Annotated in this window: 53 protein-coding genes and 1 pseudogene; 39 read left to right on the top strand and 15 right to left on the bottom strand. The window is 32.8% G+C overall.

Annotation, left to right across the window (positions count from 1 at the left end):
* Nucleotides 1-26: 26 nt before the first annotated feature.
* The 5 genes from guaA to QZN45_RS06200 form a co-directional block, all read right to left on the bottom strand.
* Nucleotides 27-953: a glutamine-hydrolyzing GMP synthase gene (guaA, locus tag QZN45_RS06220; RefSeq protein WP_292605870.1), complete on the bottom strand. Its 927-nt coding sequence runs from the start codon at nucleotides 951-953 to the stop codon at nucleotides 27-29.
* Between the two features lies 1 nt (nucleotide 954).
* Nucleotides 955-1,212 (bottom strand): hypothetical protein, encoded by a 258-nt coding sequence (locus tag QZN45_RS06215; RefSeq protein WP_292605868.1) that lies wholly within the window; start codon nucleotides 1,210-1,212, stop codon nucleotides 955-957.
* A 2-nt stretch (nucleotides 1,213-1,214) separates the two neighbouring features.
* Complete coding sequence (locus tag QZN45_RS06210) at nucleotides 1,215-1,775, bottom strand: GMP synthase subunit A (protein WP_292883148.1); 561 nt, start codon at nucleotides 1,773-1,775, stop codon at nucleotides 1,215-1,217.
* A gap of 279 nt (nucleotides 1,776-2,054) precedes the next feature.
* Entirely contained in the window at nucleotides 2,055-2,975 is a 921-nt protein-coding gene (trxB, locus tag QZN45_RS06205) for a thioredoxin-disulfide reductase (RefSeq protein WP_292605864.1), read from the bottom strand.
* A gap of 33 nt (nucleotides 2,976-3,008) precedes the next feature.
* Nucleotides 3,009-3,548 (bottom strand): glutathione peroxidase, encoded by a 540-nt coding sequence (locus QZN45_RS06200; protein WP_292605862.1) that lies wholly within the window; start codon nucleotides 3,546-3,548, stop codon nucleotides 3,009-3,011.
* A 315-nt stretch (nucleotides 3,549-3,863) separates the two neighbouring features.
* Here QZN45_RS06200 and QZN45_RS06195 point away from each other — a divergent pair, with 315 nt between their 5' ends.
* Entirely contained in the window at nucleotides 3,864-6,110 is a 2,247-nt protein-coding gene (locus QZN45_RS06195) for a hypothetical protein (RefSeq protein WP_296811890.1), read from the top strand.
* A gap of 562 nt (nucleotides 6,111-6,672) precedes the next feature.
* Here QZN45_RS06195 and QZN45_RS06190 read toward each other — a convergent pair.
* The gene (locus QZN45_RS06190) at nucleotides 6,673-8,427 is read right to left on the bottom strand and encodes a YhgE/Pip domain-containing protein (RefSeq protein ID WP_292605695.1); all 1,755 of its coding nucleotides are present in this window, start codon (nucleotides 8,425-8,427) and stop codon (nucleotides 6,673-6,675) included.
* A gap of 339 nt (nucleotides 8,428-8,766) precedes the next feature.
* Between QZN45_RS06190 and QZN45_RS06185 the strand changes: the two genes are divergently transcribed.
* Nucleotides 8,767-10,305 (top strand): hypothetical protein, encoded by a 1,539-nt coding sequence (locus QZN45_RS06185; RefSeq protein ID WP_292605693.1) that lies wholly within the window; start codon nucleotides 8,767-8,769, stop codon nucleotides 10,303-10,305.
* Between the two features lie 254 nt (nucleotides 10,306-10,559).
* On the opposite strand, the gene gatE is transcribed toward QZN45_RS06185, so the two are convergent.
* The 7 genes from gatE to QZN45_RS06150 are packed head-to-tail and all read right to left on the bottom strand — an operon-like array spanning nucleotide 10,560 to nucleotide 18,870.
* On the bottom strand, nucleotides 10,560-12,425 hold the full coding sequence (gene gatE, locus QZN45_RS06180) for a Glu-tRNA(Gln) amidotransferase subunit GatE (RefSeq protein ID WP_296811886.1): 1,866 nt from the start codon (nucleotides 12,423-12,425) through the stop codon (nucleotides 10,560-10,562).
* A gap of 9 nt (nucleotides 12,426-12,434) precedes the next feature.
* The gene (gene gatD, locus QZN45_RS06175; RefSeq protein ID WP_292605689.1) at nucleotides 12,435-13,745 is read right to left on the bottom strand and encodes a Glu-tRNA(Gln) amidotransferase subunit GatD; all 1,311 of its coding nucleotides are present in this window, start codon (nucleotides 13,743-13,745) and stop codon (nucleotides 12,435-12,437) included.
* Between the two features lie 9 nt (nucleotides 13,746-13,754).
* Nucleotides 13,755-15,200 (bottom strand): 2-oxoacid:acceptor oxidoreductase family protein, encoded by a 1,446-nt coding sequence (locus QZN45_RS06170; protein WP_296811880.1) that lies wholly within the window; start codon nucleotides 15,198-15,200, stop codon nucleotides 13,755-13,757.
* A gap of 13 nt (nucleotides 15,201-15,213) precedes the next feature.
* Complete coding sequence (locus QZN45_RS06165) at nucleotides 15,214-16,329, bottom strand: 3-methyl-2-oxobutanoate dehydrogenase subunit VorB (RefSeq protein ID WP_296800623.1); 1,116 nt, start codon at nucleotides 16,327-16,329, stop codon at nucleotides 15,214-15,216.
* A complete protein-coding gene (locus tag QZN45_RS06160) occupies nucleotides 16,330-16,614 on the bottom strand; it encodes a 4Fe-4S dicluster domain-containing protein (RefSeq protein WP_292605683.1) in 285 nt (94 codons plus the stop codon).
* 12 nt (nucleotides 16,615-16,626) lie between these two features.
* A complete protein-coding gene (locus QZN45_RS06155; RefSeq protein ID WP_292882132.1) occupies nucleotides 16,627-18,297 on the bottom strand; it encodes an AMP-binding protein in 1,671 nt (556 codons plus the stop codon).
* 21 nt (nucleotides 18,298-18,318) lie between these two features.
* Nucleotides 18,319-18,870: a helix-turn-helix domain-containing protein gene (locus QZN45_RS06150; protein ID WP_292605680.1), complete on the bottom strand. Its 552-nt coding sequence runs from the start codon at nucleotides 18,868-18,870 to the stop codon at nucleotides 18,319-18,321.
* A 230-nt stretch (nucleotides 18,871-19,100) separates the two neighbouring features.
* On the opposite strand from QZN45_RS06150, the gene QZN45_RS06145 reads away from it, so the two are divergent.
* Nucleotides 19,101-19,472, top strand: coding sequence for a hypothetical protein (locus tag QZN45_RS06145; RefSeq protein ID WP_292605678.1), 372 nt, complete (start codon nucleotides 19,101-19,103; stop codon nucleotides 19,470-19,472).
* A 13-nt stretch (nucleotides 19,473-19,485) separates the two neighbouring features.
* On the opposite strand, the gene QZN45_RS06140 is transcribed toward QZN45_RS06145, so the two are convergent.
* On the bottom strand, nucleotides 19,486-20,289 hold the full coding sequence (locus tag QZN45_RS06140; protein WP_296811877.1) for a CPBP family intramembrane glutamic endopeptidase: 804 nt from the start codon (nucleotides 20,287-20,289) through the stop codon (nucleotides 19,486-19,488).
* 304 nt (nucleotides 20,290-20,593) lie between these two features.
* Between QZN45_RS06140 and QZN45_RS06135 the strand changes: the two genes are divergently transcribed.
* From QZN45_RS06135 to QZN45_RS05980, 32 genes are all read left to right on the top strand, one after another.
* Nucleotides 20,594-20,980: an energy-converting hydrogenase A subunit A EhaA gene (locus QZN45_RS06135; RefSeq protein ID WP_292882138.1), complete on the top strand. Its 387-nt coding sequence runs from the start codon at nucleotides 20,594-20,596 to the stop codon at nucleotides 20,978-20,980.
* Nucleotides 20,977-21,474, top strand: a complete 498-nt coding sequence (locus tag QZN45_RS06130) for a hypothetical protein (protein WP_292605672.1) — start codon at nucleotides 20,977-20,979, stop codon at nucleotides 21,472-21,474. The genes QZN45_RS06135 and QZN45_RS06130 overlap by 4 nt, the downstream gene beginning before the upstream one ends.
* Before the next feature lie 4 nt (nucleotides 21,475-21,478).
* Nucleotides 21,479-21,727 (top strand): DUF2109 domain-containing protein, encoded by a 249-nt coding sequence (locus QZN45_RS06125; protein ID WP_292605670.1) that lies wholly within the window; start codon nucleotides 21,479-21,481, stop codon nucleotides 21,725-21,727.
* Nucleotides 21,728-21,733: 6 nt separating this feature from the next.
* Nucleotides 21,734-21,997: an EhaD family protein gene (locus QZN45_RS06120; protein ID WP_292605668.1), complete on the top strand. Its 264-nt coding sequence runs from the start codon at nucleotides 21,734-21,736 to the stop codon at nucleotides 21,995-21,997.
* Entirely contained in the window at nucleotides 21,990-22,250 is a 261-nt protein-coding gene (locus QZN45_RS06115) for a DUF2107 family protein (protein ID WP_292882142.1), read from the top strand. Before QZN45_RS06120 ends, QZN45_RS06115 begins: the two co-directional genes overlap by 8 nt.
* Nucleotides 22,247-22,840: an EhaF family protein gene (locus tag QZN45_RS06110; protein ID WP_292882145.1), complete on the top strand. Its 594-nt coding sequence runs from the start codon at nucleotides 22,247-22,249 to the stop codon at nucleotides 22,838-22,840. Before QZN45_RS06115 ends, QZN45_RS06110 begins: the two co-directional genes overlap by 4 nt.
* Nucleotides 22,840-23,535, top strand: a complete 696-nt coding sequence (locus QZN45_RS06105; RefSeq protein ID WP_296800615.1) for an EhaG family protein — start codon at nucleotides 22,840-22,842, stop codon at nucleotides 23,533-23,535. The genes QZN45_RS06110 and QZN45_RS06105 overlap by 1 nt, the downstream gene beginning before the upstream one ends.
* 9 nt (nucleotides 23,536-23,544) lie before the next feature.
* Entirely contained in the window at nucleotides 23,545-24,216 is a 672-nt protein-coding gene (locus QZN45_RS06100; protein ID WP_292882148.1) for a hypothetical protein, read from the top strand.
* A gap of 9 nt (nucleotides 24,217-24,225) precedes the next feature.
* Complete coding sequence (locus QZN45_RS06095) at nucleotides 24,226-24,441, top strand: DUF788 domain-containing protein (RefSeq protein WP_292605658.1); 216 nt, start codon at nucleotides 24,226-24,228, stop codon at nucleotides 24,439-24,441.
* A gap of 9 nt (nucleotides 24,442-24,450) precedes the next feature.
* On the top strand, nucleotides 24,451-25,323 hold the full coding sequence (locus tag QZN45_RS06090) for a respiratory chain complex I subunit 1 family protein (RefSeq protein ID WP_296811874.1): 873 nt from the start codon (nucleotides 24,451-24,453) through the stop codon (nucleotides 25,321-25,323).
* A complete protein-coding gene (locus QZN45_RS06085; RefSeq protein WP_292882154.1) occupies nucleotides 25,320-25,574 on the top strand; it encodes a hypothetical protein in 255 nt (84 codons plus the stop codon). Before QZN45_RS06090 ends, QZN45_RS06085 begins: the two co-directional genes overlap by 4 nt.
* Before the next feature lie 8 nt (nucleotides 25,575-25,582).
* Nucleotides 25,583-25,885, top strand: a complete 303-nt coding sequence (locus QZN45_RS06080; RefSeq protein WP_292882157.1) for an energy-converting hydrogenase subunit EhaL family protein — start codon at nucleotides 25,583-25,585, stop codon at nucleotides 25,883-25,885.
* A gap of 9 nt (nucleotides 25,886-25,894) precedes the next feature.
* The gene (locus tag QZN45_RS06075; RefSeq protein ID WP_292882160.1) at nucleotides 25,895-26,287 is read left to right on the top strand and encodes a DUF1959 family protein; all 393 of its coding nucleotides are present in this window, start codon (nucleotides 25,895-25,897) and stop codon (nucleotides 26,285-26,287) included.
* A gap of 40 nt (nucleotides 26,288-26,327) precedes the next feature.
* Nucleotides 26,328-26,777 carry an NADH-quinone oxidoreductase subunit B family protein gene (locus tag QZN45_RS06070; protein ID WP_292605648.1) on the top strand — a complete coding sequence of 150 codons (450 nt, stop codon included), beginning with the start codon at nucleotides 26,328-26,330 and terminating at the stop codon, nucleotides 26,775-26,777.
* On the top strand, nucleotides 26,774-27,898 hold the full coding sequence (locus QZN45_RS06065; protein WP_292605646.1) for a nickel-dependent hydrogenase large subunit: 1,125 nt from the start codon (nucleotides 26,774-26,776) through the stop codon (nucleotides 27,896-27,898). The genes QZN45_RS06070 and QZN45_RS06065 overlap by 4 nt, the downstream gene beginning before the upstream one ends.
* Nucleotides 27,899-28,927, top strand: coding sequence for a 4Fe-4S binding protein (locus QZN45_RS06060; protein WP_292882163.1), 1,029 nt, complete (start codon nucleotides 27,899-27,901; stop codon nucleotides 28,925-28,927).
* Nucleotides 28,924-30,291, top strand: a complete 1,368-nt coding sequence (locus tag QZN45_RS06055) for a 4Fe-4S binding protein (RefSeq protein WP_394346766.1) — start codon at nucleotides 28,924-28,926, stop codon at nucleotides 30,289-30,291. The genes QZN45_RS06060 and QZN45_RS06055 overlap by 4 nt, the downstream gene beginning before the upstream one ends.
* Before the next feature lie 4 nt (nucleotides 30,292-30,295).
* Nucleotides 30,296-31,342 (top strand): hypothetical protein, encoded by a 1,047-nt coding sequence (locus tag QZN45_RS06050; RefSeq protein WP_292882169.1) that lies wholly within the window; start codon nucleotides 30,296-30,298, stop codon nucleotides 31,340-31,342.
* A 19-nt stretch (nucleotides 31,343-31,361) separates the two neighbouring features.
* A complete protein-coding gene (locus QZN45_RS06045; RefSeq protein ID WP_292605637.1) occupies nucleotides 31,362-32,252 on the top strand; it encodes a formylmethanofuran--tetrahydromethanopterin N-formyltransferase in 891 nt (296 codons plus the stop codon).
* 9 nt (nucleotides 32,253-32,261) lie between these two features.
* Entirely contained in the window at nucleotides 32,262-33,194 is a 933-nt protein-coding gene (locus tag QZN45_RS06040; RefSeq protein ID WP_292605635.1) for a carbohydrate kinase family protein, read from the top strand.
* 33 nt (nucleotides 33,195-33,227) lie between these two features.
* Nucleotides 33,228-34,055, top strand: a complete 828-nt coding sequence (locus QZN45_RS06035) for a 4Fe-4S binding protein (RefSeq protein WP_292605633.1) — start codon at nucleotides 33,228-33,230, stop codon at nucleotides 34,053-34,055.
* Between the two features lie 16 nt (nucleotides 34,056-34,071).
* On the top strand, nucleotides 34,072-34,707 hold the full coding sequence (locus tag QZN45_RS06030; RefSeq protein WP_292605632.1) for an HPP family protein: 636 nt from the start codon (nucleotides 34,072-34,074) through the stop codon (nucleotides 34,705-34,707).
* Between the two features lie 485 nt (nucleotides 34,708-35,192).
* The gene (locus tag QZN45_RS06025) at nucleotides 35,193-35,990 is read left to right on the top strand and encodes an amidohydrolase family protein (protein ID WP_292882172.1); all 798 of its coding nucleotides are present in this window, start codon (nucleotides 35,193-35,195) and stop codon (nucleotides 35,988-35,990) included.
* Between the two features lie 14 nt (nucleotides 35,991-36,004).
* Nucleotides 36,005-37,723 (top strand): Ig-like domain-containing protein, encoded by a 1,719-nt coding sequence (locus QZN45_RS06020; RefSeq protein WP_292882175.1) that lies wholly within the window; start codon nucleotides 36,005-36,007, stop codon nucleotides 37,721-37,723.
* 117 nt (nucleotides 37,724-37,840) lie between these two features.
* Nucleotides 37,841-38,278 (top strand): helix-turn-helix domain-containing protein, encoded by a 438-nt coding sequence (locus QZN45_RS06015; RefSeq protein ID WP_296811867.1) that lies wholly within the window; start codon nucleotides 37,841-37,843, stop codon nucleotides 38,276-38,278.
* 210 nt (nucleotides 38,279-38,488) lie between these two features.
* Nucleotides 38,489-39,874: an MFS transporter gene (locus QZN45_RS06010; protein WP_296800603.1), complete on the top strand. Its 1,386-nt coding sequence runs from the start codon at nucleotides 38,489-38,491 to the stop codon at nucleotides 39,872-39,874.
* 242 nt (nucleotides 39,875-40,116) lie between these two features.
* A complete protein-coding gene (locus tag QZN45_RS06005; protein WP_296811865.1) occupies nucleotides 40,117-42,246 on the top strand; it encodes a nitrous oxide reductase family maturation protein NosD in 2,130 nt (709 codons plus the stop codon).
* A gap of 95 nt (nucleotides 42,247-42,341) precedes the next feature.
* On the top strand, nucleotides 42,342-43,463 hold the full coding sequence (locus QZN45_RS06000; protein ID WP_292605621.1) for a tocopherol cyclase family protein: 1,122 nt from the start codon (nucleotides 42,342-42,344) through the stop codon (nucleotides 43,461-43,463).
* A complete protein-coding gene (locus QZN45_RS05995; protein ID WP_292882180.1) occupies nucleotides 43,460-44,158 on the top strand; it encodes a diacylglycerol/polyprenol kinase family protein in 699 nt (232 codons plus the stop codon). Before QZN45_RS06000 ends, QZN45_RS05995 begins: the two co-directional genes overlap by 4 nt.
* A 126-nt stretch (nucleotides 44,159-44,284) precedes the next feature.
* On the top strand, nucleotides 44,285-44,560 hold the full coding sequence (locus QZN45_RS05990; RefSeq protein ID WP_292605617.1) for a 2TM domain-containing protein: 276 nt from the start codon (nucleotides 44,285-44,287) through the stop codon (nucleotides 44,558-44,560).
* A gap of 3 nt (nucleotides 44,561-44,563) precedes the next feature.
* Nucleotides 44,564-45,004 (top strand): LytTR family DNA-binding domain-containing protein, encoded by a 441-nt coding sequence (locus QZN45_RS05985; protein ID WP_296811862.1) that lies wholly within the window; start codon nucleotides 44,564-44,566, stop codon nucleotides 45,002-45,004.
* 8 nt (nucleotides 45,005-45,012) lie between these two features.
* Nucleotides 45,013-45,438: a DUF3021 domain-containing protein gene (locus QZN45_RS05980; RefSeq protein WP_292605614.1), complete on the top strand. Its 426-nt coding sequence runs from the start codon at nucleotides 45,013-45,015 to the stop codon at nucleotides 45,436-45,438.
* Here QZN45_RS05980 and QZN45_RS05975 read toward each other — a convergent pair whose 3' ends face one another.
* Nucleotides 45,439-47,007 (bottom strand): hypothetical protein, encoded by a 1,569-nt coding sequence (locus tag QZN45_RS05975; RefSeq protein ID WP_296811858.1) that lies wholly within the window; start codon nucleotides 47,005-47,007, stop codon nucleotides 45,439-45,441.
* A gap of 513 nt (nucleotides 47,008-47,520) precedes the next feature.
* On the opposite strand from QZN45_RS05975, the gene QZN45_RS05970 reads away from it, so the two are divergent.
* From QZN45_RS05970 to QZN45_RS05955, 4 genes and pseudogenes are all read left to right on the top strand, one after another.
* Complete coding sequence (locus QZN45_RS05970) at nucleotides 47,521-49,596, top strand: Ig-like domain repeat protein (RefSeq protein ID WP_296811855.1); 2,076 nt, start codon at nucleotides 47,521-47,523, stop codon at nucleotides 49,594-49,596.
* Nucleotides 49,597-49,708: 112 nt separating this feature from the next.
* The gene (locus QZN45_RS05965; protein WP_296811853.1) at nucleotides 49,709-52,633 is read left to right on the top strand and encodes a hypothetical protein; all 2,925 of its coding nucleotides are present in this window, start codon (nucleotides 49,709-49,711) and stop codon (nucleotides 52,631-52,633) included.
* Nucleotides 52,634-52,831: 198 nt separating this feature from the next.
* Nucleotides 52,832-56,917 carry a right-handed parallel beta-helix repeat-containing protein gene (locus QZN45_RS05960; protein ID WP_296811851.1) on the top strand — a complete coding sequence of 1,362 codons (4,086 nt, stop codon included), beginning with the start codon at nucleotides 52,832-52,834 and terminating at the stop codon, nucleotides 56,915-56,917.
* A 428-nt stretch (nucleotides 56,918-57,345) separates the two neighbouring features.
* A pseudogene (locus QZN45_RS05955) lies at nucleotides 57,346-57,671 on the top strand (iron ABC transporter substrate-binding protein); the annotation flags it as partial.

The following is a 57,671-nucleotide window of genomic DNA, read 5'->3' as shown; positions in this document are numbered from 1 at the left end:
TAAAATACTATTGATTAAAATAGTATTTAACAGAATTCGATGGTTGCAGGTGGTTTGTCACTAACGGATAGTGCAACGTGTGTAACTTCAGAAATCTCTGATGTGATTCTTTTTGAAATGGTTTGAACGACTTCCCAAGGAAGTTCAGCAACGGATGCAGTCATAGCATCAATTGAATTAACTACTCTAACTATAACGAGATATCCGAAGTCTCTTTGATCTCCTTTAACACCTGTAACTTTAGTGTCAGTTAGCACTGCAAAGTATTGCCATACATCCTTGTCAATGCCTGCAGCTTCGATTTCATCGCAAACAATTTTGTTTGCTTTTCTGCATATTTCAACATTTTCTCTTGTAAGGGCTCCAACGACACGTACACCAAGTCCTGGTCCTGGGAAAGGTTGTCTGTATACTGTTGTAGCCGGTAAGTCTAATTCATCACCGATTTCTCTAACTTCATCTTTATATAAGTCACGAATTGGTTCACATAATTCCAATACCATTCCACTTGGAAGAGCTAGGTTGTGGTGAGATTTGATTTCGCCTTTGGTTTCAATCCAGTCAGGTGCAATGGTTCCTTGAACAAGGTATTTTGCATCAGCCTTTTTAGCTTCCCTTTCAAAGACATCAATAAATACTTTTCCGATAATCTTTCTTTTTTCTTCAGGATCATCCACTCCTGCAAGAGCATCCATGAATTCATCTGAAGCATCAACAAATTTGAAATTTAATCTGTCTTTAAAGGTGTTGATTACTTGTTCAACTTCACCTGCTCTTAAAAGACCATGGTCAACAAAAATTGCAGTTAAATTATCTCCAATTGCTTCTTGTACAAGAACGGAACAAACTGAACTGTCAACACCACCGGATAATGCAATAATTGCTTTTTCATCACCGATTTGATCTTTAATCTTTTGAACTGCATCTTCAATAAATTCTTTAGGGCTTAACATTTTATTCCTCATCTTCTTCTTCGTAGTCTTCAATGATTTGTTTAATCATTGCTTCCAAACCGTTATCGTTACCGGATTCAATTGCTTCGATGATGTCATCGTATTTTATGAATTTTTCTATTTTGACGGATTTGCCTCCGATTCCAGAGATTCTAAATCCATATTCTTCATCACCTATTGGGATGTTGACATATTGTCTTTTTAAACCGGCCTTATTGTCCTGTGCTTTTGTAGCTAAGTCTTCAGCATTATCAATCATTATTACACCTTTTGACATATTTCATAAAAGTTTTTAAATATTATTTCACCTTTTGGAGTATGATGCACTTCAGGATGGAATTGAATTCCGTAAACATCCTTATCCTTATGTTTAAATGATTCCACATCACATAGATTTGAACTTGCAAGGATTTCAAAATCTTCAGGGATTGTTTTCACTTCATCCTTGTGTGATGACCAAACATCCATTTCAGGTGCCAATTCTTTAAATAAGTTTTCATCATTATTGATATTAATTTTCACTTGAGCATAACTTTCAGTATCTGAAGTTTCAACATCTCCTCCATATGCTTTTGCAATCAATTGGTGACCAAGACATATTCCCAAAATTGGAATGTCGAAGTGTTTTATATATTCTTCGCTCATGCCTGCACCTTCAAGTGATGGTCCTCCACCTAAAATCAATCCAATCGGATTTTCAGCTTCAATTTCTTCAATACTCAAGTCATTTGAAACTAATTTTGATGGAATGTTGAGATACTGCAAACTTCTTTGGATTCTATGATTGTATTGTCCTTTATTGTTAATAACTAAAATTGTCATTTTATACTCCATGAAAATATAATGATATTATTTTTAGTTTTTTTATTTATTATAGTTTTTCAAAGGATATTAAAAAAATTAAAAAAAAGTTCTTTCAATTCCTTAAATTTATATATGATAGTATATATATTTGAATTACATGGAATTAAAAGATTTGATATTAATTATAATCGCTATTTTCGTAGCAGTAATATTGTTTAAACTGTTTATGTGGTTATTGCCTGTTATAGTTGTAGTGCTAATTGCATTTTTTATATACGTATATTTGTCCGAAAGATATTAGCTGTCTTGTTTGATGTCAGTGTATGCTGAAGTTGCAGCCACTGCACCTTCACCGCATGCAACTACCCACTGCTTTAGCCCAACGCACACATCACCAATTGCATAAACATAATCTATATTGGTTTTTTGCTCTTTATCAATGATAATGTGGCCGGATTCATCTAAATCAACGTTTAACTGTTCGGCAAGTTCTGTGTGAGGAATGTATCCTACACTAATGAAAATACCATTCACCGGCAATTCCTGGAGTTCTCCTGTTTTTGTGTCTTTCAAGATAACTGATTCAACAAGCATGTTTCCTTTGATTTCTTCAACGGTTGCATTGAGTATGGTTGGAATGCCTTCTTTTTTTATCATGTCCTGCAGGTGTTTTTGCGCTCTGAATTCATCTCTTCTGTGAACCAATGTAACATTCGCTCCAAGATTTTTAAGATAAATCGCTTCCTGAAGGGCACTGTTTCCTCCACCTACCATGATGATGTCACGTCCGGCAAAGAAAAATCCGTCACAGGTTGCACAATAACTCACACCTTTGCCTTTAAATTCCTCTTCGCCATTTACATCCAAATGTCTGTGGGAACTGCCTGTTGCAAGAATAATGCTTTTTGAGGCATATTCACTTTTGTTGGTTTTGACTGTGAACCGATATTTGTCTTGTGTTTTAACAATGTCTGTTACCTCTTCCATTTCATGCAACTCGCAGTTTTTAGTTGCCTGGGATTTCATTTTTTCGATTAATTCTAACCCTGAAATGTTGTCAAAACCAGGATAATTTTCCATTTCTGGAACTTCACGACCAATTCCACCTGCAAGATCACGGTCAATTATTAAGTTTCGTGTTCCCTGACGGCCTGCATAAATCCCTGCGGTAAGGCCTCCTGGGCCTGCACCGATTATGATGATGTCATACTCTTCCATATTGCTTCCTCTTTGAAAAATGGGGATTTAATTTTAAATTAAATCCGCAATTGCTTTTCTAACATTATCTAAACTTTCGGTTGGCTCAAATCTTCGAACGACATTACCTTCCCTGTCCACTAAAAATTTGGTGAAATTCCATTTGATGTCGTTATTGTCTTTATAATGTCTGTCTTTCGCTTTCAACATTAATTTCAATGCAGTTGCACCCTTACCTTTAATATCGGTAAATGGTTGTTCATTTTTTATGTATTCAAATAATGGGTCTGCATTTTCACCATTTACATCAATTTTATCAAAGATTTGATATGGCACTAACCATTTGTTGCGGCATACCTCTGTAATTTCTTCGGTTGAACCTGGGGCCTGATTTCCGAATTGGTTGCATGGGAAATCTAGGATTTCAAAACCTTCATCTTTAAATTCAGCATAAATTTCATTTAATTCTGTGTATTGTGGAGTAAAACCACATTTTGTTGCAGAATTTACAATTAAAAGTACTTTGTCTTTGAATTCGGAGAGTGAAACCATATTTCCTTCTCCATCTTTCACTTCAAAATCATAGATTGACATTCCTTTTTACCTCTTGAATTTTTAAAACTTTAACTGTGTTAAAAGTTATATTTAATTTTTAAATAATATTATATAAAAGTTAAGTATTTTGGTATTTTTTTTAATTTGGTATCTTTTTTAAGATAATTTATGTAATTAATTTTTTTTTGAAATATCTTTCTTTTTATTTTGTGATGTCATCAATTCTAACAGGTATATATTTTATTAACAGAAAACTATTGTTTGTTCATATATTTTTCATTTCAATAATTATTTATATATAATTTGTATAGAAATATTATTAGTTAAAAATACTTTTTTGAGGGGGAAAAAGTTTTGACAGACAGGAAATTGATGGTACTGGCAATAGTTCTTATTTCTTTATTTGCAATTTCGGCTGTTAATGCTGAGGATAATGTTACAGTTGATGTTGTTGGTGTAGAAAATCAAAATGTTGATGTAATAAGTGATATGGATGATAATTTAACGATTTCTCAGGAGGAGTTGTCAAAAGATTCTCACTATGAAAATGTTTTAAATATGTCTTGTGCTGAAAATAATGTTGTTTTGGAAAAAAGTGATGATTCTGCACTTAAAAGTGAATCTCCATTGTATGGCATTGTTGATATAGGTGCAAATTCCATGGAATTAGACATATATAAAATTAAAGATAGTGGAAAACCTAAATCAGTGTTTTCATTGTCTGAAAAATCAGTAACTGCCATTTATGTTGAAAATAACAATCTAACGAAAAAAGGAATCGATGAATTGGTATCTGTCCTAAAGGATTTTAATGATGTTATGGACTTGGTTAAAGTAAAAACAAAATTTGTATTTGCAACAGCCAGTTTAAGAAAGATTGACAATAGTGCAGAAGTAATTGCAACAGTTAAAAAGAAAGTTGGATTGGATATTATATTGTTAAGTGGTGAAAAAGAGGCAAAAACAAGTTTTAACTCTGTAAAAGACACGGATTTAACAACCTATAATGGTATTGTAATTGATTTGGGTGGGGGAAGCTGTGAAGTGATTGATTTCATAAATAAAACTGTAATAACTTCTGAAAGTATGCCTATAGGCGTAAGCTCATGTTACTTGGAGTATGTCAGTGGACTGTTTCCAAATGCCACTGAAGTCAATGAAATAGAAAATAGGGTATTGTCAGAGCTCAAAAAACTTGTTGTAACTAATGATACTCAAAGAAATGATTTGTTTGGTATTGGGGGATCAGTTAAAACAATTAAAAAGGTGTTATTATATCTTGGATGGATTGATGATGATGCGGAATATATTCCAGTTTCAATGCTGGATGATTTATTGGGGGAATTCAACCAGCCAACACAGGAAAACTATCTAAAGATATTAAATGTTAAGGCTGAAAGGATTAATACTTTTGTACCTGGATTGATCATTACAAAAACAATTGCTCATTATTTCAATGCAACAAAGCTGCATGTGTGTAAGAATGGAGTAAGGGATGGAATCTTAATGGAAATTCTTGACAATGAAAGCAAGAATGTCACAGGCAAGCAAAATATTTCTTTAGATGTCGGTGACATAGACATTGCCTGTGATGAAAATGCAGAGATTTCAATTGTTCTTCCAGAAAATGCGACCGGAACAATTGATGTTAAAATCGGTGAAAATATATACTCCTCTTCACTGTACAATGGAAGATGCTTGATTGTTCTTCCGAAATTGGAATCAGGCAATCATTCGGCTAAAATAACTTACAGTGGTGATGACAATTATGTGTCCAATAAAACTAAAATCAACATTCATGTCAAATCAGCATTGCTCAATGCATATGACATGACACGTGCTCAAAACAGTGGCTATGACTATCAAATCAAATTGACTGACGAGGATGGAAACGGCATTTCAAACAAATTGCTTTCATTTAAAATCATGTCAAACCAGTATTATGCAATCACTGATGATGATGGCATTGCGGATATCAAGCTAAACTTAAATGTGGGAACATATGAAGTATATGTTTCATCTGAAATTGCAGGCAATTCCACAAGAATATTGAAAATCGTAAAGCGCATTGTAAACAACAAGAATTTAAAGGTATGCTATGCTAGCAATGCTGATTATAAAGTCAGGATTATTGGAGATGATGGAAATCCTGAAATTGGAGGAAAAAATGTTGAGGTTTACATTGACAATAAAATGAAAAGCATTAAAACAGATAAAGATGGTTTTGTCAAAATTAAAATTGACAAAAACTTTAAAGTAGGTACACATACCATTAAAGTTCAGTATAATGGGGTAAATGTCAAGAATAATGTTGTTGTAAAACATTTGATAAGTCTCAAATCAGTTACTGTCAAAAAATCCGCTAAAAAACTTGTCTTGACTGCAAGCCTGGCAAAAGTCAATGGCAAATATCTTAATAAGAAAACAGTGCTCTTTAAGTTCAATGGCAAAACCTACAAAGCCAAAACAAATTCCAAAGGGGTTGCCAAATACACTCTCAAATCAAATGTCTTGAAAAAGCTTAAAGTCGGCAAAAAGGTAATCTATCAGGCAACATACCTAAAAGACACTGTTAAAAAGAATGTAAAAATTAAAAAGTGATTGCTTTGGCAGTTACTTTACTTTTTTTTTATTTTAGGCTAGATAAACTTAAATATAAAATACGAATTATTAAATACAAAATGTTGTGTTACTATCGATGATTAAAATTAATATTCTTGTTTATTCATAATTATTAAATTTTGTTCATGGTGTCGCTAAATGTGGGGTTGTATGATAAAATCATCATTTCATTAAAGAAATTATTGTAAAAAAGAGAGATGATAGGTGTTTAATTGAGGTTTTAAACACCTGTGTTTTGAGGAAAATTATTTATTTGGCAGATTTTTTTTTTAATTTTCCAACGACTTGTATCAAATTAGAGAAATTGTGCAAAATCTAATTTAACACATTATAATTTCGGAGATTAGTATTGACTAATAATATGAGAGTATTTTAGGTACACCTAAATATTAACTCTATTACTTACTTGTGTTGTCATGTTATATAAATATTTCTATTTTTTTAGGTATACCTAAATCCATATAAGATCAAAAAGCATATGTAATGTCAATTCATTAAATGTTTGTTAAAAAAATAAGAAATAGAAGTTGAGTATCAACTTCTAAAATAATCCGCTTTCTTTTAGTTTTTCTTCAAAGTATTTAGATGGTTTGTCTGCTTTTTCTTTAATAATTACTGAAACAATAATGGTAATAATACCAATTGCTAGAAGTATTATTAATGCAGGAGTATAATTGGACCAAACAATGCCCAGTTGTGCTTCACGAACTAGTCTGATTGCATATGTCATTGGAAGGTAATTATATAATCCTTGGAATAAGTCAGGCATAATCTCTATTGGGTAAATTCCTCCGGTTCCTGATATCTGGAATACTAAAAGAATTACTACTATACCTTTTCCGACGGTACCGATCGCTGAAACTATTGAATAACTTAAAGTCATGAATACCACCGATACCAGTGTGGCCGACAGTATGAATAGTGGATAATTATCAATATGTACTCCCAGAATATACGCTCCCGTAATGGTTACGCATGCCTGCAGAATACTTAAAATTACATAAAGTAAAAGATTACCTGCATACATTTCAAATGGGGAATATGGTGTTCCTTCACTTGATTTTGGCGGCATCAATACACATGTAATTAAAGCACCAACCCACATGGACAATACGATGTAGAATGGAGATACTGCAGAACCATAATCCGGTACTGGATATACTTCATGTCTGTCCAGTTTTATAGGTGCGAAGAAATAGTCCCCTAGAGCTGTTTCATTAATTCCAGTAATAGCTGAAAGTGCATCGGCAGATGATGCTAAACCTGCTGATGCTGTGAATAGTGCTTGTGCAGCTGCACTTGAAAGCAGTTCTGCACCTGCTGCTAGACTTACGGATCCATCAGCAAGTAATGATGAATTTCCCGCTAAGTAGGACGCTCCCTGCGCAAGTTCTGCGGACCCTTGTGCTAGATCAACTGACCCGTCTGCAAGTGCACTGCTTCCGTTGGCAAGTTCAGAAGTTCCTTGTGTATATTGTTTTATAGGACCGTCCGGCATCAATGATGGGTCTACGGTTTGTTGAAGTTCTTCAGCTCCTTGCTGAAGTTGGTCTGACCCCGAACTTACCTGTTTTGCACCGGATTCAATTTCAGGCACATGGCTTTGAGCGGTCTTTGATCCCTCTTTTATTTGGCTTGCACCATCAGATACTTGACTTGCACCTGCGGAAACTTGGTCTGCACCAGCCTGAAGCTGGGATCCTCCACTGGATAATTGGCTTGCTCCTGCAGCAAGGCCTGATTGAAGCTCTCCAAGTTTTTCATATGCTGCAAGATTTATAAGTTCTACAATTTTAGCATTAAGTGATGTATAAACTGCATTTGCACCGGCGTCAGTTAATCTGTTAGCAACAGGGTTCGCTTTAATGTTTACAACATATTCTAGCTTTGCCTGTTTTGGATGCTCACTTGTAATCGAAGCGATATTCTCACTCAGGTTTTTGGGTATTACAATTCCAGCGTAATATTTTCCCGAATCAACACCGTCCCGCAGTTCATCTTCAGTTACAAATGTCCAATCAAATTTAGTATTATTTTTAAGTTCCTTGACAAGTTCATTTCCTATATTTAACTTTTGGCCTTCAAGTGTTGTACCGTTATCCAAATTGGCTATAGCAAATGGTACATCGCCTGTTTTTTCATATGGGTCCCAACATGCTTCGATATTTATGAGAGCATAAAGGGAAGGCAATATAATCACTGCTATTATTACAATTGTCACTATGGGATTTGCAAATACACTTTTGGCATTGTTTTCAATTAATTCAACAATTTTTTCAATATCTTTCCTACTCATTTCAAACCACTTTTATTTTAAACACTTTTTAGAAAGATTTACGTATTCTGGAAGTTACTAATAATAATCAACATATTTTTATTAGTTAAAATTCCTTTAAAATCTTAAAAATATCAAATCCCAAATTCAATATTTTTCTTGAATTATCCTTCATTAATAATATATAATGCAATTAATATAAAATTATTGTTCATATTTTTTTGTTAGAAATTAGGATATATGATATAATTTTTGATATTTTTTCTGAAATGCTAAAATTGCATTCAATTTTTTCTCAAAACAAATATATACCTATAACACAAAAATATTATCAATCTTTAAAAATTAAGGTGTTTATACATGAATTTTAAAAAGAATGTAGTTATGTTTACAATATTGATTTGTATACTCTTTAGCATTTCGTGCGTTGCTGCAAGTGATGTTAATGAAAATGTAACTGCTTATGGCAATCAACAGATTATTGATGATGAAAATGAGGAATTGCTTAATTCTCCTCATGATGATTTAATTTCAAGTAGTGAAGATGAGTTAATTTCTAGTTCACAGGAAGACTTGCTTTCCGCCAGTTCCAAGGGCACATTTTCAGAGTTGCAGTCTATGATATATTCAGCCCCTGAGGGCAGTACAATAACTCTAAAAAAGGATTATGCTTATGATAAAGCAAGCAATACTACTGGAATTATAATTAACAAGAGCTTGACAATTAATGGTAATGGACATACCTTGGATGGGTTATCAAAATCCAGAATTTTCTTTGTAATGTTTACTTTAAATCCTGATGCCCATAATAAGGTAGTTTTAAAAAATATGGTCTTTAAGAATGGTTACACCAAGTATTATGGTGGAGCAATAGTCAATGCTGGAGATTTGACATTAGACAAATGTACTTTTAAGAATAATCGTGCAAAAATTGCAGCGGGAGCAATCTGTTCTATCGGAGCTTTGAAATGTAAAAACAGTAATTTTTATAAAAATACTGCTTATGGAAGTGCTGGCGCAATTTTTTCATTAAACTTTAAGGAGTCCTTTAAGTATTATTTCAATCTTCAGTTAGGTAAGAATGGTGTGACAAGTATAAAGGATCTTCTCCAATCATTGATGTTGGATGTTTCCATTGTTCCTTTAACTGATTATATAACCAACTGTAAATTCACAAAGAATGTTGCATCTGGACGTGGTGGAGCTGTTTACGGTTTTACTCACCTCAGTATTTCTTCAAGCAAATTCACTTCAAATAGAGCTAAGGAAGTAGGGGGTGCTGTATATGGTGCTAAAAATCTCTATATTAAAAATTCCAAATTCTATTATAATAAGGCCGGCAGCAATGGTGGTGCTGTTTACTTTAAATGCCATGATTTGACCGGCAGTTATGATAAGAACGGCAACTGGAAAAGTGGTGTAAAATTTTATAAAAATTCCATTAAAAATTCTGTTTTCACAAAAAACTATGCTATACGTGGAGGCGCAATATATGGATTTAAATATGCTGATAAACCTAAAGTTTCTGGTGCCAAAGCAATAAAATGTACATTCAGCGATAACAATGCAACAAGGGATGGTAATGAGATTTTAGGTGGAACTCTAAAGAAATGCACTTTTAAAAATACATTGACTTTAAAAGCGGTCAAAGTTAAAAGATCAGCCAAAAAGCTAGTCTTGACTGCAAAATTTAAGAAAGGTTCTAAAATTTATAAAAACAAAAAGCTCACTTTCAAATTTGGCAGCAGCACATATACTGCAAAAACCAACTCCAAAGGTATTGCAAAGGTAACTGTTTCTTCAGGTGTTTTGAAAAAGCTTAAAGCCGGAAAAACAGTCAAATACCAAGTCAGTTCTAAAAAGTTTATAGATAGAAAAACTGCAAAAGTTTATAAGTAGATACGATTGTATCTACTGACATTTATTTTTTTTCACATTAACGATTGAATTTCGGCAATCCTGATTAAATTCCTCTTGAACATATACATCTTGATTTTGCATCGGACTATTTTTTTGAAATCATCCATGTTAATGTAAAATGAGTTAATTATTTGATAGTGATGATATCTTTCATGTCAAATTATTGATGCATGCATTGATTAAATGCAAGTATTCGATTTGTTTAAAAAATAAAAAAAAGATTTAGATACTCATCAGAGTATCTTTTGAATTTCTTCACGAACGATTTTATTCACGAGTCCGCCGTCAGCTTTTCCTTTAAGCTGTTTCATGCACATTCCCATTAAAGGACCCATTGCACCCATTTGACGTTCTTTAACCATTCCTTCATTTTGAGCTACAATTTCTGCAATGATTTTGGCAACGTCATCTTCACTCATCATAACCAAATTGCTTTTCTCGGCAATTTCTGAGATATCAGTATCCGGATTTTTAATGGTTTCAATAGCTAGTTTTCGAACACTGTCCTTTGCAATTTTGCCATCCGCTAAAAGTGTAAAGATTCCTTTGAAGTGATCTAGGGTTAATACATCAATGTCATGGCCTTCCCTTTTGATTTCACGCAAGTCATATGCAAGAAGTGAAGCGACTGGTGTTGCATCAACACTAACGTCAGCCAAAATGTCTTCAAACATATCAGCCTCTTGTCTTTTAACAAGCTGTGTTGCCAAGTCTTCACTTAACTTATATTCCTCAATAATTCTAGCCTGTTTAACGTCCGGCAATTCAGGCAAATCATTAGCTATTGGTTCAATTCTATCTGCAGTAATTTTGAATAATGGAATATCTGTTTCAAGATACATTCTGTTTGCAGTCGGAAGAGGTCTCATATATTCTGTATTACCATCATCAAGTGCTTTTCTTGTTTCTTCAACAACGCCGTCCAAACCTAAGTTTGCTCTTCTTTTAACTTCTTCTAAAGCTGATACTGCAATATCTTCATCATGGGCTACAATGATGAATGCATCATCATCACCAATATTTAAGAATTCTGATACTCTATCAACTTCATCTTGGGTTATTCCGTAAGCTGGCAATTCGTCTGAGTGGAATATTCCTGAAACGCCACGTTTTTTGGCATAACTTGCAATTTCAGTTCCAAATCTCCTGTTTGGTTGAACTTCACGACCAATCAAACTGTCGAAGCCTTTTAAAACAACTGCCTTTATGGTTTCAGCTGACTTTAGGATTTTGGATTCGGTTTCTTCAAATAATTCATCCAAAGTATGAATTTCTTCCAGAACTTCAGCATTTCTGTTTTTAAGTTCATTTCTAATGTCAATTAATTCAAGCTGTCTTGTAACTTCACGGTTTACAATTTCAGCCATTAAATCCAAGTCCTGCACACCTTTGATTTCTACACGTGCACCTTCTGCAATGGAGATGTTAAGATCCTGTCTGATTGTTCCGAGACCTCTTTTAACATTTGTGCTTCTTAAGATTTGGCCGAGCATGTATGCTACTTCCCTGACCTGATCGGGATGGTGCATTGAAGGGTCTGTTGTGATTTCTGCAAGAGGTATTCCCAATCTGTCAAGTCTGAATTCTGTAAATCCGTCTTTGGTTTCAACTCTTCTTGCAGCGTCTTCTTCAAGACCTAAACTTTCGATAACTACTCTTCCATATGGGGTATCCAAGTAACCATCAGTTGCAACCATACCTGTTCTCTGGAAACCTCCAGTGTTACTTCCGTCGATAACCTGTTTACGCATTGTATGGAATTCATCAACAATATGCATATTCATCAAACAGGCAATTGTTATACAAATATCCAATGCTTCTTCATTTAAGCTGTGAGGTGGTTCATCGTCGTTTTCAACAAGACAAGTATGCTTTTCAAAGTTTTCATATTTGAAGTTAAGGCCTCTTAAGGATTCCTGCAAAGCGGCTCTGTCAATTTCACCGAGTTCAGATTGTGTTGGCCTTAATTTTCTTTGAACAAGTTCATCAAAATCATCATCAACAAGTTCTGTTTTACATGGGCAGAATAATTTATGCTCACTGTTCAATTGTTGGTGAATTTCAAGTCCCATTTTTAATCCTAATTCATTATAATCCATATTAACCACCTAGTTCAAGAAATCCTTAATTGAGGATTTTGGTGAAAATTCACCTGCAACATTAGTTTGCATAATCTCCTTAACATTATTGTAATCGTCACTTTGACCCAATGCCCAGCATAATTTGACATATGCAGTTTCAGGGGTCATGTCCAATCCTGATATGACTCCGGAATCAAGAATGTTACGTCCTGTTGAGTAAACATTCATGTTGACTCTTCCGTAAAGACACTGGGAAGTCATAATTATTGGAATATTCTCTTCCTGTGCTCTTTTAAATGAGTCTATTAAGTTGTTTGGCACATGTCCAAGACCGGTTCCTTCAATCACAAGACCTTTATATCCTTTGTCGATGTGATATTCAATATAATCTTTGGAAATGCCTGGGAAACTTTTGATAAATCCAACTTTTTCCTCAATGGATGTATTCAATTCAAGTTCATTTGCTCCACGTTTTGTGTAGCTGTAATCAGGATTGATTTTGACTTTTTTATTTTGGATTTTAGCTATCGGCTGAGCATTTATACTTCTGAAAGTATCTCTTCTTGATGTGTGCATTTTTCTAACCTTTGTTCCTTTGTGCAGGTAAGTGTAGTTGTCATTCAAGCTTCCATGCATACACACACAAACTTCGGCTATATCAGATTTTGCGCCAACCACTGAATCAATCAGGTTGATGTTGGCATCACTTGAAGGTCTGTCTGAACTTCTTTGAGCGCCTGTGAGAATAATTGGAACTGGTGTTTTGAGCATAAAACTTAATGCTGCTGCAGTATAATGCATTGTATCAGTACCGTGAGCTATTACAACACCGTCAGCACCTTCAGAAATGTCATTGGCTATTTCCTCAGCAGCTTTAACCCAATATTCAGGCTTCATATCTTCACTTAATATATTATATAATGCCTTAACGTTGTAGTTAGCATAATCTAATAGTTCGGGATTTGCCTTTACAAGGTCTGAAGCGGTAAATTTAGGGTGAACTGCACCAGTCCTGTAATCAATGACTGATGATACTGTTCCACCTGTTGACACGATTGAGATATTCTGTTTTGAGGGATCGGTTGGAATGTCCTCTTCATCATAACCGATTTTAGGTTTTTCTCCTTTTTCAATTAGTTCCGCAGTAGTATTGTCTATAGCTACTCCTATATTGTAACCGCTGGACAATTTTATAACCAGATACCCATCGTCGGCATCTTCAGGCCTATCAAGCAAAATACCAGTATAGGTGATATCTTCCTTGTGTACTTTAATGGTATCTCCTATACTTAAATCGTAATTTTCTATATATTTTTTAGCATTTTCTTTATATGTCATTAAATCACACTATGAATTGTTTTTAATCCATTCTGCTCCCGCTTTTAAAACTTCAATATTCACATCAATGACTTTTGGTTTTGATGCAAACATTTCACGAATAGCATTTTCATAAGATTCACGTTTTAAAACATCACCTAACTCGGTCAATGCACCTAAAAGTGCAGTATTTGCAGTTCTTGCATTTCCATGTTCTTCAGCAATGTCAACACAAGGCATTGCAATAACCTTAACGTCCCGGTCAGTTTCAAATTCACCAATCTTTGAATCGTACAGGATTACTCCTCCTTCCTTAACATCATGTGAGAACTGTTCCAAGGATGGCTTGTTTAAAGCAATAAGAATGTCAATATCATCCACAACTGGGGTTCCTATGGTTTCATTTGAAATTACAACTGAACAGTTGGATTTTCCACCTCTCTGTTCCGGTCCGTAACTAGGATACCATGAAACATGTTTTCCTTCAGCACAGGCCGCTTGAGCTATTGTAAGTCCAGCGCTTAAAACTCCTTGTCCACCAAATCCGGAAACTTTAATGCTTACAGGTTCAATATCCTCATCAACGTAACCTGAACCTTCGCTTCTGTTCACATTAAATATTTTATCCAATGATTCTGTTGAAAAGTCACTGGCAGGCCTTATTACTGGTTTTTTTGTGTATAAGTTATTTCTGAAGTTTTTAACAGGGAATTCTTTTTCCATCTGTTCTTCAATAAATTTCTGTGCACTTGCCACATCCTGTTTTAAGTTAGTAGGGCAAGGTGATAGAACTTCAACAAATGAATATCCTTTGCCTTCTTTTTGAACGGTTAGGGCTTGTTTTATTGCAAATTTTGCAAGTCTGATTTTTAAAGGATTGGCTAGAGAAACCCTTTCAATAAATACTGGTGCCTTTAATGTATTGATCAATTCGCACATGTGGGTAGGGTGTCCTGTATAATCAGGATCTCTTCCTGTTTGGCATGTAACGGTTTTCTCACCAATCAATGTTGTCGGTGCCATTTGTCCACCGGTCATTCCATATACTGTATTGTTTACAAAGAATACTGCAATCTTTTCTCCACGGTTTGCAGCTTGCAATGTTTCATTTAAACCGATTGAAGCTAAATCCCCATCTCCCTGATAGCTCATTACGATTGCATTGTCTTCAGCTCTTGAAATTCCAGTAGCTACTGCTGGTGCCCTTCCGTGAGCGGTCTGGAAGTTTCCACAGTTAAAGTAGAAGTAAGCATATACTGAGCATCCAACAGGAGAAATCATAACACATCTCTCTTGTATTCCAAGCTCATCCATACATTCGGCAATTAATTTATGTAAAATTCCATGTCCACAACCTGCGCAGTAGTGAGTTGACTGAATATTGGTTCCTTTTCTAGGATACTCTTCTAAAAGGGATTGTGGATTTCTGCGGATTTGTAATTCATAATCTTTATCGTTTATTTCTTTTTCACTCATATTTCCACATCCTCTAATCTATAATATTTGGACTTGCCTTTTCATCACTTCTTTTTGAAGTATCCAAGTTTTCATCTTCAATTCCTGCTATTTCATAAATTTTAGCAAGCACATGTTTCAGTTCAATTAGATTTCCACCCATTCTGTTGACAAGGTGAGTATCTTCTTTTCTTAAAGCCGCAAATTGGACATCAGCCAATAGTTGGCCATTGCTCATCTCGACTGAAATGAAGCTTACGCCTTTATCGGATAATTCTTTTATCCTGTCAACAGGGAAAGGTGATAATGTAATAGGTCTGAAAAGTCCAACTTTCAATCCTTTTTCACGGCTTTTATCCACTGCGGACCTTGCAATTCTGCTGCTTATTCCGAATGATACTAAAACAATTTCAGCATCTTCAACCTTATATTCGTCAAAGATAACTTCTTCTTCATCGATTTTAGCATATTTTTCCTGTAGTTTGAAGTTAAAGTCTTCCAAATCATTAAAGTCATTGAAAATGGAAGTGATAAGGTTTTCCATGGTTTCTTCATTTCCTTTCACTGCCCATGGCTTATCGTTTTTTGGTTGAACTGCTTCTTTTGGAAATACCAATGGTTCTGCCATTTGACCTAATGTACCATCAGCTAAAACAACTACTGGATTTCTCCATTTGTCTGCAAGTTCAAAGGCTTTCATTGTCAAGTCACACATTTCCTGAACACTATTTGGAGCAAGTACAATGTTTTTGTAGTTTCCATGACCTCCTCCCTTAACGACCTGATTATAGTCTCCTTGTTCAGGTCCGATATTTCCAAGTCCAGGTCCTGCTCTCATAATGTCAACGATGACTGCAGGTAGTTCAGCACCTGCAAGAAATGTAAATCCTTCCTGCATCAAACTTATTCCAGGTCCTGATGATGATGTCATGACTCTGTGACCGGTACCTGATGCACCGTAAACCATATTGATTGATGCTTCTTCACTTTCGGCTTGAACAAAGTTTCTTCCAACCATCGGGAAGTATTTTGATGCTTCATGTAAGATTTCACTTGCAGGAGTAATTGGGTATCCAAAGAAACAGTCACAGCCTGCATACATTGCACCTATAACAACTGCAGTATTTCCTTTAACCATTTGATTACTCATTTATTCTCCCCCTTGATTTGCCACTTTGGCTTTAATCATTTTCGCAACTGAGTCATTAACAATATTTTTTATTTGATGTACTTCAAGTGCTAATGGTTCTGGACAGGTAAAGTAACAATCCTTGCATCCTGTACAACCATTTCCACTATAATAAGCAAATTGATATCCTGCGTTATTCATGTCTTGGCTAAGTGCTATTGCGTTTTGAGGACATCCGACTATACATCTCATACAGCCTTTGCAAATCTCTTTATTTATAACTGGATAAGATATTTCTTCTGTCATTATATCATCTAATTAATTCTTTTTTTGATCATTTTCTCTTATTTCAACTCTCCTTGTTTTACCGCTGATGGTTTCTGGAATTTCATCTGTGTATTCCACCATTCTTGGGTATTTATATGGAGCTGTAACTTTTTTAACATGATTTTGAATGTCTTTGGTAAGTTCATCTGACGGTTCGAAGCCAGGTTGTAATATGATTGTTGCTTTTACGATTTGGCCTCTGACTTCATCAGGATAAGCGGTAATTGCACAGTTTGAAACTGCTTCATGTGATAGTACTGCACTTTCTACTTCGTAAGGTCCGATACGGTAACCTGAAGATTTGATAATGTCGTCATTTCTTCCGACAAAGTGAACATATCCGTCTTCATCAACCCATGCAGTATCTCCACAATGATAATATCCATCGTGGATTTGTTTTTTGTATTTTTCTTCATCATTCACATAGTCTTTGAATAATCCTGGGTTCGGCCCATCTTCTAACTTGAAACAAAGTTCTCCTTCATCACCTATTTCCACTCTGTTGTGGTCTTCATCCAATAATTCTAAATTGAATAATGGGGAAGGTTTACCTATGGAAGCGATTTTTGCTTCCAGCCATATGAATGTTCCTATGGATAATGTGGTTTCTGTCTGACCGAATCCTTCTTTAATTCTTAAACCTGATAATTCATAAAATTTATTGGATACTTCAGGAGGCAATGGTTCTCCTGCAGTTGTAACGTATTTCAGATTTGAAAGGTCATATCCTTCAATATTTTCTTTGATGATGAATCTGTAAATTGTAGGAGGAGCACAAAATGTGTCTACTTTGTATTCTATAATCTTTTCAAGTAATTTAATACCATTAAATCTGTCGTAATCATAAATGAATACTCCTGTTCCGGCAATCCATTGACCATAAAGGTTTCCCCATACAGCTTTTCCCCAACCTGTATCTGCGGAAGTGTGGTGAATTCCATCCTCTACAACATTGTGCCAATATTTTGCAGTAGGGATATGTCCCAAAGAGTATGTGTGCTTATGTGAAACCATTTTTGGAAGTCCGCTTGTTCCGGATGTGAAATATATCAATGAAATCTCTTCAGCATATGTTTTCTCTTCACCGGTTGGCCTTTCAAATACTGGACTTTCATTTTCTATGGCATCGTTAAAGTTTATCCAACCGTCTCTGTCAGTTTCAATTACTAATTTTGGCAATTCAAGTCCCAGTGACTTTTCAGCTTCTTCATAATCTGGCAATAATGAATCTTCTTCGACAGATATCACCATTTTCACGTTTGCTTCCTTTATTCTGAAATCAATGTCATGAAGCTTTAGCATGTGTGTTCCTGGAATAGGTATTGCTCCAATTTTGTGCAATGCAACCATGCAGAACCAGAATTCATATCTGTTTTTAAGGGTTAACATTACGCAATCGCCTTTTTTAATTCCTAAACGTTTAAATAAATTTGCAGCTTTATTGGAATTCTCTTTCATGTCTTTAAATGTGAATACATGTTCTTCTTCATGGTCATTAGTCCAGATTAAAGCTATTTTTTCAGGGTCAATTTCAGCGTATTTGTCTACAACATCAAATCCGAAATTGTAATCATCTTCATAAGTTAGTTTAAAATTTTTATAAAAGTCTTCATAAGAGTTGAAATCAACTCTTTCAACAAAATCTCCAATTACTGAGGTCATATCAATTACTCCTAATAAATATTATATAATTACTGCTAAGAATTTAGCGGGTTTGTCGTTAAGCGCTATCATTGCGTGTCTATGTGTTGAATCGAAAAAGATTGAATCTCCTTCATTTAACACGATTTCGTTATTGTGTATATATATTTTTAAGGATCCTTCAAGGACATAGTTGAATTCTTGTCCAGGGTGTGAATTGAGTGAAGGAACAGGGTTTTTCTTAGGGTCCACAACAACAAGGAAGGTTTCAGCTTTTTTATGGATAAAATTAGAACATAGGTTTTCATGAGTATATTCTTTTCTCCTGTCAACTGACACTCCTTTGTTTGCACGGGTTATGTCAAAGATGCTCATTCTGCTTTCTTCACCGGTTAATAATAATCCTAAATCAACTTTGAAAATATGTGCGAGCTCGTATAAAAAACTAGCTGGAATGTCTACTTCTGCGTTTTCATATTGGATATAAGTTTCTTCTTTAATATTCAATTCTTCTGCAATTTCTTTGATAGTAATGTCTGATAGTTCTCTTAATTCTCTAATTCTATTTCCAATATCTTTGTTGTATTCATTCATAAATAAAACACCTATTTTTCTAATCGATTTTAAATTATAATAATTAATATTATAACATATTATAAATTTTGAATTTGAAGTTATATAAAGGTTATTAAAAATCGTGTTAATTCATTATAAATTCACTGAACAAAATTTTTTTTAAATTGTATCATTTTGGACATTATAGGAAAGTTTTATATACCTAAAACAATAATTCTAATTTAATTAAAGTAAGGAGTTTATAAAAAATGTCATCTGCAGATATTGGTACTAATGTAATTTTTAAAAAACAATTAGGTTTAAATTACGAAATCGACCAAAAATATGTCGGTTTAAAAATGAAGGAGAATAATGTTTTATCTTTTAATTTTAGAGTACCTGGTGATTTAATAGGTGAAATTGAAGCATACTTTAAAAGATTCAAATTAGGTGAACCTATTTTAGTGGATATAGGTGGAACCGGAGACATCAAATGTGACTTCAAAGGTCTTTCTCCTGTTTTAAAAAGTAAAGAAGAACTTGACCAATATTTCATCTCAGCAACTTTGCAAGAAGATAAGCAATATGATCCTTTAGAAGAGGAAAAATGTGAAACTTGTAGTGGATGCGGATTCCACTAACTAATTCTTTTTTTTAGCTAAACTTTCTGTTTAGAGTTTTTGTTTCTGTTACAATATATTTAATCAATAATATTGTGGCTATTAAAATCAATATTCCAAGTAGAATTATCCATGGAAATGAAGTTATAATTGCATCAAATGCAGTAACGTCAAGTAATGTTGCAACTATGTTGTTTATTAAGTGTACGCTCATTGGAATTAGAATATTATCAGTTTTCAAATATAAAATACACATACATATTCCAAACAAAAATGCACTTACTATTCCTCCGAAATCATGGCCTATGGCAAATAGAATGGAAGATATTAACATTGCAGGGACAATTCCAATTCTTATTTTCAGTCTGTTGAATAGAACACCTCTAAATACTAACTCTTCAATAATCGGTGCAAATACTACTGATGTTATGAGGGTATAGAGGAATGCGCTTGGGGTTAAACTGACAGAATCAATATCAACACCACTTATCCATGTTGGATCATTCATTCCAATAAACATGTCTAGAACAACTACTGAAAACAAAAATAGATAAGCAAAAATTATATTTATTGCGAATACGTATAATATTTCTTTTTCATTTTGAAGTGCGCCTTTAACATTATCATTCAATCCGTTACTGCCTTTTAAACACCATATAAAGAATACTAAAATTAATGTTAACAGTAAAAGCATGAATGCATCATCATTTGTTTCGAATATTGGAAATATGAACATCAATATTATGGAAAGTATTAATGCAATTATGAGTCCTATTGCCAATTCCCAAATTTTTATTGTTCTAAGTCGGGTATTGAAATTTTTCACGTCTCTGTCCATATTTTATTCCTCAACTTATATTATTTGTTCATTAAAAATAGTATATATAATCGCTGCGGTTTTTTTCATTTTTATTGTAATTTGGTAGTATTTTTAAATATATTCAATTAATAACAGTTTGTTAGATTATTGTAATGATTTACTGTATTGTTTATTTGTCTTATTTGTATTTTGCATTAATTTTTTAATTTTTACTAATGGATTATTAATTTAAATAACAATTGGAACGTTATCAATTATTTTTAAGTAACAATATTTATATATTTTTATATGTATATTTATTACTTAAGAGGAGTCTAATAATATGTTTGATTTGGTGTATGATACCATATTTTTTGCTTCATATGGTAATATTTATGGGCTTGGAAACATAACTCTAGGTCTATTCGATGTTTTATTAGCTTATATTGTAGCTATTATAGTTTCAATTATCATGGCTTTAATTTTAAGACTTCCATTATTACCTAGCAAACCATATAGGTATTCTTTTGATGTGAGTGCATTATATCCGACTCCAATAATAGCTATCGGTATATTTTCAATATTCTTGGTTTTAAATTATACTTTTATTTATAATGGACTTGTATTGGCAGCTATTATAGGTATTTTGTCTGCATTATTTGTGAAATATTTATTTGATTTTGTATTTCCAAAGCCTTTAGATGAAACTGGTGGAGAGGATATGCAATGAACGAAGTAATTGGAATTATAATTGCTGCTATCCTTTGTTGGCTAAATTTTGTAATTGTCGATACTTATTTCGGACTTCCTGAACAGCCTGGTGTAAGAGGTGCCAGGATTGTTGGAGAGGATGTCAAAAAAAGAGGCGGTGACATTGCTGGTGGGTTTTTCCAAGGAAACATCTTGTGTTCTCCGGATGCATCTGCTGGTACTTTGATGGCTTCCATAGGATATTTACTTTTAGGAATTCCAGGGGGAATTATTGCAGCATTTTTCGTATTCATTGGAAACAGGTTATGTGCCGATCCTGGATATGCTGGAACTGTTGGAAGTTTAACTGCAACAATTATTGTATTTATTTGTTCTTTTGTTGGTTTAACTCCTGAAATGTTTATTGTGGGAATGGTTATTGCAATATTGACCATTCAAGGAATTGATCAGGTTAGAGCATCTATATTTTTAGGAAAGATAGCTCAAAAATTCAATAGGCATGCAGAGGAGTGATTATATGTATGTTGAAATTATTGGAATTATAGTCATATTTGTAGCATTAAGAGCATTAATAACACAAAATAGGGCTGAAAGATTGCTATATTTGAATGTTATTGGTTTTGGAGTTTCTGCAATTATTGCACTTGTGATAAATACTCCATTTGCTCTTGTGGTTGCAGCAGCATTCTTTATTTGTTCTACAATTAGTGCTAATGCAATTGCATATGCATTAAAAAGACTTGATGATGAGATACTATTGGAGTGAGGCATTATGGAAATTATATTAATAATTGCAATGGCTTTAATGGTTATAGGTGCATTTGGAATAATATTTCTCAAAAAACCATTGGATAAAGTTATAATGTTCTCAATTCTGGATGCAGGATTTGTTTTAGTCGTTGTTGCATTCAAATATTTGGATGTAGCAATGTTTGCTGCTTTAGTGGATCCATTATCAACATTAGTATTCATTTTGGCTATTGTAAAAATAAATGAAATCAGAAAAAACAAAGTAAGTGGTGAGTTAAATGATTGATGTTTCCTTAATCTTTTACTTTGGAATTTTCTTGGCGATTGTAGGAACTATAGCTACCGCATGGGGTCCTGGAGTAAATGATCCTATTGTCAGAACATTCAACACTGAAGTTGCATCTATCGGTGTTTGTTTGGTATTGTTGTGCTATAATCATGTTTTAGCTTTATTAACATTGCTTGCAACTACTGTAATTATTACATTAATATTATTCAGAGCAATTATTCGTTTAGAAGAGATGGGGGCAGACGTATGAAAATAGGATCTCTATGGAATAAACTGGCAGAGCCAAAGAATATTCCTCGTCTTTTTGCATTCAGTTTAGGAATAATATTGATTGTTGGCCTTATTGTGCCGATGGCTTTAAATCCAGATCAATTATATGTTAGGCCAGCTCCTCAAGTTCAAGTAGATGAAGGTTTAGCTATCGCCCCATATGACAGGGGTGGTGAAGTTTTAAAATCGCCTGGAAATATAAATCCGCAATATCCTGAAAATGCGGCAGAATTGGGTATGATAACAGCATATATGTCTCCATTGGCTCAATGGATATCTTCGATATCTCCATACTTTGGAACATCAATTTATTCATCTCCGGGTGGTCTTATAGATGAAGTTTTATATTATACTAGGGGTTTCGATACAATTTTGGAATCCAGTATTCTGATGATGTCATTCATCATTGCTTCATGGTTGTCCATTAATTATACCATGAATAGGAAAAATGATGAAAAAGAGATAAAGGCAGATGTTAAAAAAGCTATCAATGAATCTGCACAAGTTGCTAATGAAGTAAAGGTTAGTGATGTAAAAGCCAGATCAAAACAATTAAGGAGGGATAACTGATGGTTATGATACCTCCGTATGTTCCTGAAGCATTTTTAACAATGTATCTGCCGGCAATTTATGCTGGTTTGATTGTAGGATTCATTGGAACAATGGCAATTGCAATGAAAAGGGAAGAGATTCACATTCTTATCCTGACTGATTTGGTTGGTCTTGCAATGATTTTTGTTGTATCTGCAGTTGGAACTGATTTGGCTGAAGCTTTAATTTTACCTGGGCTGGTTGTAGAATTGGCTGAGACTTTGGCAATTTCTGAAATTTTGATTACTCGTGAAATGCGTAAAATAGAACAAGACCCAAGAAGAAATCTATCAAAATCTTCTTCATTATTCCCTCAACCGTTTTCATTGGATATGGAAATCATGACTACTGCACCTAATTTCATTGCATTGATCTTAATTGGTTATGGAATATTCTTAACTGGTTTTACTGGAGGGGCAGTAGCTGGTGGAGGAATTGTTTTATATGCATTGTCCAAAAAAGCAAGAGGACTTCCTGTACTTGTATTGGATGGTATTGCAGGAGTTTCTGGAATAGCTTGGTGTTTGTGGATTATTGGATTTTTATTATTCTTTGTAATGCCACAATATTGGTTATTGAGTTTATTCCTTGCAGCATGTGGATTACTATTAAAAGTAGCTTCAAAAGTGGGCTTAATTGGTCTGCTTATGAGAGAGGATATTGATAAGGAGTAGGTGATGGTAATGGATTTAGGTACACTCGGAGGAAATTTGCTTGGAACAATTCCGCTTGGAGATATTGTATTATATGTTACACCATTTAACTTGTTCCTTTTTGCAGTTTTACTTGGATTTACAGTATTGATTGCATTCAGTAAGCCTGAAACTCAAGTAGAGGCTACATTACATAATTTAAATAATACTGAAGTTAAAGTTGGTCCAAAAGAATTTAAACAAAGACGATTCTTATCTGTGCTTTGTGGTATTGCATCTGCGGGAGCTATGATAACTGGAGATTTATTTAACTTTACATTATTCATGGCTTTAGTAGGTATTTTAAATATTGGTATTGTATCTGCAGTAAAACAAACCAGCGTTTTAAACTCTGCATTTAATTATGGTTTAATTGCTATGATGTGTAGTTTGCCATTGTTTGGTGGAGCTTCAATTATTCTTGCATCAACCGGAACATTGTCTCTTGCAGTATTGTCTCAGATGCCTGCAAACCCGATGGTTGTATTTGGTGCAGTATTGATGTTGATAGGTATTTTGGGTGAAAGTGGAGTTGCACCGTTTTTTGCAAGCAAAGCGGAAATGTTCAGGACTGCAGGTTCTCCATTTATTGTAATCATTCACTTAAGTTCATTGTTTATTATTGTAAGGGCTGTTGAAATATTATTATTGGTATTGTGGTAAGTGGTGAGTATGGATAGTCAAAAAGGTATTTATTTAATATTATTGGTCTTATCAACAATAGCTATTCTTGCTTGTTTGGTTATAAACTTTGAAGCATGGATTGTTTACACAGTAGCTATATTTGGTATTCCATTATGGATTTTATCTTTAGGTTTATTGACAATGGCCAAACCAAAACCTGAAGATGCAGAAGAAAGGGTGAAAGAACCATTTACTGGATATTAGGGTGGTATTGTGAATTTAATGGCAGATATTTTAATTAATGTTATTATTGCATTTCTTGCGGGAAGCTTGCTTCTAGGATTGCATAGAAAGGTAATGGCACGTGTTCAAAAACGTCCTGGACCACCTATTGTTCAGCATTTGATACACTCTTTGAAATTTTTCTTTAAAGAAACAGCAATCCCAAAAACTGTATCTAAAGTATTTTATATAGGTATTGTATTTATTTTGGCTTTAATTTGGGTTGTAGGAGTTATTGTCGGTCCTGTGGCTCATGATTCTTTATTAATTTTATTCGGTGTTTATGCAGTTTATAAAATCGTAGAACACAATTCAGGATCAAGTTCAGGTTCACCTTATGGTAAGTTAAGTTGTGTAAGGGCAGTACTTTCAGCAGCAACTGAACTTCCTTTATTTGCAGCTATTGTATTTGTTTACTTGGTAACCGGAACAATGAATATTGGTCAAATTATTGCTTATCAGTCAGTGCATGGTCCTTTAATATTTTCAATTCCACTTGCAGCATTAATGTTTTTCATGTTAATTATTACCAAATCTCCATACTCTCCTTTTGCAATAACAAAAGATAAGGCATTAATTTCTGGATTTGAAACCGAACACTTTGGATTTTTGAGAGGATTCATGTTATTTTCAGAGTCTATTGCTTGGTATGTGATGCTTTGGGTATTCTTAACAATATTCTTCGGTCCGTTAAATGCGGTAGGATATTTGATTGGAATGATTGTAATCACATTTATTACTGGATTTATTAACGCTACAACACCAATATTTAGTCCAAATCATTCTGTAATGATTCAAATTACTATAGGGGCAATTTGCTTCTTTGGAACCATAATAATGATATTTACAGGAGTGGTAGCATGAATAGTGAGGATGTAATTGTTTATTTGACTTCATTGGTCGCTATTGGAATTATAGTTGTTGGGCTTTTAGCAACATTATTACACTCAACCACTCTCGCCCCAATAGTGATTATAGGAATTGCCCTGGCAATATTTGTATTGCTTGCCCGTGGCAATTTTTCACATAAGATAGAAAGTATAGAGAAATTATGTTTTGTTATAACATTTATAGCAATTGTTTGTTCATTCATATTGCTTTATAAACCAGCGTAGGAGATATTATGTTAGATTATATGATTTATATACTTGCATTTGCTGTCGGATCCATTCTTGGTTTACTTTACAGTTATAAAAAACATGGCGAACCGTATGTTGCAGTACCTGGCTTTAACATACCTTCAGCTGTCGTTTCAATTGTAGGGTGGTGTTTGGCATTTAATGCAGGTAATGTTATTTTATCAGCAGTCGGATTTCTCCTTGGTGGTTTGATAATGGGAGAACGTCCAGGATATGGTAGAAAAGAAACTGCTTTAGGTTTGATTTTGGCAGTAGGATTATATGTATTACTAAAATTAACAGCATGATGTGATAACATGGATGATGATGCTAAATTGAGATTAATACAAAAAAGAATTATCAAAAGTTATGCTTGGCAGAGAGATATCATTGTTCCACTTTCCAATGATTTTGATTGTACTACTGATGAATTGGAGGAAGTATTTTTTGATTTACTTGATTTGGATTCATTGGAAGCATTGCATGGGACATTTGAATCTGCTCAGGATATCTGTTTGTATCAAAAATTAAATGCAGATTTAAGGTTATGCTGGTTAATTGATACTTTAGAATTGCTTCCAAGGGAAAGCGGAAGAAACTTAAAAATGAAATTGGTAAAAGAAATTAAAAACGGAAAATCTTATGAAGATGCCGTAAAAGAGGGAAAATTAGAATTATTCCAATTGTTAAAAAAAGAAGCAGAAAATTAATGTTTATTATATAATTATTAAAATAAAAAGAGGGAGTACAATGTTAAATGCGATAAAGGATGCTGTGAGAAAAAGCTCAATTCATGTCTGTATCGTAAATTGTGGCGGATGTAATGGATGTGATGTTGAATGCGTTGCATTATTATCTCCAAGATATGATTTAGAGCAATATGGTATTTATGTTCACAACAATCCTCGTGAAGCTGATGTTTTGTTATTGACCGGTGCTGTTACCGAGCAATGGGTCGATAATTTAAAGAGAGTGTATGATAAAGCTCCTGAACCAAAAATTGCAGTAGCAGTAGGAAACTGTCCGCAATCAGGTGATGTATTCAATCAGGAAGGAGGTCATGTTCATGCTCCTGCTTCTGATTTTATTCCGGTTGCAGCAGCTATTCCTGGCTGTCCGCCAAGGCCTAGTGAAATATTGGAAGCTATCCTGGCTGTAGGTCCTCAAGCTATTGCTGATCGTGGGAGGGAACAAGAATGATAGTGCCTATTGGTCCAATTCATCCTGCTTTAAAGGAACCTATCAGACTTAAACTTCAAACTGAAGGGGAAAGGGTAGTTAAGGCAGAGATTGAATATGGTTATGTTCACAGAGGTATTGAAAAGATAATTGAAGGACAAACTTGGCAGAAAGGAATTTATCTTTCAGAACGTGTATGTGGTATTTGTTCATATGAACACACACAAACTTTCGCAGAAACCATAGAGCAAATTTCTGATGTTGACGTTCCGCTCAGAGCCCAATTCTTAAGGGTAATAACAAACGAACTGGATAGGATTCAAAGTCATTTTCTTGCAAATTCCACATTCTTCAAATCAATGGATCATGAAACCTTATTTATGCATGTTTTGGAATTAAGGGAATATGCAATGGATTCTATTGAGTTATTGACTGGAAACCGAGTTAATATGGGGTGGAATGTTGTTGGTGGTGTTAGAATGGATGCCGATGAGCGCCATTTCAAACCTATTCTGGAAAATCTTGAAAAAATCGAAGAAGGTTTTGAAAGAACACGTGCATTATTTGCTGAAGGTCCTGCACTTGCTTTGAGATGTAAAGGCATAGGTTACATGTCTAAAAAAGAAGCAATTAAAGGAAGGGCTGTAGGTCCTATCGGAAGAGCTTCAGGAGTTAAAGAAGATTACAGAAAAGGACATTACACTTATGATGATCACTTTGACTTTAAAGTAATTAGACGGAATGAAGGGGACAATTATGCAAGGACTCTTACAAGATTCGATGAAATTCCTGAATCCATTAGTCTGATAAGGCAAGCTATTGAAAATATACCTGGTGGTGAAGTTCGTACTCCTGCTGATTTGAAATCAGGTTATGCAATGCGTAAGAATGAAGCTCCTCGTGGAGAAGTTACATACATGATTGAAACTAATGGTAATCTAATTAAGAATATCTCAATAAGAACTCCAAGTATTGCAAATATGGATTCATGTGCCAAATACATGATTCGTGATGTTCCAACAGTTGCTGATGCCGTTGCAACCTATGCTTCATGTGACCCTTGTGTTGCATGTGCTGAAAGGGTTGCCATTACAAACGAAGCCGGACAAACAGCAATTAAAAAATTTGATGAGGTGATATAAATGTCATCTCTAATGTGGTATATTTATGATTTTGCAAGAAAAGCATGGACAGATGCATTTGCCAATGCAAAAACTGACCCTGAAATTGTTGAAAAGCCAGAACGTTTCAGAGACTTTCCAAAGGTTAACAAAGAATATTGTATAGGTTGTGGAGCATGTACAGTATCATGTCCTTCTCCAAATGCAATAAAAATTGTCAGAGAAAAGGATACTGAAGATGGGGAAGGTTTGACTTATCCTGTAATTAATCCTAGTGCATGTATTCGTTGCGGTTTCTGTGCTGAAGTTTGCCCGACAGACCCAAAAACATTGGAATGTGGTTTGAATCATTTGATATTGCCTGAATTTAATATAATTCCATCAAAAAGGCAATATATTGTTGATGATTATTTATGTATCAAATGTAAGAAATGTATGAAAAAATGTCCTGTTGATGCAATTGAAATTGTAAACGACAAGCTTCATGTGAATCAACTCAAATGTATTTCATGTGGTGAATGTCTTGATGTCTGCCCAGTAAATGGTGCAATGAAAGGAGTATTCGTTGAAAACTTACAAGATCAAAAAGACCTGATTCTTTTAACTGTAAATTACCTTGAAGATTATATTAACGATAAGGAATCTGATTTAAGATCTTTGGAGCAGGACGGTCTTTTGCAATATGAAGTTCCTCTTTCAGGCATCTGGGATGATGCATTAAAGATTATTCCTGATGCAGAAGTCTCTCGGGAAATCATTACTAACGCAGTAAACAGACTAAAAATTAGAATTATTGATTGGGATGAATCTAAATGTGAAAAATGTCAATTATGTGTTCCTGAATGTCCTACTGGTTGCATCACTTTTGATGAAAGTAATGATACGATTGTAAGGGATAAGGATAAATGTTTACGTTGTAGTATTTGTTACCAGACATGTCCATTTTCAGTTATTAAATATTTCATTGCCAAATTCTCCCTCGATGATGGTGAAATTATTTATACGACTGTAAAGGCATCTAATTTAAATGAGGATATTGTTATGGAGTGAGTGTTATGATTGATAATTATACTAAAACACCAAGACCATTAAGACATGTTGATGTTGATTATTTGGTTGACCAAACAAAATGTGCAAAATGTAGTGATAAGCCATGTCTTCAGTCATGCCCTATCGATGCAATTTATTTGGATAATGATGATGGTCTTATCAAATTAAAAAATACTTGCTTTGGTTGTGTATTATGCCGTAATGCTTGTCCATTTGATGCAATTTCTCTTGATGTAAAAATGGACCCTCCCCTAAAAGAGAATGTTCCAAACATCAATGTTAAATTATGCAAAGCCTGTGGAGCATGTGTTCAAGCATGTAAAAACGCTTCCATCCATATAGTTGCTGACGGAAAGCAGGAACCTCACAGTGAAATAGATAAGGATACATGTATTCGCTGCGGATATTGTTTTAGAGTATGTCCGACTGATGCAATCAAATATGGTCAATTGCTTCCTAAAACAGTCAAAGGAGGTAAGGCAATTGTCGTTAACCAGGATAAATGTATCGGATGCATGACATGTACTCGTGTATGTCCATCAATGGGGGCAATCAATGTTGCAAGAACCAATAAGTTGCCTTACATTAACCCAGGATACTGTGCAAGATGTGAAGAATGTATGCATTCCTGTCCTTCGACAGCAATCAAGTATTCCTCACGTAAAAAAGCTTATAAGATGTATAGTGAGATTAAATCATTTGATATTGTATCCAGCATTATTGATTATGATATAAAAAGGCTGTCTCTTGATTTGATAAGTTTAAATAAGGTTCTTGAGAAAGTCGGAAAATCAATAGCATTGGAATTCAATGACCAGAATTTTGAAAATTTCATTGAATGTAATGTAAATGATATGATGGAAAGGGAACTCAAAATCAGTTTGGATTCAAGTATTGAAATAGACAAGTTCTCAAAATTATTCGGCTCTTATCTGATGGATAGAAACATTGAAGTCTATGAAAATAAATGTATTGCCTGTGGTGATTGTTTTAATGTATGTCCTGTTGGAGCAATTGAATTAAATGGCCCAAATCCAATTAAAATTAATGATAATTGTATATATTGTGGCAAATGTGTAGAGCAATGTAAATTTGATGCTATCGGTGCTTATGATGACTATTTCTACAGCAAAGACACTGATTTATACTATGCCAGATCATATCTGCATTATCAGAGGATTGGTGAGTTGTCAATTTCAACCACTAAATGTCAGGCTTGCGCAATTTGTGCTAAAAACTGTCCAACTGAAGCATTAACCTTGAATGGTGATAAAATCGATTATGGCAGTGAAAAATGTATCTACTGTAGGAATTGTGAATCAATTTGTCCATTGGATGCAATAAGAATTATTAACTTCAGGTGATTCGATGTTTGAAAAATCATTCATTACAGACTGTGAGGGTCCATTGACATTAAATGATAATGCTTTTGAATTGGCTGTTCATTTCATTGAGGAGGGTGGTGAACTTTTCAAAATACTTAGCTTATATGATGATTATCTGGTTGATATTGTCAAAAAGGATAATTATAAAGCAGGAAATACTTTGAAATTAGTTTTACCGTTCTTTGTTTGTGAAAACATAAAAAATGATGATTTGGTTAATTTTTCTCAAAACAACATTTATGCAGTTGATGAATCAAAATTCCTTTTAAAATACTTGAAAGGAGCAATGAATACTTACATAGTTAGTACCAGTTATGGTCAATATATTGAAGCACTTTCAAATTATATGGAATTTCCATTTGAAAATACATTTTACACTAAAGTGGATGTAGATGCATTATCTCTAAATGATGATGAAATTAAAAAAGTCACAGAATTCAAACAAAAAATTTTGGATAATCCTGATGATTATGAGCTGTTTGATGACATTTTCTTTAATGAGATTCCAAAGATGGGCATTTATGATGAAATCAAAAAAATAGATGTTGTTGGTGGTGAAGGAAAACGGTTGGCTATTGATGAGATAATCAAAAGGGATGCTATCGATATCAATGAAATACTCTATATTGGTGACAGCATCACTGACGTTGAACCATTGGAATTTGCAAGAAAAAACAATGGAATCAGCATATCATTCAACGGAAATGAATATCCTCTAAAAGTAGCAGAAATAGCTATTGTATCGCCAAGCGCAATCACAACATGTGTAATAGCTAATATTTATTCAAAAACTAATAAAGCTAATGTTTTAAAGTTCATTGGGGATTATAATAATTCAGATAATCTGAGCGAATTATTTGACAGTTATGAAATTGATTTGGAAATAAAAAATAAATTCTTTGATATTTTCAAAGATGAAAATTATCCTTTAATTGAAATAATTGATGAAAATAACTTTGAAGATATCCTGAAACTGAGCAAAGACATGAGAAATAACATCCGAGGTCAGGATATTGGAGAATTAGGTTAAGTTTATAGAAGGTAATATGATGAATTATGATAAAGTTGAAGACACATTTTTCGAAGCTTTTGAAGGTAAATATGTAAGAGCTTTAATTACAGGACCTACCAAAGAAATTGTAAAAAGGGCAGCATATGATTCCACTTCTACACCAAGTGCAGTAATCGGCAGAGTAGAAGGAGGGGTTGAAGGATTTTTGGAAGAAAATGAAACTCCTGACGGAAGATATGGTGCAATAGTTCAATACTGGTTAGGTGGAGATGATGTCGAAAAGTTTGCATTTGAACTGTCCTACAGATTAAGACAGGATGTTTTGGTCAAACCGTTCACACGCATTTTTGATTATTCAGATTGTGAAAGCGATGAATATATTGAAATGATGGATATTGTAGGCCATTGTGGTGACGGATATGAATGGATTGTCGAAGAATATGGTAGAAAAATGATCAATGTTCCGATTGCGGTTCCTGATTTTCAAATTGAAGAGAAATTCAAAATCAATGATGGAACAATGGGTGGAAACTTTTGGTATTTATGTTCAACTCAAGAAGCAGTTCTCGAGGCGGGTGATGCAATCATCAATGCAATTATGGAAGTTGAAGGAGCTACAGCACCATTTGAAATATGTTCTGCCGCTTCAAAACCTGAAACTAATTTCCCTGAAATCGGACCTACCACCAATCATGTTTACTGTCCGTCCTTAAAGGAATCTTTAGGTGATGAATCAAAAGTTCCTGAAGGCGTAAATTATATTCCTGAAGTTGTAATAAATGCAATCAGTGAAGATGCAATGAATAAAGCAATTAAAGCAGGAATTGATGCTGCTTTGGAATTTGAAGGTGTTGTAAAAATATCTGCAGGTAATTTTGATGGAAAACTTGGAGATAAAAATATAAATTTATTAGATATCTTAAAATAAGGTTTTAAAATGGAAATTTATGATAATGATCTTAATGCGGAGATAATAGGATTCGGAGCTTTAAATGTTGACAGGCTCTACTCTGTAGATAAAATAGTTTCTCATGATGAGGAAAGTTTTATAACAAGCGAAACTGATACTCCTGGTGGTTCTGCAGCCAATACTATTGTAGGTTTAGCTCGTTTGGGTTGTTCAACATCAATTATTGGAAAAATAGCCGAAGATGATGAAGGCGACTTGATTGAATATAATCTGGCCGTTAATGGTGTTTATACAAACAATCTAATCTATTCTGAAAGCGGTTCAACTGGAAAGTGCATAGGTTTCGTGGATAAAAACGGTGAAAGATGTCTCTACATTTCTCCAGGGGTCAATGATGATATAAAAATTGGTGAAATAAATCCATTAAATATTATGAGATGCAAAATAATGCACTACACTTCATTTGTTGGGGATTCATTCAATACTCAAATAGAACTTTTGGAAAAACTCAGCAAAGAAACTCTGTTAAGTTTTGACCCTGGAATGTTGTATGTTGAAAAGGGATTCGATGAGTTAAAGCCTATTCTTGAAAGGACAGATATTTTGCTTATTAACGAATCTGAGTTAAGATTGTTGTGTAATAATGATTATGATGATTTAAAAGAATTAACTTTAGGTCTTTTGGACTTGGGAATTGATACTGTTGTCGTAAAACAAGGTTCTAAAGGTGTTTTTGCAATAAATAATTCTCAGGAATGTTTTGTTGAAGCATATGAATGTGAAGTTGTTGATACGACTGGTGCAGGAGATAGTTTTAACAGTGGATTTTTATATTCATTTTTAAAAGGATATGACCTTGAAAAATCTTGCCAAATTGGAAATTGGGTAGCCAGCAAAGCTATTCAAGGATTTGGAATGGAAAAGTTTCCTACTGCAAAAGAATTGGAGGAATTCTTTTAAATTATTTAAATAAATTAGTTAGTTGGTAATATTATGAAAGTATCTTTTATAAAACAGATGAAAAATTTGGAACGTGAAGTTCTTTTGAAATCTGTTGAATTAGATGATGACGGGGATGATTTCCAATTTGAGTTGGATGATTTTTCCACTCAGGAAGAAATTATCGCTGTTGCACCTAAATGTGTAAGATGTAATACCTGTGTTGAAGCATGTCCAGTTAATGCAATCGAACCAGCTAATATATTTAGAATAGCTAAAATAACTGATAAATGTGTAAAATGTGAAATTTGTGTACAGACTTGTCCAATTTCAGCCATTAAATTGATTGACAATTCAGTTATTTATGATAATGGGGAAGAAAGGGATGTTATTGAGTATAATCTAAGCAATGTCCGGTCTCCTCATAGAGTAGTTAGGATGAATAATATTTCAATTGACTATTCAATTGATAATAATTGGGATGATTGTGCTAATTTATGTCCTACAAATGCATTCACTCTTGAATTTAAAGAGTTCTTTGATGATTTGAATATGGATTTGGGCATTGATTTAATTGAAAATGAACTCTATCCATATATTAATGAGAAAATGTGTATCGGATGTGGGGCATGTGTTGAAATTTCACTAAATGACAATGCCGTTGAGCTTGATAGATATATTGGACCTATAATTCATAGTAGAAATATTGATATCAATCATGAATCTTGTGTAAATTGTTATTTGTGTGAAGAAAATTGCCCAACAGGGGCTATAGAATTAATCGATGGAGAAGTTGTCCTTGACAATGATAAATGTATCAGATGTATTGAATGCACTCATCATTGTCCTGTAGGGGCATTGAAAAGAATCGATATTGAATAAAAAATGGGGTTTTGTTATGAGAGCAAAAGAGTTAATGGATAAAGATTTTGTATATTTGAACTGTAATGATGGTGTTGTTGAAGTTTCTAAAGTAATGGAAGAGATTAGGCGTTTTACCTGTCCTGTTGTAAATGATGATAAACAGCTTGTTGGATGGGTAACATCTTTTGATATTACAAGAGGATTAAGGGAAGGAAATGAAAAAATTTCTGAAATAATGAGTGGTTATGAAGAGATTGCTACAGTTCATGAGATGGACCCTGCAAGAAAAGCGGTTCTCTTAACTGCAAACAATAAGTTTGTTACAGTGCCGGTTGTTAATGACAATAATCAGGTTATTGGTATGGTCAGGGCATGTGATATTGTAGAACTGCTGTCTGATTTGTATGATATTAAAGTTTATAAGTTATATGAGGCAATGCAGCATCAGCTAAAAGGAGTAACATGGGATGAATTGATGGCCGCATCTGCTCTGGTATCTAAAAAGACCACAGGCCAAAAGATTTCTGCAAAAGAATATGAAGAAAATATTATGCATTCCACATTTGGTGAAGCTATTTGGGCAACTGGGGGATTGGAAAAATTCTTTGCAGGTTTAATTTCTGTCGGTGAAATGGTTATTGCCAGAAGAGTAGGTAATGCAAGAAAATAATGGGATTTTGCATTATATGAATATTGAATGATGTTATATCTCTACATACCCCTGCCAATTAAGATAATTATTAATTGGTAAAAATACTCCATAACTTATATGATTGTGCAAAAATTAATGTTTTTCAATATTTCAAATTTCATTGACAATAGTGCTTGAATTTAATGTATTTTGTAAATCACAAAATAATGGTTTAAATTTAAAATGAATGCATTAACTGGATTGAATAGGTATTTCCACTATATTTTGTGATTTATATTTATTTATATTTTTTTATTTTTCTTTAAATTCGTTTTGCATAATTGACATATTTTAGTTAACATTTTTTTTTAAAAAATTTGAAAACATTCAAAATTTACCTGTTTTTTAATATTCTTAGCTATTTTAAGCGATTTAATTTTTAACAGGATTATACATTATTTTTATAAAGGATTAAAAACTAAATGTTAGTATAAATTAATTTTTTTGTAAGGCGGTTACAAATTATGCAAAAAGTAATAAATGCTCATTGTCATATTTATCCTGAAAAAATTGCTTCAAAAGCGGTTAAAGGAATTCGGGATTTTTATGATCTTGACATGTCGTTAAATGGTAAAGTTGACAATCTCATAGAAGATGGTAATAAAGTGGGTGTTGTTCATTATTTAGTTCATTCCGTTGCAACCACTCCAAAACAAGTAAGGTCAATTAATGAATTTATCAGCAATGTTGTAAAAGAGCGTCCTGATTTATTCACAGGTTTTGGAACCCTTCATCCTGATAGTGATGATATTGAAGGTGATTTTGAACATCTAATTGATTTGGGTCTTAAGGGAGTGAAACTTCATCCTGATTTTCAACAATTTGCCTTAAATGAAGATAAGGCTTTTAAACTTGGTGAAGTTATAAATGAAGGTAATGTTCCTGTCTTGATTCATTGTGGTGATTACAGGTATAATTATTCCAATCCCGAACAGTTAAAACCGTTTCTTGAAAAATTTCCAGATATGCTGGTAATTGGCGCTCATTTTGCTGGGTGGAGTGTTTGGGCTGAAGCAACAGAAAAACTTGCAGGAACTCCAAATCTTTATGTTGATTTGAGTTCCAGTTTATATGAATTGTCCCCACAAGATGCAAAAAAATTCATTTATAAATATGGTGTTGATAAGGTTTTATGGGGAACTGATTATCCTATGTGGGAAGCAGAAAATGAAATGGAACTTTTCCATAAAATCGGTTTGACTCCTGAAGAAGAAAATATGATATTATATGAAAATTCCGCAAAAATTTTAGGAATTCAATGATTATTGGTGAAAATATGTATTCAAAAACGAAATGGGCATTAATTTGTTTTATTTTAGTTTTATTCAATATGGCCGTTGTTTGTGCTAGTGATGTGAATTCAACAGGACTGGGAATAAACCAAGTTGATGATTCAATCGCAATTGATAACACTAATTTAAATGAATTAAATGCAGTAAATGATGTGGAGATATCTTCTTCACAAAATGATTCTAATTTAAAAGAATCAAATGATGATGTTCTTAATAAAAATTTAAATGATGATATTTATTCAGATTCAATTGGAAAAGAGAAATTAGACACAACTTTTACAGCTGTTAGTACAAAAGTTGTCAAAGGTTCTTACTTTCAGGTTTACTTAAAAGATTCAAATAATAATGTTATTAAAAATGCTAGTGTAGTTTTTACTTTGGATAAGAAGAATTTTAATGCTGTAACAGATTCTAATGGTATTGCAAGTCTCAAAATTTCAAAAAATATTGGGAATTATTCAGTAAAGGCTACATTTAAAGGAGATAATAAATATAATTCAGTTTCAAAAACATTTAAACTTGTTGTTCCAATGATAACTTCAATTCTTATTGGTAATGATAAGTTACTGACCAACGGATATTTGAAAATTTATCTGCAAAGTAATTATGCGTCAGCAGTATCCGGTAAAACTATAAAGATTACTGTTGGCGGTAAAAAATTCACTAAAAAGACAAATTCTGAGGGCGTTGTTGTAATTAAACCTAAATTAAGTACTAAAACTTATCTAGTTACAGTTACTTTTGCTGGAACCAGTGATACAGCTGAATCATCAGCATCCAAAAATGTCACCGGAGTAAAAGGTAATGTTAAAAGTCCTTTCTATTATTCTGTACCTTCTAAAAACGGTGTTCCTGATTTAGATTACATGCCTAGTAAATACATTATGGGTAATGAAAATGCTAAATACACTCTTTTAAAAGCCCAATATCTTTCTGTAATTAAAAGAGACAGTTACTGTTTGTTTTTAAAAAATAAATTGACTAAATATGTTTTATTTAAAACAAAAGCCGAACCTAAATATATTCATATGATTAAAAGAGAAAAATGGAATGTTATTGAAAGAGCACTTAATACTAGAATTGTTCTTAAAAATAAATACAATTATTGGCCTGTTCAAATTACTGCAAATTTAAAAGGAAAATCATATACCTATTCTGAAGTTAGGGATGTGCAGGATACAGGTTATACTTGCGGTCCGACATCATCCAGTATGTGCAGTCAAGTTTTAAGAAACTACGTCAATGAATGGCATTTGGGTGTAAAGTCAGGTACTAATTATTATGACGGTTCAAGTACAAGTGGTCTTAAAAGAGGATTAGAGAAATTTAATATGAAATGCACTGTTTACTATAAAAGTTCATTTTATTCTAAAGCGATTAAAGAACTTAAAAAAGGTGGATGCGCATTAATATTCCATACTTGGGGTCATTATGTGGCTGTTTTAGATATCAGCAGTGACGGTAAAAAAGTTCTAGTAGGTAATCCTTCAGGAGATTATGATCATGGAAGTCATAATATTCCAACAAATTGGATGACTGTAGATTACTTGTATAATCAGTTTAATGATTATGATACTTCTGGTTTGATTGTTAAACTTAAATATAGTCTAAGCAAGACCACTAAAACACAAGTCAAAAATTTTTACTCTAACATGGGCTCATGGTCTAGAGGAAATACAAATGAAAGAATTCCTCAAATTTAATTGGGGAACTTTTTTTACTTTTTTTTTTAATTATTTTTAGTTTTGCATGTCATGATACTTTTGTAGCAATATTGGTGACAAAAAATTTTTATAATATTTTATCAAGAAATATATTTTATGGCAAGGCAGGTCAATATTAATAAAGATGTCTCCATTTCTGAAATTCGTAAGGTTAAAAGGGATTTGCAAAAATTTGTGGATTTATATGAAAAAGTTACATTTATTGAAGAAATTTATTGCAACAATAGTGTTAAATCTGCTATGGAAAAAAGAGGAAAAACTGCTCAAACAGGTTATAAATGGGTTAAGGATTGGAATGAAAAGGGTTTTGATGGTCTGTTTAGAAAGGAAGGGTCTGGAAGAAATTCAAAATTGTCTGACCTTCAGTTTAAAGTTTTAAGAGAAAATGTTATCTTAAAAGGATTGTCTAGTGTTCAGGAAGTTAAAATGGAGATAAAAAATGAGTTTGGAGTTGTTTATTCCGAAAGACATCTTAGACGACTGATTTTTGATTTGGGTCTTGAAGATATGATTATTTCAAATCACATTAAATAATTTTAAATATGATTTTTTTTGTCCATTTTGTCCTTTTAGATAGTATTCTTCTAATCATATCTCATGTGGATATTATCTTTTTTACAAATACACTTTTTTATTAGTTTAATGTTCATTTTTAATATATTTTTTTTAAAAATTATTTATATAAATTAATTTTATATATTCTTTTTAATATAATTTATTGTGATAATTATTAGAGTGTATACTATGAATGTTAAATTAGATAGGGGAATGTCAACATTACTTGTTTTCATTGTTGCTGCAGCTATTTTAAGTGCTGCTCAGAGTGTGGTAACAACGGGTATTGCAGGAATCATGGCTGACTTTCATGTTTCTTCAACTACTGCCCAATGGATTTATTCATCATTCTTGTTGGTTTTAGGGGTTATGATTCCATTATCTGCTTATATTACTCGTCGTTTTAAAGTTAAAACTATTTTATTGTCTTCATTGGCTCTATTTTTGGTTGGGTCTTTATTGGCGTATGTGTCTCCGAATATTATTGTATTGATTATTGCTAGAGTTATCCAGGCTATTGGTTCTGGAATTTTGCTTCCGATTACTCAAATCGTGCTTTTTAAGGTTATTCCGGAGGAAAAATGGCAGGTTTATATGGGATTATTTGGTTTCATAATTGGAATTGCTCCTGCATTGGCTCCGACTGCGGGCGGAATGATTATTGATTATGTTGGGTGGAGATCCATATTTTTAATCTTTGCAGGCATGGTATTCATTTTAATATTGATTGCATTGGTTGTTGTTAAATTGGAATTTGAAACCGGCGATTATCCTTTGGATGTGTTATCCTTAATTTTATGTGTTTTGGCATGTGTTGGAATAATGCTTGGATTTTCAAACATTGCAGGATATGGATTTGATTTGGTTTATGTAATTTTACCAATTGTTGTAGGTACATTCAGTTTAATATTCTTTGTACGTCGCCAATTTAACATTAAGACACCATTGGTTGATTTACATGCTTTAAAAAATAAGTATTTCTTTTTTGGAACATTATTTTCAGCATTGCTCTATTTCACAATGTGTGGATTGAATGTTATAATGCCTTTGTTTGTTCAGACTGTCACTTCTCACAATGCAACAACTTCAGGTTTAATTTTGCTTCCTGCAACTCTTGTCATGATTGTATTTAATTTTGTAGGTCCTCTATTGGCTAATAAAATTGGTGTTAGAAAAGTATTAATCATGTCATGTGTCTTTTCGATTGTTGGTTATCTGATAATGATGACTTATGATTCAAACTCTTCTGTTGAATATATGGTCGTTACTCAAATAATAAGGGCTATAGGTGCAGGTTTGGGTTTAATGCCTGCTGTAACATGGACTATTGCAGTTGTATCCGGTGATGTGGAGGATGCGACAGCTATCAACAATACAGTAAGACAAATCATTGGTGCAATAGGATCTGCCGTTGCTGTGGTTTTAATGACTGTTTTTGCAGGAGGGGCACTGGCTCATAATCGTGTTTCTGTAGCAGCATTCGGACAGACCTCATTGGTCATGTCTATTCTGGCAGTTATTTGTTTGGTGATTGTAATATTATATATCAAAGATGAAATTCATGACTTGATGTAATTTCGTCTTATTCTTATTTTTTTATATTTACTTTCGATATTACTTTTTTATATATCATATTTTTATTGATATGATAAAATAGTTATTTTTGAATTAAATTAGTTTATTTTAATTAATTTAATTAAATATTTATTTTAATTTAAAATTAGTCAATAATATATACTATTAAATATTATATATTTTATATAAGATTAATTATCAATAATTAATTCTTACTAATCGATAGTAAAAGGAGGTGAAAAATGAGCAAGAAATCTTTTATTTTGGTACTGTTTGTATTGGTTATTATTAGCTTAAATTTCTGTGTTGCGCAGGAGGTTAATAATGGTACCGATGATGGTTCCGCAATAATGTCGGCTGAAAGTGTTAATTCAATTGCTCCTTCTGGCCAAACGGCTTTAAAATCATCATCTCCAATTAAAACCCAAATTGATGTTAAAAGCAATACTACCTTTGATGTTGTTGGAGATTATTTTAAAATTAAATTATCTGATGAAAATGGCGTTGCATTAAAAAATACTCAAGTTAAATTTGGTCTTGATGAGAAGACATTTACTAAAACAACAAACTCTAATGGAATAGCTTCTCTTCAACTAAATTTAAAGGATGGAACTTACAAAATTACAACAAAATTTTTAGGAAATTCCAATTTTAAATCCTCTTCAAAAACAGTTACAATAACAATGAGTAACACACGTATTGTGGATGCAGGATTGTCAAACTCTGAAATTCAAAAAATTATTGATAATGCAAAGGATAAAAATATTATTTTATTTAAGGGAAACACTTACTCAGATATTAATTTGGTAATCAATAAGCGTTTGACTTTAATCAGTAATTCAAATACAGTTTTAAAATCAAGTTCTGCAAATCCTGTAATCACTATTAAAGGCAAAAATTCTTCCTTAACCACAATTAATGGTTTTAAAATTCGAGGTAGTGGTGATGGAATAAAAATTGTTGATTCTGATTATGTAACTGTGGTTTCAAATGACATTTCAACAAATGGCAATGCTATTCTAGCGGCAGGAACAACTTATTTAAATATCACTAAAAATAGCATTGTTGAAAACTCAAAAAGCGGAATAGTAATTGCAAATGCCATTTCAACTTATATTTTTAACAATAAGATAAATGACAATGGAATCAATGGTATTGAATTGGCGAAATCTGATAAGGCTTATATCCATGGAAATTCTATTTTAAATAATGCTCAAAATGGTATTTTGACATCTAACAGTGTCAATGGTGTTAATTATGGTAGCGGACCGGAAAATCTCTACATTTCTAAAAATACTATAAATAATAATAAAATTAATGGTATTTACATTAAGAAAGCTGGAGATAATATTAACATTAAAGGAAATGTTATTCTACGTAATTCTGGTAATGGGATTTCCATTACTGATATTGGAAGTAATGTAATTCAATCCAATGAAATTGCATATAGTATTGTAGGAATTAAATTCAATGATGAATACTTAAAGCCTAAAAATCAGGATATCAGCTATAATGTAATTCATCATTCAAGCCATGTTGCCGTTGAGGCAAGGGATACCTATTACTATGATTATGGGGAGCCACTGGTAATCGGAGATAATTGGTTTACTGACGATAAATTGCTTTGTCCGAAAGTCAGGTCAAATAATATGAAATTCGTCGTTTCTCAAGTGGGTCCAAATACTTTCCAGGCAACTTTTTATGATTCTAAAGGAAATATTGCCAGTTTATTGCCAGATAGAACTTTAACCTATGAAATTGGCGGTCAAAAGTACACCATGACTTTGAGTGGTGGAACAGGAGTATTTAAAGTGGATGCAGCAAATGGAGATTTGGTAAAAGCAACTGTGGATAGTTCACATAGGGACAATACATATAATGAAGAGATTAAAAGTTCTTCAAATCCAACAAACGGTGTATCTCCAAGTTATGATTATCCTGACATACCATATGTGCCAGATGAAGGGATGGAAGGAGATTCTGGATCAGGGTCTGGTGGAAATGGTAATGGTAATGGCAATGGTGGAAATGCTAATTCAGGCAACGGCCAATCCTCACAGTCTGAGGATAATGTCGGAAACAGTACTAATGGTCAAAGAAGTGAACCTGCAGCGGGAGCCAATAATCCAGTAAATGATGCTGCAAATGCTTATGATGCCCAGGATGTGTCTTCACAGGCAAGTTCTTCTGAAGGGAATTCTGGCGGTTCTGGCAGTGCAGGTTCTCAAAAACAGTCTGTTGTCAAGCAAATAATATTTGATGAAGATGAATTTTATAAAGTTTCAGGCATTTTGTTTATCGTTTTGTTAATTATTTGCACAGTTATATTCTATTATCGTAAAGATATCTCTGAAATGATGTCTGAAATGTAAATTCTATCTTTTTTTCTATTTTTTTCTATTTTTATAATAAATTATTTAAGAGATTTTCAATAAATATCATATTATATCACCTTTGGAGGATTAATATGAATAAAAGTGATTTGAAAAGAGATTATTTTATGCTCAAAGGACCACTTGCTAAAAAAGGATATGATTGGTGGTGGCATTCTTTTACTGCATATAATAAGAAAACTGGTGAACCAAGACCATTTTTCATAGAATACTTTGTATGTAATCCGGCATTGGCTGAGGAGGAACCTACTTTAGGACAACTTCCTGAAAATAAAGCAGCCGGTAAAAAACCTTCTTATTGTATGATTAAGGCAGGTGCTTGGGGTAAAAATCCAAAGCAGATTCATAATTTTTACTCAATGAAATATTTTGACTGCCCTGACGATGAACTTAATATTCAAGTTGGAGACTGCAGTTTAACTGAAACTCATATGAGTGGATTTTCAAGAGTATCTGCTGAAGATGCTGAAAATCATCCTGAATACATGTCTGATGCAGGAGACATGATGTGGGATTTGGACATTGATAAACAAATCACATTTAATGTAGGTTATGGTGCAAGTTCTTTATTCAGAAAATTAAACTCTTTTGAAATGTTTTGGCATGCAGAAGGTATCAAAACACAATACAGTGGAACTGTATGGCTGGACGGCGAAGAATATGAAGTCATTCCCGAAAAATCTTATGGATATGCAGACAAAAACTGGGGAGGAGACTTTACTTCACCATGGCTTTGGATTTCATCATGTAATATAACTAGCCTAATTTCTGGAAAAAAATTAAACAACTCTGCATTTGAAGCTGGAGGTGGAAGACCAAAGGCATTTGGTATATCCATTCCTCGTAAATTATTAATCGGTTTCTACTATGAAGGAACAATGTATGAATATAACTTTGCAAGATTTTGGAACATGGTAAAAATCGATTTTGACTTTGAAGAGGGAGATGAAGTTCACACATGGCATATTAATGCAAGCAATAAGAACTCCAAAATGGAAATGGTGCTTTACTGTAAACGTGACGAAATGATGTTATTTAATTATGAAGCTCCCGACGGTCAAAAAAGACACAACCGTTTATGGAATGGTGGAAACGGTTGGGGTGAAATAAAACTATACAAAAAAGACGGAACTTTAATTGATCATGTAAAAATGGAAAATGCGGGATGTGAATACGGGGAGTATGATGACGAATGATATTCTCAGATATCCTTGCATTAATCATTGTATATATTTATGTTGCAGTAATTTTCGTTGTAGCTGAATTGGTTTTAAAGACAAGACCCGAAGTTTCACGTAAATTTTTACATATTATGGTAGGTAACATGATATTTGCCATGCCATTTTTCTCAGATCCTTGGGTAATGGTTTGGTTTTTGACACTGCCAATTACAGTAGTTCTATTCTTCTTAACTGAATATTCTCCTATTAAAATTCAAAACAGCGTAACCGAATCAGGGCATGCTTTAGGTTTATTCTTCTATGCATTGATATGGACAATACTGATTGCAATTTATTCCATGCTTTCACCAGCAAACGATCCTAAGTTTTTCATATGGATTGTAGCACTTGCTATTGTTCCTATGGTGTATGGTGATGGATTTGCAGCTTTAATCGGTCAAAAATTCGGTAAAGTTAAATACACAGTATTTGGGGGTACAAAATCTCTTGAAGGATCACTTACCATGTTTGTTGTAACAACTGTCATGAGTGTATTTGTATGGATGGTTTTTACTTCAATAGGATGTACAATGCCTGAATTCAATATTGTTTATATTATAGTGATTTCTGCTATTGCAACCCTTTGTGAAGCATTCAGTTATGGTGGAATTGACAATCTGACAGTTCCTGCAGTAACTTCAATTTTATATTATTTGGTAGCTGTAATGTAGCTGCTTTTTTCACTTCTATTTTTTTGCATTTCAGTAATCATAATTTGCATCTTGGTTGAGTTCATAACTAGACATTTATATATTCTTTAACTATGTATTATTAACGAGTTAAAGGAGCTAAATATCATGTCAGATAGTTTACGTGAAAGAGCAGAAAGAAGAGTCGATAGAAAAATAAAATTTTACAGAAATTTAAAAGCATATGTTATTGTAAATGCCATATTAGCAATTATTAATTGGTTATGCACTCCAGAATTTTGGTGGGTAATGTTTCCTGTATTTTTCTGGGGTATTGGAGTGCTGGTTGACTTTTTAAAAGCATATGTTTTAGTGGATAATTGGGATAGTGAAGATTTTCGTGAACGTAAAATCGAAGAAGAGATGATGAAATTAAGGAATTAAATCATGAAAGTAAATTTGTTTGTTTCAAGAGATATTAAAGAACCTCATGCAGATATTCATGCTAATGAACTGACGGATAATATTTCAAAAGCAATATCAATTCTTGAAAGTGATGAATCCAGTGAAATGATTGCAGTTAAAAAAGGATCTGATATTGCCCTTTTGGAATTCAATGAAATCTATATGTTTAGGGTTGAAGATAAGCAAGTTAAGGTGTATACTCAAAATGATGAGTATTTGATTAAAAAACCATTGTATCAAATTGATGAAGTTTTAAATAATGATTTTGTTAGAATATCCAAGACCACTATTGTAAATCTTAAAAGAATCGAACGTGTAGCGCCTTCACTTAAAGGAATGATGTTCATTGAGCTTAAAAATGGTTTGAAAGATAATATCTCAAGAAAATATTTACCTGACTTTAAGAATGCTTTGGATTTATAGGTGGGATTATGAAAATAGATTTAATTAAAAGATTGGCAATGGGTGCTTTTGTAGGTTGTTTTATAGGATTGTTGGTTGCAGTTTTTATTTCTCTTCAAGCAGGGCCTCAAAATATTAACTTTTCAGGCACTGATATAATTAATTTGTTCTTTGGTTGTATTGTTGCAGGATGGGGATTCTCATTAACTGGGATAATATATGAAAAAGAAGATTTGGCTTTGCCTTATCAAATCATTTTCCAAATGGGAATCGGGATGACAGTATTGTTTTTGGTTGCTGTATATCTTCACTGGATGCCGATAACATTGGGAATTGGTCCAATAATAACTTGGATTTTAATTGCTTGTGTATTTGCGGCAATATTTTGGTGTGGTTTTTATATTTACTATTATTTGCTCGCACGTAATTTGAATAAAAAAATAGTAAGCAAATAGTTATAATCTATTTGCTTTTCTTTGTTTTAGATATCCGATTAGGAATGCAATTAGAGCAATAATTACAAAAACGATAACTCCTATGTTTAAGGAACTGATGTTTTTTGATGGGGTGTGTTTTATTATTTCACTGGCTTTTGATTTTTGTGAATCTGAGCCCACATCACTAGTTCCATTTACTTGAATTGTATTTTCGCCGGATAGTGGCATGGTTGAAGTAACAATATTATTTTGATTGTTATTTTGTGAATTATTTGCCTTAATATTTTGATTACTGTTTTGTGGGTTGTCGGTAACAGTATTCTGATTATTAAGGTTGTTGTTCTCATTTGAACCCTTATTCATGTTGTTATTTTCAGTAGGGTTCTGATTATTATCTTCAGGAACATTGTCATCACTGTCAAAATATCCGCTTGGGAAGTAATCTTTTAATATGTCACTGTACCTATTTAATAAATCGAGATTCATTTCATTTAACAAATTGGACTTTTTAGTGCTGGTTACTTTACTTCTTTTTGTAACATGATTTGGATCAATAACCTCAGGGTCAGTTGGGTCTTCATCACCCCAATCGTTATCATTAAATTTTGTGAATAGCAATTTGGTTGCATTCCATTTAATAAATATTTCTTTTCCTAACGGCGATGTATTGTTTGTTATGAGATTATCATGAACATTTATTACTGTTAAGGCATCGAACATTGGCTGTTGGATGTAAAACGAACCACCAGTTTCATTTGAAGTATTGTTTACGATAAGCGAGTTAGTCAATGTAAGGTTACCTGAAACCATCACTGCTCCGCCGTTTGTTCCTCCTGTGTTATTCATGAAAATGCATCTGTTTATCACAGAATTGCTTGCCCAACTATAATATGCTCCTCCCCATTCATCTGCATGGTTGTACATGAAGATACAGTCCTCAACAGCACCATATCCATAAACACTTACTCTAATCGCACCACCATCTCTGCGAGCAGAATTTGCTATGAATACACTATTGTAAATATATGAATATGCGTAACATGTTGTTATTGCTCCTCCATCATGATCTGCATGATTGTTTAGAAATAATGAGTTGTTTACAAATAAATATCCTCTTTCACTTGCAGTTCCATAATTGGAAATTCCTCCTGCATTGGTATTGTTTAATGCAGTGTTATTGATGAAATTGCAATAGTCCACATAAACGTGTCCTGTTTCCATTGATATTGCACCGCCAAAGTTCAAGGTTAATCCATTAATAAATGTGATGTTTTTAAAACTGGCATGGACTGCATCGCTTCTTATAAGGAAAATGCTTGATTTGTTTTCTCCATCGATTATGATGTCTGAAGGATTTCCATTTCCTTGGAGTGTGAGATTTTTAGTAATTTCGATATTGTGGAGCTTGTATGTTCCAGGTGCTATTATTATCTCATCGCCATCATTGGCATTAATGATTTTATCCGCCAAATCTGTTGAGGAGTCTTTTAATTTCTCGTTGTTTGTGATTTCAAGGATATTGTCATCGTTAGTAATTGTGTTGTTATTTTCTAATGCATTAACACAATTAACTGATGTAAAAATCATTAATAGAAATATAACTGTAAAAATATGCTTATTTTTAATTTATTTCACCTCCATTAATAATTATTTAAAGAATAATTTCTTTAGTATTTATCTTTTTGTTATCTAGTATTATATAATTATATTCATGTCGAAGCTATTTTTTTCAAAATTCTTTTGATTTTCGTTAGATTATGATAAATGTTATGTATTTTTAGTCATCGTTATGTCGATTTTTTTAAATAATATTATCTTAATTTAAATGTTATTTTTTTGTATAAATGGAACAAATATTATATTTTTCTTTATATACTTATTTATAATATTTTTTTATATTCTTTTAATATTTTTAAAATATTTATTACGAGTTTTAACTATTTTAAATTATTTTTATTTTTCATCGATAAATAACAATGTTTATATTGAATAGTATGTAAATATATTATCGTACTGAAATAAAATTTATGTCGATTAGAGAAATGCAATTAGATTTATCTTAGTACATTATTTCAAAATTAATTAATGGAGAAAAAAAGAATGAATAAGAAGATATTATTATCCTTTCTTTTAGTTGTTTTAATCGCATTGTCTGCAAGTGCAGTTTCTGCAGAAAACACTACTGATGTTGTGGCTGCTGCTGATGCAACTGATGCAGTTGCTGTCGATAATGATGCAGATGAATTAGCTGCTGATGTTACCACTGAAGGTCAAACCGCAGATGCTATTCAAAATGCAGTTAATACAGCTAAAGCAGGAGATACAGTTAAATTAAATGGGGAATATATAATAAATGATTCATCAATCACTATTCAGGAAAAAGATGGCTTAACTATAGATGGTCAAGGTAGTACTACCATTTATGGTTACGGAGATGGAAACGGATTTTTCTATGTAACTAACAGTAAAGCTGTAACTATCAAAGGAATTACTTTCATTGACAACAACCCTAAAAACAATTTAACCTATGGTGGTTCTGTAAACGGTTGGGGTGTACAATTCAATGGTAATGATGCTGCTGGCGGTGTTGTGGACAATTGTACTTTCACTGACTTCAACCAAGCTGTTGTAGTTAAATCCTGTAACAACGTAACTGTTAAAAATAGTAAATTTTACGGCGGATATGCTACTAAACTTGTAAATGACCCTACAGTAAACAAAGAACAAGGTTCCAAAGTTATTGCTGTTGGAGGATCTTTCTTCACCACTATTCAAAACAACTTATTTGATGGTGTGGTTTTAGATGCTATTTCCATTGCACAAGCTAGTGGTGATGCAAGAATTATAGGAAACACTTTCAAAGATAATGTTTACTCTATCTTCTTTGGAGGAGCTTCTACTGATGGTACTTTCATTTCAAACAATATCTTCGAAAACTGTGGTTATTTCAACGGAACCTTCGATGGTCAACCTGTATACTGGGATGCATACCCTGTAGTAAGTATACAAAAAGCTTCCAGCGGTGTTTTTATTGACAACAATACTTTCAAAGCTATTACCAACAATTGGTTAATTGCTGCTGAACAAGGAAACACTGCTCACGGTTACCCAAGTACACTTGGTAACATTAATGTAACCAACAATAAAATTGTTAAATACAATAAGGATGAAGACATTTCCGGTGTAACCTTATTACACATTTTATGCAGAGCTGGATTATTAAACCCATATGATGACATTGCTGTAACTGGAAACGAATTTGTTGATGGCGTAACTCCTATTGTTGTATGGGCTAATGACTGGGGAAGTGAAGATAAAACTCCATCTGATATTGTAATTCCTGCAGCTGATCCTGTACAAACTCAAATTGCTATTACTTCTGTAGTGGCTAATAAAGTAACTGCAGTATTAAAAGATATCAACGGTAAAGCTATTGCATCTGAAAAAGTAACTGCTACTATTGCAGGTAATACTACTGATTTGGAAACTGATGAAAATGGTGCTGTAACTATTGATGCTGTTGCTGGTGAAAATGTGGCTTTCGCATTTGCTGCAACTAAAGCTTATGCTGCTTCTGAAGCAAATATTGATGTTCCTGCAGCTGCTAAACTCATTGCTACTACTATAGCAACTAATGATGTTTCAATTAAAGCACTTAATGCTGCTAAAGTTTCAATTGCATTAAAAGATGAAACTGGAGCTGCTTTAGCTAATAAAACTGTAGCTATTCTCATTGATGGTGAAACTGCTGGTGTTGTTCAAACTGATGCAAATGGTACTGTTACTTTTACAACTCAAAAATACTCTGCAGCTGGAACCCACAGTGTAGTTGCATACTATGCTGGAGATAATACTACTTCATCTTCTATTGATACTGCAACTATTAAAGTAACCAAATCAGCTACTACTTTAACTGCTGCAAAAGCTACTTTAAAAGTTAAAAAAGCTAAAAAAGTTAAAGTTACCTTAAAATCAGGTAGCAAATTAATTGCTAATAAGAAAATTACCATCAAAGTAAATGGTAAAACTTTCTCTGCTAAAACTAACTCTAAAGGTGTAGCTACTATCTCTGTTAAAGTTGCTAAAAAAGGTACTTTCACTGCTGTTGTTAATTTTGCAGGTGACAGCGCTTACAATGCAAAAACCGTAAAAGTAAAATACACTGTTAAAAAATAGATAAGTAATTTTATTACTTTTCTTTTCTTTTTTTTATTTTTTTCACATATCATGTTTTAAATTCATCAAAATTAATTCTAATCATGCATTTTTTTTATTAATATTTTTTGGGGTGATTAATATAAAAAACATTAACTTTGGAATTATTTTCTTATTGCTATTGTTAGTGATGATTGTTAATGTTGCTTATGCTGCTGATGCTAATTCCACTATTGGTTCTAATGTAAATAACTTTGATAATATCCAAAAATTAATTGATGAATCCAGTTCCGGCGATTCAATTTATTTGGAAAATCAAACGTATTTCGGTGATGGAACACCAATTTCAATCAAAAAAGACATTTCAATTTATGGGTCTAATTCCACACTCAATGCAAATGATAAATCAAATATTTTTGTTGTTTCTCGAAATGTTAATGTAAATATTATTGGATTGACATTCACTAACGGATATTCTGACGGTGTTGCGGGAGCTATAAGTAATGCTGGAAAGTTATCTATTGTTAATTCAACAATAATTAATACAAATTCAGAACGTGGTGCTATATATTGCTTCGATAAATCTGAATTGACAATTCAAAATTCTATTTTAACTAAAAACACTGCAATTTCTGGTGCTGCCATTGAAAATGACAATCCAAACGGAAATGTAAAAATCATAAACACCACATTCACGGATAATGTCTGTGAAGAAGGGGGTGCGATTTATAACATTTGGGGATCAATGCAGGTTTACAATTCTACTTTTATAAATAACATAGCACAGCGTGGTGGAGCGATTTACAACAATAGAGGCACGTTAAAGGTATACAATTCATTGGTATTTTCTAACATCTGTGACGATTTGGGTGCTGGAATTAAAAGTTGGGGAATTTGCGAAGTTTACGATTCAATAATTGTTAACAACACCAACACCAAAAAGCAGGGCGGTGGATTTTATGTTTCTGAATTTAGCTTGAAAATCCAAAATTGTCTTGTTGAAAATAATACTGCTGTTTGGGGCGGTGGGGTATATGTTGAAGCAAAGGCTAGCTTGAATGTCATTAATTCCACATTAACACGCAATGCTGCCGAACGTGGAGGGGGTATTGATTTAAATCAGGGAACTTTAACATTGTCTGATTCTACCCTATCAAATAATCTTGCATTAGGAGAAGGAGGGGCTATTCGCTGTAGTTTCATGTCTTCTCAAATTCAGAATTCTGTAATTGAAAATAATGTTGCAAAAGTTGGTGGTGGAATTTATATTGATGGTGTTGACGTTAATATCATAGAAACTCAATTGAACAATAATTCTGCAAACGATGGTGGAGCATTTTATAATACTGGAAAGTTATCATTGAAAAATATTAGTTTAAATAATAATAAAGCCAGTTCCGGTGGAGCAATTTACAGTACTCAGGATTTAACTATTGCTCAAATGTTTGCCAGTAAGAACATTGCTTCTATAAATGGTGGTGTTATTTACAATACTGCAAAGTTAGATGTTGATAAGTTAACTGCCAATGAGAATGAAGCTTATTTCGGTGGCGCAATATACACGAATAATGTAATTAAAGTCAATAACTCTATATTTAGTTCAAATAAGGCATCAGAAGCAGGTGCAATTTATGCAGTGCGGGATTTAACAATAGAAAATTCCCAATTTTCAAATAATAAAATCACTCGTAAGGGAGGAGCATTATCTGTTAATGGAGGAAATGTTATAATTGCAAATTCATTATTTGAATTGCATAATGGTGCTGATGAAGGTGGATGCATATATAACTATAATGCTTGTGTATATGTCAACAATTCTCAGTTTATTTCAAATAAAGCCAAAAGCTATGGTGGAGCTATTGATAATGGAGGGCGTTTGACAATTGAAAACTCATTATTCAATAATAATCTGGCTTATGGGGCAGGATCTATTGATAATGGAGGACAATTGGATATAATCAATTCGAATTTCACCAATAATAATGCAACTAAAAATGGTGGGGCCATTGACAATAAAGGAAACATGACTGTAACCGGTTCAATATTTGAAAATAATATTGCTGAAGGAGAAGGTGGAGCGATAATTGCAAGAAGAAATATGGTTGTTTCCCATTCAATCATTGTGAATAATTGTGATTCCAATGGTTATGCTATATTTAACAGTACTTGGGATAATGTGTCTGTTAATAATAATTGGTGGGGATCAAACAATCCTGATTTTGATAAATTATTGAATTTCAATACTTCAGATGATTTCAATTGGATCTTAATGAGTTTTTCAAATTCCACTAAATTAATTCAAGACAAATCCGCAGACATAATTGTTACTTTTAATGAAGTAATTGATAAAAATGGGGATGTTTTAAAACTGGACTTATGTGGGAAATTACCAATATTTAAAGTTAGTTTATCTACTGGGGATGTTTTATCTGTTAAAAATGGAAATTTGACTACGTCAGTTTCTATTCCAAAAATCAATGTCCTAAAAGCCACTTTTAGTAATGAAAGTATTTCATTAACTGTTGATATTAATCCGGATATTATTAAAAGGATTATTGAAAATAAGAATGTTTTCGTTGATTATAGTGGAAAAGCTACATTTAAAGTTCGTGTTATCGGTGATGATGGAAAAGCGGTTGGAAAAGGCATTGCAATAACAATGAAAGTTGGCAAAACTTGCTATAAGGTTACAACTGACAAAAATGGATACGCAACAAAGACATTTGCTTTTGTCCCTGGAAAATATACTATAGTAAGCTCATACAAGGGGTATAGTGTTAAGAATACTTTAACAATTAAAAAAGTATTGTCTGCTAAAAGCAAGACTTCTAAAAAAGCTAAAAAGATTAAGTTTACTGCAGTTCTAAAATCATCAAAAGGAAAAGCAATTGCTGGGAAAACTGTCAGTTTCAAAATCAAAGGTAAAACTTATTTGGCTAAAACAAACAAGAAAGGAATTGCAACAGTTAATTTTAAAAATTTAAAAGTTGGTAAATATTCTGTCATTGTTAAATATCTAAAATATCAAGTTAAAACTACATTAAAAGTAAAAAAATAATTTTTTCGATATTATTAATTTTTCATTATGATAAATTGTAATGTCTTATTTTTTATTTTTTTCACAAAAAAATAGAAATATATTAAATATATCGATAGTATATAATTATATATTGAAAAATAATTCAATTTTAAAAATAATAATATGGGCAATAAAATGAAATTTAAAAATTATATATTAATATTATCATTTATATTAATGTCATTAATCTTCATTGGTTCAGTTACTGCTTCTGATGATGCAGATTTGATGAGTTTAAATTCATCAGATATTGAACTGAACACTATTGATGATAGTAATTTAAATAATGAACTTGAACTTTCACAGGATGATAATTCTGTTTTGAGCGAACCTCAAACAATTGTCGTTGAGGAAGTTGATAAAAATCACAATGAAATGACTTCACCTACAATTCAAAAGGCAATTGATGGTGCAAAAACTGGAGATACAATTATAATTGAAGGAACAAGCTATGTTCACTGTCACTTTGTTGTTGACAAACAGTTAACAATCAAAAGTAATGTGAATACGACAATGGAAGTGTGTCCTGGAAGTTCTGTAGGATCTGGTTATAAAGGAATATTTTATATATCTCCAAAGGCCAGTGGAACTGTAATTGAAGGATTTGCATTGACAAGTGATGTAAGCAATGACAATGATTATGCCATTTTAGTTAGTGGAGCCAGTGATGTGGTAATAAAGAATTGTAAAGTGTCAAATACTGGTTATTCTGACATTGTAAGAATAGAAAATGCGCAAAATGCTGTTGTTCAAAATGTAACTCTGTCAAATGGTGAAAATGCAATTAGGATTAAAAATTCCCAAAATGTTAATGTTAAAAATTGTACTGTTGAAAACACTAAAAATGGAATAAATGTCATTGATTCTTCTCAAATTAAGATTAATGACAATAACATTTTTAATAATAAGGTTTCAGGAATCTCTTTTTCAGGAAATGGTAATGATTTAACAGTCATTTACAATAACTTAACTGATAATGGAGATGGATTGAGAATTACTGCTCCTGAAAATGTGCATATTTTAAGTAATTACATTGCATTTAATAAGAATAACGGCGTTTATATAGACAATAATGTGACTTACATTGAAGTTAAAGGTAATTTCTTCAATCAAAATATTAAATGGGATGTTTTCAATGATTTCCATGTAAAAAATTTGAAATACAATGGAAATGAAATTGAAGTCATTACCAACAACTACATGATCAATTATGGATTCGGCAGTGGAGATATGGACAGGCCGGTATGGACCCAAATGTATGAATATAGGCCTGGAACATCATATGCTGATTACGCTTACGATGCCGCAAAGGATGTTTTCACCTATGTCGGCGAAGGAAACGGGGATTATTATGGTCATCAGGATGTGATGTTTTTAGGATACGTTTTTGACATAAACAATTTCCTTGCATGCCCTAATATTTATTCTTCTCCTGGGAAAATTTGGTCTAAAAGCGGAAATTATCAATTGTACCTAAGTGAGATAAAACAGGTTAAAAAAGGAGTTTATTCAATTTCAATCGTTGATGAAAACGGAAATATTGCAACAGATTTGAGTTCAGTTCCTGTTTCATTTTACATGAATAAGGCTACTAAAAGTTCAACACCTCAGGATGGGGATTTATACAAAACAGTCATGATGAAAAACGGTACAGCAACAGTAACATTTTCTTTGGATGATTTTAATGAAACCGGCAATGTTGTAACTGTAGTGTTGCCAACACCGGGAAATACTATTGACAGCAAGATATCAAAGACATTTGCTGTAAATGATTCTGACATTCCTGGAAATCCTATTGCCACCAAAATTATTTCATCAAATGTTAATATGGTTCCAAATGTTGCTGAAAACTATATTGCAACATTAAAAGATGAATCTGGCAATGTATTGGCTGGTCAAATAATTGTCTTTACAGTAAACGGTAAAACTTACACTAGAACAACTGACAAGAACGGTCAGGCTAAAGTTTCATTAAAATTCACTTCTCAAAAAACTTATAAGATTCAAATTAGTTTTGCTGAATCTGATGACTATTTGGCATCCGCCAAAACAAGCAATATCGTAGTTAAATATTCTTCAAAAACAGCAAAATTAACAGTTCCTACTGTCACAATTCCTCCAAAAACTTCAAAATCATATAAAGTAACTTTAAAGGATGCAGACGGTAATGGAATTGCAAAACAAAAGATTACTGTAAAAATTAATGGTAAAACTTATACCAAAACAACCAATTCCCAAGGCCAAGTCGCAATCAAAGTCAAATTCGCAAAATTGAAAACTTACAAAGTAACTGCAACATATAAAGGAAGTAAAATTTATAAAAAAGCATCTTCAAGTGGTAAAATTAAGGTGGCTAAAACTGTTACTAAAATAACTGCTCCAAAAGTATCAATACTTCCTAAGCAGTCAAAAGCCTATACAATAGTTTTGAAAACAAGTGCTGGAAAATCATTATACAAGCAAAAGGTAACCATAAAACTCAATGGCAAGACTTACACCAAAAAGACTAACTCTAAAGGAAAAGCTAGTGTATCTTTCAAATCATCAAAAGAAAAGACTTATGCTGTCAGTGTCAGTTATAAAGGAACTGGAATTTACAAAGCATCAAAGGCTACAGGTAAAATAACTGTTTCAAGAATTGTTACTAAAATTAGTACTGTCGATAGAACATATGCAAAAGATGCTGCAAAAGAGTTCCAAATAACTTTGAAGGATAAGTCCGGTAATGTTATTTCAAATCAAAATGTTAAATTGATTTTTGATGGAAAAACATATACTAAAAAGACAACTTCATCAGGTAAAGCTACCGTCGATGTTTCCTCTTTAAAAGAAGGGTCTTACACTATTGTAACAAAATATGCTGGAAATAGCAAATACAAAGCCAGTTCCAAGTCAAATAAAATAACTGTTACTGAAAAAACTAATACTTCCTATGTGGATAAGGGGCTTGCAAATTCGGATATTGAAAGTATTTTGAACAATGCCAAATCAGGGGATTCCATTGTATTTTTAGGTGATTCATATAATGGTGTTTCATTAAATGTGGATAAGTCATTGAATATATTATCTGAGGACAATACTATATTGGCAGCTAAATCTGGAAGTCCAGTATTTAAGATTTCTTCAAATGGTGTGAATATATCAGGTTTTGTCATTAAGGGAAATTCCGGCAACGCTTTGGTGCTTGAAGGTGCAAACAATGTTTTGATTAAGGATAATTCTTTCATCAACGCTTTGGACGAATCCAAAATTGAAAGCTATCTTGATGGATCTGTAATGTTGCCTGGTTATGGAGTATCTATTTCTAATTCCACTAATGTTAATTTATTGAAAAATCATATGTCTCAATTTGAAAGTGCTATATTTGCTCAATACTCTTCAAACATAGGTATAATTAACAATACATTAAAAGAAAATAACTATGGTATCAAATATGGTTTTGGTGTTGCCAATAGTCAAATACTTGAAAATGAAATATCTGACAATATTGGTCTGTATATTATGACAGTCCCTGAAGGTCCGACTGGCTATGGTATATATTTAAACAATTCTGCTGTTAATGTCACTGTCAATAAGAATCACATTGCATATAATCATTTGGGAATTTCTATTGATTCAAACTACTCAACAGGCATTGTAATTACTCAAAATACCATTACTGATAATGTTCTGGAAGGAATCAGGTTTAATGCAGGATATGATTTGGCTGAAAATGCAGTTGAACCGATTGTGACTGATAATGCGATTTACAGAAATGCAAGAGGTCCGAGCATGATGATTTTAGGGGAACTAAGCGCTAATCCTGAAGGAATATATGGTGGAGGATTATTTAATCCTGAAGAAAGATTAAAGCTTGATGCAAATTGGTACGGTACCAATTCTTTAAAAACTTGGGATTATGATACGGGAGTGGTTGGTTACGGAACAATGTGTCCTAGAATCAATACTACTGCAATTTACTTTAAAGAAATCGTATGCACTACTCCTGGAAGCTATAATGTAACATTTTACAAAAATGGTGAAATGGCTTCAAATCTTGCCACTTTTAATCTTCATGCTACATTAAATAGGGGAACAGAAAAGCAGGTAGAAGTAATATTTGATGTTGTTGGAGGTGTCGGTTCATTCAACTTCAATTCTCAAAACTATAAACCTAACAATAACACCATTGAAATTTCAATCGGCTCTTTGATTTATTCAACTTCTCGTGTGTTTAAGCCTACCTATTCATATGTTGTTCCCGAAGACGAAATTTTAAGATAAACATGTTTTTTGCATGTTTTTACTTTTTTATTTTTTTTCATATACACTATCCAAATAATTTTTATCTATTTTCAATCTATAATCCCTAATGTTAATGTTGGCATTTTTTAAAATCATCATGTTTTCATTAACTATTAAAATAATCGATTGTCTATTTGTTTTAATCGATTTGACTTTTCAACCATTCTATGATTTTCAGGATTTGTTTCAAATAAGAATTTGTAATAAATTATCAACGATATTTTTTAGTATTTATCTAAAATAATTTATAAAAATTATTTTTATTAATTTATTGGATAGTTACTAATATATTTTCAATTTTAATCTAATATAAAAATTATTTGATATCTAATTGAATATTTTAGAAAAATTATTAAATAACTTTGTTAATATATATTCTTATCGAGTTTATATTTTGGGGGTTTTAAATGGATAAGAAAATTAAAATAATCATTCTTTTATTGGTAATTTTAGTCGTAGCGGGAGTAGCTACTCACTTGTTTTTATCTCCTTCGACTGTAGAAAGTAAAGGATCCAAAAATGTCACTGATATGATTAACAGATCAGTGGAAATACCTGCATCTGTAAGCAATGTTGTGGCTACAAGTCCGCCAATGACAACTGTGTTATATATGATTGCACCGGATAAGCTGAAAGCTGTCAACTTCCAATGGACTGATGATGAGTTAAAATATGTGCCTAACCAATACCATAATTATCCTGTTGTTGGTGGGTGGTATGGTTCTCAAGATGG

Source organism: uncultured Methanobrevibacter sp., from assembly GCF_900314695.1.
GTDB lineage: Archaea > Methanobacteriota > Methanobacteria > Methanobacteriales > Methanobacteriaceae > Methanocatella.
The sequence above is the reverse complement of the archived record's forward strand: the minus strand, read 5'-3'. Positions and strand labels throughout refer to the sequence as shown.

Excerpts from the sequence above, each read along its gene's own strand:
- QZN45_RS06100 (WP_292882148.1), top strand. The coding sequence starts at position 23,545 with ATGGATTTAGGTACACTCGGAGGAAATTTGCTTGGAACAATTCCGCTT.
- trxB (WP_292605864.1), bottom strand. The coding sequence starts at position 2,975 with ATGGAAGAGTATGACATCATCATAATCGGTGCAGGCCCAGGAGGCCTT.
- QZN45_RS06120 (WP_292605668.1), top strand. The coding sequence starts at position 21,734 with ATGGAAATTATATTAATAATTGCAATGGCTTTAATGGTTATAGGTGCA.
- QZN45_RS06025 (WP_292882172.1), top strand. The coding sequence starts at position 35,193 with ATGCAAAAAGTAATAAATGCTCATTGTCATATTTATCCTGAAAAAATT.
- QZN45_RS05985 (WP_296811862.1), top strand. The coding sequence starts at position 44,564 with ATGAAAGTAAATTTGTTTGTTTCAAGAGATATTAAAGAACCTCATGCA.
- QZN45_RS06020 (WP_292882175.1), top strand. The coding sequence starts at position 36,005 with ATGTATTCAAAAACGAAATGGGCATTAATTTGTTTTATTTTAGTTTTA.
- QZN45_RS06150 (WP_292605680.1), bottom strand. The coding sequence starts at position 18,870 with ATGAATGAATACAACAAAGATATTGGAAATAGAATTAGAGAATTAAGA.
- QZN45_RS06185 (WP_292605693.1), top strand. The coding sequence starts at position 8,767 with ATGAATTTTAAAAAGAATGTAGTTATGTTTACAATATTGATTTGTATA.
- QZN45_RS06085 (WP_292882154.1), top strand. The coding sequence starts at position 25,320 with ATGAATAGTGAGGATGTAATTGTTTATTTGACTTCATTGGTCGCTATT.
- QZN45_RS06215 (WP_292605868.1), bottom strand. The coding sequence starts at position 1,212 with ATGATTGATAATGCTGAAGACTTAGCTACAAAAGCACAGGACAATAAG.
- QZN45_RS06065 (WP_292605646.1), top strand. The coding sequence starts at position 26,774 with ATGATAGTGCCTATTGGTCCAATTCATCCTGCTTTAAAGGAACCTATC.
- QZN45_RS06115 (WP_292882142.1), top strand. The coding sequence starts at position 21,990 with ATGATTGATGTTTCCTTAATCTTTTACTTTGGAATTTTCTTGGCGATT.
- QZN45_RS06000 (WP_292605621.1), top strand. The coding sequence starts at position 42,342 with ATGAATAAAAGTGATTTGAAAAGAGATTATTTTATGCTCAAAGGACCA.
- guaA (WP_292605870.1), bottom strand. The coding sequence starts at position 953 with ATGTTAAGCCCTAAAGAATTTATTGAAGATGCAGTTCAAAAGATTAAA.
- QZN45_RS06210 (WP_292883148.1), bottom strand. The coding sequence starts at position 1,775 with ATGACAATTTTAGTTATTAACAATAAAGGACAATACAATCATAGAATC.
- QZN45_RS06130 (WP_292605672.1), top strand. The coding sequence starts at position 20,977 with ATGAACGAAGTAATTGGAATTATAATTGCTGCTATCCTTTGTTGGCTA.
- QZN45_RS06135 (WP_292882138.1), top strand. The coding sequence starts at position 20,594 with ATGTTTGATTTGGTGTATGATACCATATTTTTTGCTTCATATGGTAAT.
- QZN45_RS06145 (WP_292605678.1), top strand. The coding sequence starts at position 19,101 with ATGTCATCTGCAGATATTGGTACTAATGTAATTTTTAAAAAACAATTA.
- QZN45_RS06070 (WP_292605648.1), top strand. The coding sequence starts at position 26,328 with ATGTTAAATGCGATAAAGGATGCTGTGAGAAAAAGCTCAATTCATGTC.
- QZN45_RS06075 (WP_292882160.1), top strand. The coding sequence starts at position 25,895 with ATGGATGATGATGCTAAATTGAGATTAATACAAAAAAGAATTATCAAA.
- QZN45_RS06010 (WP_296800603.1), top strand. The coding sequence starts at position 38,489 with ATGAATGTTAAATTAGATAGGGGAATGTCAACATTACTTGTTTTCATT.
- QZN45_RS05975 (WP_296811858.1), bottom strand. The coding sequence starts at position 47,007 with ATGATTTTTACATCAGTTAATTGTGTTAATGCATTAGAAAATAACAAC.
- QZN45_RS06200 (WP_292605862.1), bottom strand. The coding sequence starts at position 3,548 with ATGTCAATCTATGATTTTGAAGTGAAAGATGGAGAAGGAAATATGGTT.
- QZN45_RS06160 (WP_292605683.1), bottom strand. The coding sequence starts at position 16,614 with ATGACAGAAGAAATATCTTATCCAGTTATAAATAAAGAGATTTGCAAA.
- QZN45_RS05990 (WP_292605617.1), top strand. The coding sequence starts at position 44,285 with ATGTCAGATAGTTTACGTGAAAGAGCAGAAAGAAGAGTCGATAGAAAA.
- QZN45_RS06035 (WP_292605633.1), top strand. The coding sequence starts at position 33,228 with ATGAAAGTATCTTTTATAAAACAGATGAAAAATTTGGAACGTGAAGTT.
- QZN45_RS05970 (WP_296811855.1), top strand. The coding sequence starts at position 47,521 with ATGAATAAGAAGATATTATTATCCTTTCTTTTAGTTGTTTTAATCGCA.
- QZN45_RS06015 (WP_296811867.1), top strand. The coding sequence starts at position 37,841 with ATGGCAAGGCAGGTCAATATTAATAAAGATGTCTCCATTTCTGAAATT.
- QZN45_RS06140 (WP_296811877.1), bottom strand. The coding sequence starts at position 20,289 with ATGGACAGAGACGTGAAAAATTTCAATACCCGACTTAGAACAATAAAA.
- QZN45_RS06170 (WP_296811880.1), bottom strand. The coding sequence starts at position 15,200 with ATGAGTGAAAAAGAAATAAACGATAAAGATTATGAATTACAAATCCGC.
- QZN45_RS06005 (WP_296811865.1), top strand. The coding sequence starts at position 40,117 with ATGAGCAAGAAATCTTTTATTTTGGTACTGTTTGTATTGGTTATTATT.
- QZN45_RS06110 (WP_292882145.1), top strand. The coding sequence starts at position 22,247 with ATGAAAATAGGATCTCTATGGAATAAACTGGCAGAGCCAAAGAATATT.
- QZN45_RS06095 (WP_292605658.1), top strand. The coding sequence starts at position 24,226 with ATGGATAGTCAAAAAGGTATTTATTTAATATTATTGGTCTTATCAACA.
- gatD (WP_292605689.1), bottom strand. The coding sequence starts at position 13,745 with ATGACATATAAAGAAAATGCTAAAAAATATATAGAAAATTACGATTTA.
- gatE (WP_296811886.1), bottom strand. The coding sequence starts at position 12,425 with ATGGATTATAATGAATTAGGATTAAAAATGGGACTTGAAATTCACCAA.
- QZN45_RS06030 (WP_292605632.1), top strand. The coding sequence starts at position 34,072 with ATGAGAGCAAAAGAGTTAATGGATAAAGATTTTGTATATTTGAACTGT.
- QZN45_RS06050 (WP_292882169.1), top strand. The coding sequence starts at position 30,296 with ATGTTTGAAAAATCATTCATTACAGACTGTGAGGGTCCATTGACATTA.
- QZN45_RS06080 (WP_292882157.1), top strand. The coding sequence starts at position 25,583 with ATGTTAGATTATATGATTTATATACTTGCATTTGCTGTCGGATCCATT.
- QZN45_RS06105 (WP_296800615.1), top strand. The coding sequence starts at position 22,840 with ATGGTTATGATACCTCCGTATGTTCCTGAAGCATTTTTAACAATGTAT.
- QZN45_RS06040 (WP_292605635.1), top strand. The coding sequence starts at position 32,262 with ATGGAAATTTATGATAATGATCTTAATGCGGAGATAATAGGATTCGGA.
- QZN45_RS06045 (WP_292605637.1), top strand. The coding sequence starts at position 31,362 with ATGAATTATGATAAAGTTGAAGACACATTTTTCGAAGCTTTTGAAGGT.
- QZN45_RS05980 (WP_292605614.1), top strand. The coding sequence starts at position 45,013 with ATGAAAATAGATTTAATTAAAAGATTGGCAATGGGTGCTTTTGTAGGT.
- QZN45_RS05960 (WP_296811851.1), top strand. The coding sequence starts at position 52,832 with ATGTCATTAATCTTCATTGGTTCAGTTACTGCTTCTGATGATGCAGAT.
- QZN45_RS06165 (WP_296800623.1), bottom strand. The coding sequence starts at position 16,329 with ATGAGTAATCAAATGGTTAAAGGAAATACTGCAGTTGTTATAGGTGCA.
- QZN45_RS06155 (WP_292882132.1), bottom strand. The coding sequence starts at position 18,297 with ATGACCTCAGTAATTGGAGATTTTGTTGAAAGAGTTGATTTCAACTCT.
- QZN45_RS06060 (WP_292882163.1), top strand. The coding sequence starts at position 27,899 with ATGTCATCTCTAATGTGGTATATTTATGATTTTGCAAGAAAAGCATGG.
- QZN45_RS05995 (WP_292882180.1), top strand. The coding sequence starts at position 43,460 with ATGATATTCTCAGATATCCTTGCATTAATCATTGTATATATTTATGTT.
- QZN45_RS06125 (WP_292605670.1), top strand. The coding sequence starts at position 21,479 with ATGTATGTTGAAATTATTGGAATTATAGTCATATTTGTAGCATTAAGA.
- QZN45_RS06190 (WP_292605695.1), bottom strand. The coding sequence starts at position 8,427 with ATGAGTAGGAAAGATATTGAAAAAATTGTTGAATTAATTGAAAACAAT.